Annotated in this window: 54 protein-coding genes, 1 tRNA gene and 1 riboswitch (2 of these 56 running past the window's edge); of the genes, 34 read left to right on the top strand and 21 right to left on the bottom strand. The window is 45.7% G+C overall.

The genetic code is table 11. The features are described from left to right. The 4 genes from JT717_RS12755 to accC form a co-directional block, all read left to right on the top strand. Positions 1–369, top strand: the 3' end of a protein-coding gene (locus JT717_RS12755; RefSeq protein WP_205510855.1) for a M56 family metallopeptidase. The gene continues 1,455 nt to the left of window position 1, outside the view; only the last 369 of its 1,824 coding nucleotides appear in the window; the start codon falls outside the window, past its left edge; its stop codon occupies positions 367–369. Between the two features lie 152 nt (positions 370–521). Further along, entirely contained in the window at positions 522–1,088 is a 567-nt protein-coding gene (gene efp / locus JT717_RS12750) for an elongation factor P (protein ID WP_205510854.1), read from the top strand. Between the two features lie 173 nt (positions 1,089–1,261). Beyond that, complete coding sequence (gene accB / locus JT717_RS12745) at positions 1,262–1,759, top strand: acetyl-CoA carboxylase biotin carboxyl carrier protein (protein ID WP_205510853.1); 498 nt, start codon at positions 1,262–1,264, stop codon at positions 1,757–1,759. Positions 1,760–1,868: 109 nt separating this feature from the next. Further along, positions 1,869–3,206 carry an acetyl-CoA carboxylase biotin carboxylase subunit gene (gene accC / locus JT717_RS12740; RefSeq protein ID WP_205510852.1) on the top strand — a complete coding sequence of 446 codons (1,338 nt, stop codon included), beginning with the start codon at positions 1,869–1,871 and terminating at the stop codon, positions 3,204–3,206. Positions 3,207–3,277: 71 nt separating this feature from the next. Here the strand turns inward: accC and JT717_RS12735 are convergent, their stop codons facing one another. Further along, positions 3,278–4,507: a 4-hydroxy-3-methylbut-2-enyl diphosphate reductase gene (locus tag JT717_RS12735; RefSeq protein ID WP_205510851.1), complete on the bottom strand. Its 1,230-nt coding sequence runs from the start codon at positions 4,505–4,507 to the stop codon at positions 3,278–3,280. A 269-nt stretch (positions 4,508–4,776) separates the two neighbouring features. Here JT717_RS12735 and JT717_RS12730 point away from each other — a divergent pair, with 269 nt between their 5' ends. Next, positions 4,777–6,048, top strand: a complete 1,272-nt coding sequence (locus tag JT717_RS12730; RefSeq protein ID WP_205510850.1) for an alpha-amylase family glycosyl hydrolase — start codon at positions 4,777–4,779, stop codon at positions 6,046–6,048. 90 nt (positions 6,049–6,138) lie between these two features. On the opposite strand, the gene JT717_RS12725 is transcribed toward JT717_RS12730, so the two are convergent. Together JT717_RS12725 and JT717_RS12720 are read right to left on the bottom strand one after the other, a co-directional pair. Next, positions 6,139–7,635, bottom strand: a complete 1,497-nt coding sequence (locus tag JT717_RS12725) for a Do family serine endopeptidase (RefSeq protein WP_205510849.1) — start codon at positions 7,633–7,635, stop codon at positions 6,139–6,141. 268 nt (positions 7,636–7,903) lie between these two features. Continuing rightward, the gene (locus JT717_RS12720; protein ID WP_205510848.1) at positions 7,904–8,902 is read right to left on the bottom strand and encodes an acyl-CoA reductase; all 999 of its coding nucleotides are present in this window, start codon (positions 8,900–8,902) and stop codon (positions 7,904–7,906) included. A 146-nt stretch (positions 8,903–9,048) separates the two neighbouring features. Here JT717_RS12720 and JT717_RS12715 point away from each other — a divergent pair, with 146 nt between their 5' ends. The 7 genes from JT717_RS12715 (at position 9,049) to JT717_RS12685 (ending at position 13,529) form a co-directional block, all read left to right on the top strand. Then, entirely contained in the window at positions 9,049–9,396 is a 348-nt protein-coding gene (locus JT717_RS12715; RefSeq protein WP_205510847.1) for a 4Fe-4S dicluster domain-containing protein, read from the top strand. Positions 9,397–9,675: 279 nt separating this feature from the next. After that, positions 9,676–10,671 carry a D-alanine--D-alanine ligase gene (locus tag JT717_RS12710; protein WP_205510846.1) on the top strand — a complete coding sequence of 332 codons (996 nt, stop codon included), beginning with the start codon at positions 9,676–9,678 and terminating at the stop codon, positions 10,669–10,671. A 149-nt stretch (positions 10,672–10,820) separates the two neighbouring features. Then, the gene (locus tag JT717_RS12705) at positions 10,821–11,618 is read left to right on the top strand and encodes a PASTA domain-containing protein (RefSeq protein WP_205510845.1); all 798 of its coding nucleotides are present in this window, start codon (positions 10,821–10,823) and stop codon (positions 11,616–11,618) included. A 19-nt stretch (positions 11,619–11,637) separates the two neighbouring features. Next, positions 11,638–11,946: a rhodanese-like domain-containing protein gene (locus JT717_RS12700; protein ID WP_205510844.1), complete on the top strand. Its 309-nt coding sequence runs from the start codon at positions 11,638–11,640 to the stop codon at positions 11,944–11,946. A 195-nt stretch (positions 11,947–12,141) separates the two neighbouring features. Further along, a complete protein-coding gene (locus JT717_RS12695; protein WP_205510843.1) occupies positions 12,142–12,942 on the top strand; it encodes a PASTA domain-containing protein in 801 nt (266 codons plus the stop codon). Positions 12,943–12,994: 52 nt separating this feature from the next. Next, entirely contained in the window at positions 12,995–13,246 is a 252-nt protein-coding gene (locus tag JT717_RS12690; RefSeq protein WP_205510842.1) for a hypothetical protein, read from the top strand. Beyond that, positions 13,236–13,529, top strand: a complete 294-nt coding sequence (locus tag JT717_RS12685) for a hypothetical protein (RefSeq protein WP_205510841.1) — start codon at positions 13,236–13,238, stop codon at positions 13,527–13,529. Before JT717_RS12690 ends, JT717_RS12685 begins: the two co-directional genes overlap by 11 nt. A 57-nt stretch (positions 13,530–13,586) precedes the next feature. On the opposite strand, the gene JT717_RS12680 is transcribed toward JT717_RS12685, so the two are convergent. Then, on the bottom strand, positions 13,587–16,019 hold the full coding sequence (locus tag JT717_RS12680) for a TonB-dependent receptor (RefSeq protein ID WP_205510840.1): 2,433 nt from the start codon (positions 16,017–16,019) through the stop codon (positions 13,587–13,589). 120 nt (positions 16,020–16,139) lie between these two features. Next, a riboswitch (TPP riboswitch) is annotated at positions 16,140–16,243 on the bottom strand. Between the two features lie 102 nt (positions 16,244–16,345). Here JT717_RS12680 and JT717_RS12675 point away from each other — a divergent pair. Next, a complete protein-coding gene (locus JT717_RS12675; protein ID WP_205510839.1) occupies positions 16,346–17,053 on the top strand; it encodes a head GIN domain-containing protein in 708 nt (235 codons plus the stop codon). Positions 17,054–17,081: 28 nt separating this feature from the next. Here the strand turns inward: JT717_RS12675 and JT717_RS12670 are convergent, their stop codons facing one another. From JT717_RS12670 to JT717_RS12660, 3 genes are all read right to left on the bottom strand, one after another. After that, positions 17,082–17,348 (bottom strand): hypothetical protein, encoded by a 267-nt coding sequence (locus JT717_RS12670; protein WP_205510838.1) that lies wholly within the window; start codon positions 17,346–17,348, stop codon positions 17,082–17,084. A 409-nt stretch (positions 17,349–17,757) separates the two neighbouring features. Further along, positions 17,758–18,012 carry a GIY-YIG nuclease family protein gene (locus tag JT717_RS12665; RefSeq protein ID WP_205510837.1) on the bottom strand — a complete coding sequence of 85 codons (255 nt, stop codon included), beginning with the start codon at positions 18,010–18,012 and terminating at the stop codon, positions 17,758–17,760. 168 nt (positions 18,013–18,180) lie between these two features. Continuing rightward, positions 18,181–18,252, bottom strand: a tRNA-Met gene (locus JT717_RS12660). Between the two features lie 237 nt (positions 18,253–18,489). Between JT717_RS12660 and era the strand changes: the two genes are divergently transcribed. The 3 genes from era (at position 18,490) to JT717_RS12645 (ending at position 22,738) form a co-directional block, all read left to right on the top strand. Further along, positions 18,490–19,359, top strand: coding sequence for a GTPase Era (gene era, locus JT717_RS12655; RefSeq protein WP_205510836.1), 870 nt, complete (start codon positions 18,490–18,492; stop codon positions 19,357–19,359). An 18-nt stretch (positions 19,360–19,377) separates the two neighbouring features. Then, entirely contained in the window at positions 19,378–20,694 is a 1,317-nt protein-coding gene (gene der / locus JT717_RS12650; protein WP_205510835.1) for a ribosome biogenesis GTPase Der, read from the top strand. Between the two features lie 184 nt (positions 20,695–20,878). After that, positions 20,879–22,738 carry a hypothetical protein gene (locus JT717_RS12645; RefSeq protein ID WP_205510834.1) on the top strand — a complete coding sequence of 620 codons (1,860 nt, stop codon included), beginning with the start codon at positions 20,879–20,881 and terminating at the stop codon, positions 22,736–22,738. A 136-nt stretch (positions 22,739–22,874) separates the two neighbouring features. Here the strand turns inward: JT717_RS12645 and JT717_RS12640 are convergent, their stop codons facing one another. From JT717_RS12640 to mgtE, 4 genes are all read right to left on the bottom strand, one after another. Continuing rightward, a complete protein-coding gene (locus JT717_RS12640; RefSeq protein ID WP_205510833.1) occupies positions 22,875–25,115 on the bottom strand; it encodes a DUF4954 family protein in 2,241 nt (746 codons plus the stop codon). Positions 25,116–25,273: 158 nt separating this feature from the next. After that, positions 25,274–27,115, bottom strand: coding sequence for a glutamine--fructose-6-phosphate transaminase (isomerizing) (gene glmS, locus JT717_RS12635; RefSeq protein ID WP_205510832.1), 1,842 nt, complete (start codon positions 27,113–27,115; stop codon positions 25,274–25,276). 338 nt (positions 27,116–27,453) lie between these two features. Next, complete coding sequence (locus JT717_RS12630) at positions 27,454–29,877, bottom strand: S9 family peptidase (protein ID WP_205510831.1); 2,424 nt, start codon at positions 29,875–29,877, stop codon at positions 27,454–27,456. A gap of 96 nt (positions 29,878–29,973) precedes the next feature. After that, a complete protein-coding gene (mgtE, locus tag JT717_RS12625) occupies positions 29,974–31,356 on the bottom strand; it encodes a magnesium transporter (protein WP_205510830.1) in 1,383 nt (460 codons plus the stop codon). 221 nt (positions 31,357–31,577) lie between these two features. On the opposite strand from mgtE, the gene JT717_RS12620 reads away from it, so the two are divergent. After that, on the top strand, positions 31,578–31,961 hold the full coding sequence (locus JT717_RS12620) for an SET domain-containing protein (RefSeq protein ID WP_205510829.1): 384 nt from the start codon (positions 31,578–31,580) through the stop codon (positions 31,959–31,961). 52 nt (positions 31,962–32,013) lie between these two features. Here JT717_RS12620 and JT717_RS12615 read toward each other — a convergent pair whose 3' ends face one another. From JT717_RS12615 to JT717_RS12605, 3 genes are all read right to left on the bottom strand, one after another. After that, the gene (locus tag JT717_RS12615) at positions 32,014–33,516 is read right to left on the bottom strand and encodes an outer membrane beta-barrel protein (protein WP_205510828.1); all 1,503 of its coding nucleotides are present in this window, start codon (positions 33,514–33,516) and stop codon (positions 32,014–32,016) included. Further along, a complete protein-coding gene (locus tag JT717_RS12610; protein WP_255552954.1) occupies positions 33,497–34,087 on the bottom strand; it encodes an RNA polymerase sigma factor in 591 nt (196 codons plus the stop codon). The genes JT717_RS12615 and JT717_RS12610 overlap by 20 nt, the downstream gene beginning before the upstream one ends. 302 nt (positions 34,088–34,389) lie before the next feature. After that, positions 34,390–35,820, bottom strand: a complete 1,431-nt coding sequence (locus JT717_RS12605; protein ID WP_205510827.1) for a DUF4403 family protein — start codon at positions 35,818–35,820, stop codon at positions 34,390–34,392. Between the two features lie 196 nt (positions 35,821–36,016). On the opposite strand from JT717_RS12605, the gene JT717_RS12600 reads away from it, so the two are divergent. Next, positions 36,017–37,102: a M48 family metallopeptidase gene (locus tag JT717_RS12600; RefSeq protein ID WP_205510826.1), complete on the top strand. Its 1,086-nt coding sequence runs from the start codon at positions 36,017–36,019 to the stop codon at positions 37,100–37,102. Between the two features lie 9 nt (positions 37,103–37,111). On the opposite strand, the gene JT717_RS12595 is transcribed toward JT717_RS12600, so the two are convergent. The 5 genes from JT717_RS12595 to JT717_RS12580 all read right to left on the bottom strand — a co-directional run bounded on the left by JT717_RS12595 (position 37,112) and on the right by JT717_RS12580 (position 41,869). Continuing rightward, complete coding sequence (locus JT717_RS12595) at positions 37,112–37,993, bottom strand: bestrophin family protein (protein ID WP_205510825.1); 882 nt, start codon at positions 37,991–37,993, stop codon at positions 37,112–37,114. Positions 37,994–38,114: 121 nt separating this feature from the next. Continuing rightward, on the bottom strand, positions 38,115–38,243 hold the full coding sequence (locus JT717_RS28630) for a hypothetical protein (RefSeq protein WP_255552953.1): 129 nt from the start codon (positions 38,241–38,243) through the stop codon (positions 38,115–38,117). Between the two features lie 37 nt (positions 38,244–38,280). Then, positions 38,281–39,465: a hypothetical protein gene (locus JT717_RS12590; protein ID WP_205510824.1), complete on the bottom strand. Its 1,185-nt coding sequence runs from the start codon at positions 39,463–39,465 to the stop codon at positions 38,281–38,283. A gap of 699 nt (positions 39,466–40,164) precedes the next feature. Further along, positions 40,165–40,623 (bottom strand): hypothetical protein, encoded by a 459-nt coding sequence (locus JT717_RS12585; RefSeq protein ID WP_205510823.1) that lies wholly within the window; start codon positions 40,621–40,623, stop codon positions 40,165–40,167. 136 nt (positions 40,624–40,759) lie between these two features. Beyond that, positions 40,760–41,869 (bottom strand): TolB family protein, encoded by a 1,110-nt coding sequence (locus JT717_RS12580; RefSeq protein ID WP_205510822.1) that lies wholly within the window; start codon positions 41,867–41,869, stop codon positions 40,760–40,762. Positions 41,870–42,066: 197 nt separating this feature from the next. Here JT717_RS12580 and JT717_RS12575 point away from each other — a divergent pair, with 197 nt between their 5' ends. The 6 genes from JT717_RS12575 to JT717_RS12550 all read left to right on the top strand — a co-directional run bounded on the left by JT717_RS12575 (position 42,067) and on the right by JT717_RS12550 (position 47,046). Further along, complete coding sequence (locus JT717_RS12575) at positions 42,067–43,077, top strand: tetratricopeptide repeat protein (RefSeq protein ID WP_205510821.1); 1,011 nt, start codon at positions 42,067–42,069, stop codon at positions 43,075–43,077. A 145-nt stretch (positions 43,078–43,222) separates the two neighbouring features. Further along, a complete protein-coding gene (rpe, locus tag JT717_RS12570; RefSeq protein ID WP_205510820.1) occupies positions 43,223–43,873 on the top strand; it encodes a ribulose-phosphate 3-epimerase in 651 nt (216 codons plus the stop codon). 5 nt (positions 43,874–43,878) lie between these two features. Continuing rightward, positions 43,879–44,625, top strand: a complete 747-nt coding sequence (locus tag JT717_RS12565) for a class I SAM-dependent methyltransferase (RefSeq protein ID WP_205510819.1) — start codon at positions 43,879–43,881, stop codon at positions 44,623–44,625. Between the two features lie 142 nt (positions 44,626–44,767). Beyond that, the gene (locus tag JT717_RS12560; protein ID WP_205510818.1) at positions 44,768–45,850 is read left to right on the top strand and encodes a Gfo/Idh/MocA family protein; all 1,083 of its coding nucleotides are present in this window, start codon (positions 44,768–44,770) and stop codon (positions 45,848–45,850) included. Positions 45,851–45,957: 107 nt separating this feature from the next. Then, complete coding sequence (locus JT717_RS12555; RefSeq protein WP_205510817.1) at positions 45,958–46,548, top strand: hypothetical protein; 591 nt, start codon at positions 45,958–45,960, stop codon at positions 46,546–46,548. Between the two features lie 105 nt (positions 46,549–46,653). Continuing rightward, positions 46,654–47,046, top strand: a complete 393-nt coding sequence (locus JT717_RS12550) for a hypothetical protein (RefSeq protein ID WP_205510816.1) — start codon at positions 46,654–46,656, stop codon at positions 47,044–47,046. 203 nt (positions 47,047–47,249) lie between these two features. Here the strand turns inward: JT717_RS12550 and JT717_RS12545 are convergent, their stop codons facing one another. Further along, entirely contained in the window at positions 47,250–47,606 is a 357-nt protein-coding gene (locus tag JT717_RS12545; protein WP_205510815.1) for a YciI family protein, read from the bottom strand. A gap of 852 nt (positions 47,607–48,458) precedes the next feature. On the opposite strand from JT717_RS12545, the gene JT717_RS12540 reads away from it, so the two are divergent. The 4 genes from JT717_RS12540 to JT717_RS12525 all read left to right on the top strand — a co-directional run bounded on the left by JT717_RS12540 (position 48,459) and on the right by JT717_RS12525 (position 53,075). Continuing rightward, on the top strand, positions 48,459–50,942 hold the full coding sequence (locus JT717_RS12540) for a TonB-dependent receptor (RefSeq protein ID WP_205510814.1): 2,484 nt from the start codon (positions 48,459–48,461) through the stop codon (positions 50,940–50,942). A gap of 433 nt (positions 50,943–51,375) precedes the next feature. After that, positions 51,376–51,642 (top strand): T9SS type A sorting domain-containing protein, encoded by a 267-nt coding sequence (locus JT717_RS12535; protein WP_205510813.1) that lies wholly within the window; start codon positions 51,376–51,378, stop codon positions 51,640–51,642. A gap of 376 nt (positions 51,643–52,018) precedes the next feature. Beyond that, on the top strand, positions 52,019–52,282 hold the full coding sequence (locus JT717_RS12530; RefSeq protein WP_205510812.1) for a hypothetical protein: 264 nt from the start codon (positions 52,019–52,021) through the stop codon (positions 52,280–52,282). Between the two features lie 73 nt (positions 52,283–52,355). Next, a complete protein-coding gene (locus JT717_RS12525; protein ID WP_205510811.1) occupies positions 52,356–53,075 on the top strand; it encodes a pyridoxine 5'-phosphate synthase in 720 nt (239 codons plus the stop codon). Positions 53,076–53,106: 31 nt separating this feature from the next. Here JT717_RS12525 and JT717_RS12520 read toward each other — a convergent pair whose 3' ends face one another. Continuing rightward, positions 53,107–53,385, bottom strand: a complete 279-nt coding sequence (locus JT717_RS12520) for a GNAT family N-acetyltransferase (RefSeq protein ID WP_205510810.1) — start codon at positions 53,383–53,385, stop codon at positions 53,107–53,109. A 163-nt stretch (positions 53,386–53,548) separates the two neighbouring features. On the opposite strand from JT717_RS12520, the gene JT717_RS12515 reads away from it, so the two are divergent. From JT717_RS12515 to trpC, 6 genes are all read left to right on the top strand, one after another. Beyond that, entirely contained in the window at positions 53,549–53,794 is a 246-nt protein-coding gene (locus JT717_RS12515; protein WP_205510809.1) for a hypothetical protein, read from the top strand. Beyond that, positions 53,779–54,078, top strand: coding sequence for a type II toxin-antitoxin system RelE/ParE family toxin (locus JT717_RS12510; RefSeq protein ID WP_205510808.1), 300 nt, complete (start codon positions 53,779–53,781; stop codon positions 54,076–54,078). Before JT717_RS12515 ends, JT717_RS12510 begins: the two co-directional genes overlap by 16 nt. A 235-nt stretch (positions 54,079–54,313) precedes the next feature. Next, positions 54,314–55,738 carry an anthranilate synthase component I family protein gene (locus tag JT717_RS12505; RefSeq protein ID WP_205510807.1) on the top strand — a complete coding sequence of 475 codons (1,425 nt, stop codon included), beginning with the start codon at positions 54,314–54,316 and terminating at the stop codon, positions 55,736–55,738. Between the two features lie 89 nt (positions 55,739–55,827). Then, complete coding sequence (locus tag JT717_RS12500; protein ID WP_205510806.1) at positions 55,828–56,397, top strand: anthranilate synthase component II; 570 nt, start codon at positions 55,828–55,830, stop codon at positions 56,395–56,397. A 62-nt stretch (positions 56,398–56,459) separates the two neighbouring features. Next, positions 56,460–57,452 (top strand): anthranilate phosphoribosyltransferase, encoded by a 993-nt coding sequence (trpD, locus tag JT717_RS12495; RefSeq protein ID WP_205510805.1) that lies wholly within the window; start codon positions 56,460–56,462, stop codon positions 57,450–57,452. A gap of 75 nt (positions 57,453–57,527) precedes the next feature. Then, positions 57,528–57,671, top strand: partial view of an indole-3-glycerol phosphate synthase TrpC gene (trpC, locus tag JT717_RS12490; RefSeq protein ID WP_205510804.1) — the beginning only. The gene runs 642 nt beyond the window's last position; 144 of the gene's 786 nt are visible here — the first part of the coding sequence; the start codon lies at positions 57,528–57,530; its stop codon lies off the right edge, out of view.

Genomic DNA, 57,671 nt, shown 5'->3' with positions numbered 1-57,671 from the left:
GAAATACCACAGGTACCGGTGCGTGTAAAAAAGGTAAGCAGCCAACCAAAAGCAAAGTCAATAACCTTAACAGAGGTAAAACCGGTAACCGAAGTGCAACTGAAAGAAGTGAGAATAGACGCAAAAAGCGCCGTTGATGCGACTCCGGCGGTTAAGGTAACACCGGTAACCGAAGTGATCGTTATCAATAACAAAACAGAATCAAAGACTGCCGTAAGCACAAAGGCTGCGGTTAAGGCAAACAAGGTGATCGAGCTCGAACTGCAGCCCGTTGAAGTAAAGAGCGTCACAACTGCTGGCGCTGAAAAGCCAAAAGCAGCAGCTGAGCCCCAAAAAAGCAGTTCCGGGCAACCTGCACAGGAACAATAAACAGGATACCTGACCTGAATAGCGCCCAACAGCCACCTCTGCCCGGTTTTTTATGAAAACTGACCATTTTGCAACCTGCCAATTTTGCCATAATTTTGCTCCCACTTTTTAGAACTGTACTTGTTTTTTGACTTTTGAAATTTTTATCATTTATGGCAAATACCTCAGATATCAGCCGCGGCATGATTCTTAAATTGGATGGAAGTTTATACACAGTGGTTGAATTTGGCGAAAATAAAACTGCCCGGGCTGCTGCCAAGGTATGGGCAAAACTGAAAGGCGTTGATAATAGCCGTAGTATTGAAAAGACCTGGAACAGCGGCGATACCATTTACCCGGTACGCGTTGAGCGCAAAACCTTCCAGTTCCTGTACAAGGACGACACCGGTTTCAATTTCATGGATAATGAAACTTTCGAGCAGATAGCCCTCGCCGAGAACCTGGTGGATGCGCCCCAGTTCCTGAAAGAAGGCCAGGAAGTTTCTGTGCTCATCAATACCGAAACCGAGCAACCGATGAGTGTGGAACTGCCTGATAAAATTGTGGTGAAAGTGACCTATAGCGAACCGGGTGTAAAAGGGGATACTGCCACCCGCACCCTGAAACCTGCGACTGTTGAAACCGGCGCCACTGTTAACGTTCCCCTCTTTGTTAACGAAGGTGAGCTGATTCGTATAAATACGAAGACCGGTGAATATGTAGAAAGAGTAAAAGAATAATACCAGTATGTACGTTATAACGGGACAATGGAACTTAAATCCATTGTCCTCTTTTTTTGTAAGAACCCCAATGCCATTTTAAAAAAAACGGTTTTGGATAAATTTAGTGTGTAATCCTTATCTTAGCCGCCTGTTCTACAGGACTTAAAACGACAAACTAAAATTTTTAACAGATGGATTTTAAACAAATTCAGGAGTTGATCAAAATGATCAACAAATCAAATATTGGGGAAGTGACGATAGAAGAAAAGGGATTTAAACTAACCATCAAGCAAAAAGAAGAACCGGTTCAGAATGTCATTGCAGCTCCTGTACATACTGCTCCTATGATGACTGCTATGCCACAGCAAACTGCGGCTACTCAACCTGCTGCCCATGTTACTGCCCCCCCTGCAGAAAAACCAAAAGCTGCAGACGCCGTTGCCGACAACCTGATCACCATCAAGAGCCCAATGATAGGTACTTTCTATCGCAGCTCTGCACCTGGTAAACCTGCATTTATTGAAATAGGCGATGATGTTACTCCTGGTAAGGTGGTTTGCATTATCGAAGCCATGAAACTCTTTAATGAAATTGAAAGCGAAGTGAAAGGCCGAATCGTAAAAGTATTGGTAGAAGATGCTTCGCCGGTAGAATACGACCAGCCATTATTCCTGGTAGAACCAGCTTAATTAATTAGCTAATTTGATAATTAGCTGATGTGCTAATGACAAATAATCGACTGCGTTTGCAATTAGCACATTGGCACATTTACATATTAGCACATTATCAATTAAATCCATGTTCAAGAAAATATTAATTGCCAATCGTGGAGAAATTGCCCTCCGGGTCATCCGCACCTGTAAGGAGATGGGCATCAAAACGATTGCTGTTTATTCCACTGCCGATAAAGACAGCCTCCATGTGCGGTTCGCCGATGAAGCAGTTTGTATAGGTAAGGCTGCCAGCTCCGATTCATATCTCAATATTCCGCATATCATGGCCGCGGCAGAGATCACCAATGCCGACGGTATTCACCCCGGTTATGGTTTTTTGGCCGAAAACGCCCGTTTTGCGGAGATCTGCGGCGAGCATAATATCAAATTTATTGGACCCACGCCCGATCAGATCCGCTCCATGGGCGATAAAATGACCGCCAAAGAAACCATGATCAAAGCCGGTGTGCCTGTGGTGCCCGGTGGCGAAGGTTTACTCGAAAGCCTGGAAGAAGCGAAAAGCCTGGCCAAAGACGTAGGTTATCCCATCATCCTGAAAGCTACTGCCGGCGGCGGTGGTAAGGGGATGCGTGTTGTATGGACCGAAGACGAAATGGAAAGGGCCTACAATACAGCTAGGGCCGAAGCTGGCGCCGCGTTCAAGAACGACGGCATATATATGGAGAAATTCGTGGAAGAACCACGCCACATCGAAATACAGGTGGCCGGCGATCGCTATGGAAAGGTTTGTCACCTCAGCGAAAGAGATTGCTCCATTCAACGCCGCCACCAGAAGCTGGTAGAAGAATCTCCTTCTCCCTTCATGACCCCCGAACTGCGTAAACGTATGGGCGAAGCCGCTATCAAAGCCGCTTCTGCCATCGGGTATGAAAGTGTAGGTACCATTGAGTTCCTGGTCGACAAACACCGCAACTTCTATTTCATGGAGATGAACACCCGGATCCAGGTAGAACATTGCGTAACGGAAGAAGTGACCAACTTCGACCTGATTAAAGAACAGATCAAAATAGCGGCTGGCGAAGCCATCAGCGGATTGAACTATGAACCGCAGCTGCATGCCATTGAGTGCCGTATCAATGCCGAAGACCCATATAACGATTTCCGCCCCAGTCCGGGTAAGATCACTACACTGCATCAGCCTGGCGGACATGGGATCCGCGTCGATTCACATGTATATGCCGGCTATGTAATTCCGCCTTACTACGATTCAATGATCGCCAAGATCATTGCCGTAGCCCGTACGCGCGAAGAAGCCATCAATACCATGAGCCGTGCTTTGAGTGAGTATGTGATCGAGGGAGTAAAAACAACCATACCGTTCCATCAGCAATTGATGAAGAACGAAGACTTTATAAAAGGCAATTTCAACACCAAATTCCTGGATACATTTAAAATGGTGTAGCTTCTTTTTAGCCGGCAGGTTGATATGTTGAAACTTTTAAAACGCTTTCAATATATCAACCTGTTTCCTTTTTAGCTTGTCAGCTTTTCCACTTCCGCATTCAGTTTATCTTCCACGCCATAAAAGGATGCCAGCTTGCGGATAACGTTCTCAACTACGGCATCGGGGCAGGATGCACCGCTGGTAATCAAGATCCGGGCAGGATTGCCGGCTGGCAGGTAATTGGCCGCAATATGTTCTTCTTTCGTATGAAAATTATAATGCAGGATATCCTTTGCAGAAAGTAATTTCTCCGGTGAATTGATAAAGTATGTAGGCAGCTGCTGTTCGCACAATTCAGCGAGGTGCGTCGTATTACTGCTGTTATAGCCGCCTACTACGATGGCGATATCGGCCGGTGTTTGCAACATACCGGTAACCGCCGTTTGGTTATCGTTCGTGGCATAACAAAGCGTATCGCGGGTATCGGCAAAGCGCGTCTCAATATTTTCCGGCGTCAATCCATAATGTTGTTGTATGGTTTGTTTCAGGAACTCAGCAATCGCCTGGGTATCGGTGGCCAGCTGGGTGGTCTGGTTCACCACCCCAATACGTTGCAGGTGTTGGGTAGCATCAAAACCCGCTGAGAACCTGCCCGCAAATTCTGTATAAAATTCTTCTGCCTTTTTTTCGCCGGTAATATATTTTGCCAGCTTTTCGGCTTCGTGCATGTCATTCACAATGACTGATGGGGCATTTCTTGCTGCATGTGAAAAAGTGGCCCTGGTCTCTTCATGTTTGGGTTTGCCATGTATAACGATCGTATAACCCTTATTGGCGATCTGCTCACTGCGGTTCCAAACTTTTTCAACAAAGGGGCAGGTGGTATTGTATTTTTCAACCGGAATGCCCAGGCTTTTCAATTTCGATTCTATTTCGAGCGTTGTACCAAAAGCTGGAATGATCACAACGTCGTCGGCCGTCAATTCCTCGAAAGGAATAAGCTGATGGCCATAATTATCCTGCAGAAATTGTACGCCGCGGCTTTGCAGATCGGCATTGACCTGCGGATTATGGATCATTTCGCTTAGCAAAAAGATGCGTTTACCGGGATTCGATTCTATGGTGCGGAAAGATATTTCAATGGCATTTTCTACCCCATAACAAAAGCCAAAATGACGCGCGAGGTAAATATGCAGGGTGTCCAGCGCCAGGAGGGTGGGGGTAAAGTCTTTTTTCATCTTGTCCTGCTGCCTGCGGCTGTTCTTAATAGCCGTGATCAGTGGACTGCGATAGGTAATAGGTACATTAAATGTTTTCATGCCACCGCGAAGGTACGAAGAAGTTGCCGGTTACTGGTTACCAGGCGCCAGGTTAAAGGTTTTGTAACGCAACGCAATGTAGGAACCAGTTACAAGTTACAAGTGCCCGGTTTCAGGATGGAAGCAGAGAAATATCAGCAGTTGTAAGTGCTGGAAAGGTCGACGGTAATCAGAGGGCATGGAAGTTGTTGGACCATGTATCTTGGAACCTGCAACCTGAAACGTATTTATTCCCGTAATTTTGATTAAACCAACCAGGAATGAGATTTATGCAGCGACGATTTTCACCGGTAGCTTGGAGCATTAACAGCAATATTTATGAGGTAAATGTTCGCCAGTACACCCCGGAGGGCACTTTTAATGCCTTCGCCAACCACCTGCCCCGATTAAAAGAGATGGGCATTGAAATTTTATGGTTTATGCCCATAACCCCCATCAGCAAGGAAAAGCGGCAGGGAACACTGGGCAGCTACTATGCCTGTTCCGATTATAAAGCCATCAACCCTGAGTTTGGCACACTGGAAGACTTTCAATCGCTGGTGAAAAAAGCCCACGATCTGGGGTTAAAGGTGATCATCGACTGGGTAGCGAATCACACGGGTTGGGATCATGTCTGGACCAAATCGAACCCCGAGTTCTATAAGAAAGACGCTGAAGGTAAATTTTACGATACCAATAACTGGCACGATGTCATCGATCTTAATTATTATGATCATAACATGCGTGCGGCCATGATAGACGCCATGCTTTTCTGGGTAAAGGAATGTGATATCGATGGCTTCAGATGTGATATGTGCCACCTGGTGCCACTCGATTTCTGGAACCGGGCCCGGGTTGAGCTGGATGCCATAAAGCCCCTGTTCTGGTTAGGCGAGACGCAGGATGTTCCGTATTTACAGGTCTTTGATTGCCTGTATGGCTGGCGCTGGATGTCGGCCACCCAGAAGTATTTCAGGCAGGAAATAACACTTGGCCAGCTGAAAGATGTGCTGAACCATTATACCTATGATCTGCCGGCCGGTACCTTTCCCATGCTCTTTACCAGCAATCACGACGAAAATACCTGGAATGGCACCGAGTTCGAAAAATACGGTGATATGGCGATGCCCCTGGCCGTGTTCAACTTCACCTGGAATGCGATCCCCCTCATGTATACCGCCCAGGAACTGCCGCTGCATAAGCGTTTACCCTTTTTTGATAAGGATGAAATAAACTGGAATGGAACGCCTGCCCTGGAGTCATTTTATAAAACCTTATTACAACTACGCAAACAGCATCCGGCCCTGAAGGCGGGTGAAGCAACTATTCCCCAACTACTCAATACAAACGATCATGAGCGGGTGCTTGCATTTGTTCGCCGGTCTGAAGGAAAGGAATTACTGGTGATACTGAATTTTTCCAGCCAGGAGCTAACGGTTCAGTTGCCGGGCGCTCAGCTACAGGGTAAATTCACCAATTTATTCAGCCAGGAACAGGTGACGGTGAATGGTTCTTTTTCAGCCCAACTGAAAGGCTGGGACTACCTGGTACTTACACGGTAAATGCGCCGGCAGCAAACACGCTCAACAAAATAAAATAAAAAAGCGCCCCGCCTGAACGGGACGCTTTTTCGTTTATAACTATTGCAGTTTCTAGTTGCCTAAGTTAACGATGATCGGATAAACACCTTCATAACCGGGATAGATACCTTCCAGTTTTACACTGCCTGTGCTGCTTTCAAGCACCTTTTTCAGGTCTTCGGTACTAGTGATGTCCTTGTTATTAGCTTTAATGATCACATAACCTTCCTGGATCCTTACTTTGCTAAGAACACCGCGGTTGCTGATCGATTTCACCACCACACCGCCTTTAACGTTCAGTTCTTTTGCGTCTTCCTTGCTAAGGGTTTCCAGCTCGGCGCCTAATTTATCCAGCACAGAGTTCTTTACCATGTCGGTACTGCCGCTTTTATTCTTTAAGGTAATAGAAGCAGTATGCTCTTTGCCTTCGCGCTGATAAGTAAGGGTGATCTTGTCGCCCGGACGATAAGTTGTAATTTGTCCGATCAGATCGGCGCCGCTGACAACCGGTACGTTATTGATCTTGGTGATGATATCACCTTTTTTGATACCGGCGGCTGATGCAGCTCCGCCTTCCCGTACATTCATTACATATACACCACCGTCATCTTTGATACCATTCTGTCTTTTATCTTCTTCGCTTAAGTTATCCCTTGGATATTCAATACCCAGGTAAGCTCTCTGAACAGTACCGAACTTAATAAGATCAGACACGATCTTCTTCACCATATTCACCGGAATGGTGAATGAATAACCGGCATATGCGCCGGTGGGAGAAGCGATCGCTGAATTGATACCGATGAGTTTACCTTCGGTATTGATCAACGGACCACCGCTATTACCGGGGTTAACAGCCGCATCTGTTTGAATGAATGATTCAACAGGGGCATCGCTTTGGCGGCGGTTGATCTCCAGGGTTCTGCCTTTAGCACTGATGATACCTGCGGTTACCGTTGTTTCAAGCGTTAACGGGTAACCTACAGCGAGTACCCATTGACCAACTTTCAGGTCGTCGGAATTACCATATAACAGAAAAGGTAAATTCTTTGCTTCGATCTTGATAACGGCCAGGTCGCTGCTGGGGTCAGAAGCGATCATCTTGGCCTTAAAAGATTTTTTATTGGTCAGGGTTACAGTAATATCATCTGCACCGTCAACCACGTGGTTGTTGGTCACAATATATCCGTCTTCACTGATAATGGCGCCGGAACCGGAAGCCATTTGCGGAATAGAGCGGTATTTATCGCCACCGAAGAAATCATCCAGGTCGGGGAACAGGTCACCGAATGGATTGTTGCGGGGCAGGTTATTGCTTACCGTACGGGTAGCTTTTGTTTTAATGTGAACAGTAGCAGGAATGGCTGCTTCTGCGGCCGCTGAGAAATCAACCGGGCCGTTTTGGCCTACCACGCCGTTAAAACCGGCATAATTTGCTGGAACCTTTCCGGAATCATTTCCATCCTTTTGGTAAACATATGGATCGTTTCTAAATTGGTTATATCCCCACATGGTAACCCCCGTGGTGGCGGCACTGATGAGGACTATAGCCAGAATTTGTTTCCACTTCATAATCGTTATAGATTTAATGAGATTATACTTGTTTCAAAATATATGCCTGACAGCACAACAAATTAACGTCAGGAAATATAGTAAACCAGCGGAATTGATTTTGTTTAACAATTAATTTACTAAAGTCTTCGTACTTCGCTTACCAAATTTACTAAAAGTAAGCATGAAACACTAAAAATGCATACGTTAGCGTGAAAAGTTAAAAATTATTATAAGTAAAACATTGTGTTTCCAGGTGCAAATATTACAGACTGGTATTGACAGTTTTTCACAACTCCAGCAAAAATTTCATGACATCTACTCCATCAGCATAATCGGTAAGTGAAGGATGCTGCGCCTGGCCAAAAGGTACATGCTTCTTTCCAACGATACACTGCACATCGGCATTGGCAGAAAGCGTTGCGCCAGGTTCTTCATCCTTCCTGTAATATTCGAAATTCAGCTGGCTGATCGGGCTGAAGAGCTCTTTATTCTCGTTCAGCAGGATCGACTGGTTGGTCATGTAATATTGCTTATTGAGAATGAGCACAGCCAGTATATAGTCGTAATTGTTCTTGTATTTATGATGGTCAGTGAGGTGGTCGTATTTTTTAAAGGCATTAAGCAATGGAACGAAATCGTATTGCTCGGGCACGTATAGTTTGGTAACGTTCCGGCAGCCTAAACCAAAATATTGATACACATCGTCGGCCAGTTTTTCCAGTTCTTCCGGTGTTTCCTCACCGGTTAAAATGGCTACGGAAGTGCGGTTGCGACGGATGATATGGGGGTATTTGCTGAAATAATATTCGAAATACCGGGCAGAATTATTGCTGCCGGTAGCTATATAGGCATCGCAGTTTTTAAGCATCTCCGAAAAACTGATCAGCTGGCGGGTGGCTTCGTCCCATTCGTGCAATTGCTGCACCAGGTGTTTAATGAGCACATCGTCTTTGGAGGAAGGTTTAATGGTTTGCCGGTGACCTGATATGAAAACGCACAAAAAGTCGTGGAAACCAACCAGGGGGATATTACCGGCCATGACGATACCTACGTTCCTGGGAGCGGTATTTTCGGCCGGGACATTATATTGGCGGGCCCAGGCTGTCAATAAATCCTTTTGTAAAAATGCAAGCGCGATGGTACGGGTAGCCAGGTCAATAAATTCAGGGGTGAACCAGCTGTTCTGCAAATTCGCTTTCTGTTTGGCAATCTGCCAGTTATCGCTATCCTGCAAAATATATTCACCTAACCGGCTTAATAAAACGATTCGTTGTTGTAAATTCATTCCACCTTATATTTGTTGTGCAAAAATAGATGTATTCAATTCATTTGCCTGCTTTTACCTCAGGTTGCTGCCGATGATGCGGCGGCACCGGGTTCAAAACCCGGGAAAAAACAGAAGGGAAGGGCAGGTTTTAAATTCAGTAAGTTATGGCAATAAAAATCACCGAAGAATGTATCAACTGCGGCGCCTGTGAACCCGAGTGCCCGAATAACGCCATATATGAAGGAGGAGTAGAATGGAGGATCGCTGATGGCACTACTGTAAAAGGATCGTATGTTTTAAAGGATGGAACTGTAACTGATGCCGACACTGCCCATGCTCCTATAAGTGTGGATACTTATTATATAGTTCCCAGTAAGTGTACCGAGTGCCAGGGTTTTCACGAAGAACCGCAATGTGCAGCCGTTTGCCCGGTTGACTGCTGTGTACCAGATGAAATGTATGTTGAAACAGTGGAAGAACTGATGGCAAAAAAAGAAAAACTGCACATCTAGAAAGTAAGGAAACCGGACCTTTGTTCCGGAAAAAATATTTGATGCAAGCTGATATTTTTCCTAACTTTCTTTCAGAATAGTAATGTAGCCTTTGTGCTACTTGTAAGTGGCGGGTGATATTTCCTGCCGTATTGAGGTGAAGGATTAACGACCTTCACCTTTTTTATTGCTCTTTTAAGAAGCAAAATCCCACGCCGCCGACTTCCTGCTTTAACCTTTCACCGGTGTGACTTTCCGGTTTAATTTCGTTTATTTGCTAAAAAATTTTCCAACCATTACATGAAACCCAATATTGCCTTTGTTACCGGTGGTTACTCTACAGAAGCAGAAATCTCCTATAAAAGTGCGCTTACTATTGAAAAGAATATCGATACCGATAAGTTCAGCGTATATAAGATTGATATAACTCCCCAGGGCTGGTATTATGATGGCGGCAATGGCCAGAAAATAACCGTTGACCGGAATGATTTTTCCCTCACCATTCATGGCAAAAAAATAACATTTGATGCCGTATTGATCGGGATCCATGGAACACCCGGTGAAGATGGCAGGTTACAGGGCTATTTTGATCTTACCAGATTGCCCTATACCTCTTGTGATTCAGCGACTTCTGCGCTCACATTCAACAAAAGATATACAGTGGCCGTAGCGGCCTTTGCTGGCATAAATGTTGCCAAATCAGTACATATTTTTAGGCACAGTCCGGTTACCCCCGAAGAGATCCTCAGCCAGTTGACGCTGCCTGTATTTGTAAAGCCAAACAATGGCGGCTCGAGCATAGGTATGAGCAAGGTCAATGATGCAGCCGACCTGGCAGGTGCCCTGGAGAAAGCGTTTAAAGAAGATGATCAGGTACTGGTAGAAGAGTTTATCGCCGGCCGTGAGTTCACGATCGGTGTGTTTAAATCACCTAAAGGCATCATCACCCTGCCGATCACAGAAGTGAGATCGAAAAAAGATTTCTTCGACTATGAGGCAAAATACCAGGGAATGAGTGAAGAGATCACACCTGCACAGGTTGATGAAGCGATTGCTGAAAAGGTTCGCAGTGCAGCCAAAAAGATCTATCAATTGTTTAACTGTGGTGGCGTGATACGGATAGATTTCATATACAATGAAGCCAAACAGGCGCCCTTTATGCTGGAAATAAATACGGTACCCGGCCAGAGCGAAGCAAGCATCGTTCCTCAACAGGTGCGGGCAATGGGCTGGACACTGAAGGACTTTTATTCTGCATTGATAGAAGATGCATTGACGAGAAGAAATGGAAAATAAGTTACAGATTCATCAAGCTGATAAGTTGATAAAGAGATAAGATACCGCAGGCAGGCGAAAGAGGGGATAATGGAACCTGAGCGTTAGCGTTTCACGCTTGCCGATACATTGACGAACTAAAACAAACCGATAGTACCTTGTTTAAATTCATGACAGGGAAACCCCTTTGGGTACACATACTAACAGGCATAGGCATTGTTATTTTACTGGTAGTTGTGTTCCTGCAATCGCTTCACTGGATTACGAGGCATGATAAAACCCTTACCATTCCTGCCGTAACAGGTAAGTCATTGGCAGAAGCCCGCCAAATACTGGAAAGCAAAGGCTTTGAAGTTGAATTACAGGATTCAATTTATAACGACACGGCCAGGCCTTTGTCGGTATTGCGGCAGTTCCCGGAAGCTGAAGCGGTTGTAAAAGTAAACCGTACCGTTTACCTCACCGTTAACAAGGCAATAGCACCCCTTGTTGAAATGCCTAACCTGGAAGGGTTGAGCTTTCGCAGTGCCGAGATCTCGATGAATCAATACTCGTTGAAACTGAAAGATACCGTCTATCGCGCCGATTTCGCCAAAAATTCGGTGCTGGAACAACAATACAACGGTGAACGCATTAAGGCCGGAACCAAGATTCCGCAGGGGAGTGAGATCACCCTGGTATTGGGCAGTGGATTGGGCCAGGAAGATTTCAGTGTGCCCGACCTGGTTGGACTAACTTACAATGATGCGAAGGTGTTGCTGGAGTCGAATGGTTTGAATGTAGGGACGGTGATACCAAACATAGATCCGAATGCTTTTGTTGGCCGTCAAAGCCCTGAATACATGACCCCTGATGGCCGGGTAAACCGGATCCGTCAGGGGCAGTCGGTTGACTTGTGGCTGCAGCCCGACAAGCCCGTGAAAGTGCCTGTAGTGCCAGCTCCCGCCGAACAACCACAGCAACCCTAAAAAAATAAAATAATCGTTTATGCAAAATATAACAGTTGAAGAAGTAAAAGAACGTCTTGACAGAGGCGAGCAATTGAACCTGGTAGATGTACGCGAGCCCCATGAGCGCGCTGAGTTTAATATCGGCGGTGCACATATTCCTTTGGGACAGGTGCAAATGATGCAGGTGGATGAGCTGAATAACCTGAAGAATGAAGAAGTGATCGTGTATTGCCGCAGCGGTAACCGTAGCGGACAGGCAGCTATGATCCTCGAAACGCTTGGATTTACCAATACCAAGAACTTGGCAGGCGGAATGCTGGCCTGGCAATCGAAATTTGGTCAATAAGTAAAAGGCAAGTGGTAAATAGCAAGTGGCAGGTAGGGGAAAAACAATTAGGATGTAAAGAATAGCGGATAGGGAAGTGGTAAGTAACGAACAGGGCTTTGGATTAGGAATGGCGGACACACCCCACTAGCCATTTACCATTTACTACCAGCATATATCTGTATCCTGATTTTTAAATTTTAATCAATATCACCTGTGTTTAAATTCATTACCGGAAAACCACTTTGGGCGAATATCCTGCTGGGTATTGGCATTTTGTTAGTATTGTTTTTTCTTTTCTTTCAGTCATTGTCCTGGATCACCCGGCATGATAAAACACTGGCGGTGCCATCAGTAACCGGTAAATCATTTGAAGAAGCCAAAAAGTTACTGGAAGGTCAGGGATTTGAAGTAGAGATACAGGATACTGTTTATAACGATACAGCAGCGCTTTTATCGGTTGTAAAGCAATTTCCCAACGCCGAATCGAAAGTTAAGATGAACCGTACGGTTTATTTGACCATTAACCGCGACGCGGCGCCCGATATTGACATGCCCAAGCTGACCGGACAAAGCTTTCGCAGTGCACAGATCACCATACAGCAACTGAAGCTGAAACTCGAAGACACTATCTATGCGCCTTATTTTGCCCGTGACCTGGTGCTTGAACAACATTACAAAGGGCAACCCATTAAAGAGGGCACCAAAATACCCATGGGCAGCGGCATCGTGCTTGTGTTAGGACGTGGTACCGGTTCAGAGTTATTGGAAGTACCAGATCTGGTGGGACTTAATTTAAATGAAGCAAAAACAGTGTTGGAGGCAAACGGATTTACTTCCGGTACCACGCAGCCGGAAGGCGCTGACCCCAATTGGTTTGTATATAAGCAGTCGCCCGATCACTTCACCCCTAATGGCAATGTAAACCGCATCCGCCAGGGACAAATTATTGATCTTTGGGTACAGGCGGAGAAACCGGTGAGGCAGATGGTGGATAGTGCAAATGCGCAGCCGTAGACCCGGTTTGGAGAAGCATCTTATAAGGAGTAAATTTGTAAAAACCGTTAATATGGGTGCTCCATCATTAGATCATGAGTTTATGCAATATTGGTCAAAACTGACTTTAGTGGAAAAAGAGTCCCTATTAAATGTTGCAAAAAACTACGTGTTGCTTAAAGAGGAAGAAAGTGATCTGACGGAAATCAGGCATAACATTATTCGGGAAGAACGCGAAAAATATCTTAGAGGAGAAGGCGCCTCATATAGCTGGGAAGAAGTAAAACAAATGGCTATAGATAAAGAGAAGAGAAATGGTCTATAACATCGAGATCAGGCCATTAGCGAGGTTCGAGATTTTTGAAGCATTTGATTGGTATGAAGCGCAAAGAGAAGGTTTGGGGCATGAATTTTTGGAAGAACTGGATATGTTCTATAAAAGCTTAATTCGCAATCCTTTCTCGTATTCGTTTTATGAGGAACCTGTTCGACAGGGAAGATTGAAACGATTTCCTTACACAATTGTATTTGAAGTTTTCGACGCTAAAGTAGTTATTTATAGTGTATTTATGATCAGGCAGGATCCTTCAAAAAAGCGGTCTATGTAGAAAAACGAACCCTGCCGGCAACCGGCAGGGTTCGTTTTTTAGCTGGCATTTCACCTCTTACAACTTCACATTCAAACCCACCATGAAATTGGTGCCGGCCATCGGGTAATAAAAATTTTCGGTGATCACAGAGCCACCATATTTATAACTGTAAGTATAACCATTAGGCGCATACTTTTTATTGAAAACATTATTTACCTGAACAATGAAAGTAGATTCCCTGAACAGGGTTTTCCGCAGGGTATAGCTGATCCTTGCATCCTGTACAAAATAAGGATCAAGACTGCGTTTTTCATCAGATGTGTTATCGAGGTATTGACGCCCTGCATATTTTGCGGGCAAACTGATCTCTACATTAGCACAAGGAATAATGTTTAACATAGCTGATGCAACAACAGCCGGTGAAAATGCAATATCCGTATTGCCATGTACGCTGTCTTTTTGTCCTCCAAAATCATAATCATCATAATACTCGGTGAAGTTTTTGATCTGATTTTTACTGAGCGTTATGTTACCAACGGCATTCAGCCAATGCGTAAATCTGATACCTCCCTGCAACTCTATACCCATACGATAGCTGTCGGGAACATTGCTGCGGGTGTACTCGCCAACATTATTGATCTTTCCGGTTAATACCAATTGATCTTTATACAACATATAATAAAGTGTAGCCGCCCAGTTGTAATCACTGGATTTTCTTTCTACACCTAATTCAAAGTCGTGCAGCTTTTCAGGTTTTGGCTGCTGATCCATACCGGCTTCAAAATCGTTTCGGTTGGGCTCTTTATTTCCCTGCGAATAAGAAGCATATAACTGGTAGTTATTCTTTGAATACACCAAACCCAGTTTCGGATTGAAGAAATCCCAGGTATTGCGGAGCATAAGGGTTGGATTATCAGCAAAACCGCCAATATAATACAATACACGACGGTATTGCAGGTCAACAAAACCCTGAAGGTTTTCACCCAATTGCATCTGGTATTTGGCATAGGCATTCACATCGGTTTTATACGCATCGGTATTATACCAATGATAATTATTGGGAATGCCGCCTTTCTCGGACCAGAGCACTTTGCCGAAATGTTTGCCATCGTAACGATTCCAGCCGCCGCCAACGATGAGTTGATTATTGCCTTCTTTGTATTGGAGGGAGAAGATCTGTCCGTAGAAATAGTTATCCAGCCATTTTTGCTGCACCAGGTCGGTTGAGCGTATGGTATCAGTACCAAATATCAGATCATTCAGTCCGTAGTCGCTGTAATTGCTGAGCGGCTTGTATTCTTCATAATAACCCCGGCCGCGGGTTAAAAAGAAAGCTGTATTAACAGCCAATTTGCCATTGAAGTCATGGTTAATGAACAACTGATAATGATCCTGCTGATAGTTATCGGTTTGATTGCTGTACGTGAAATAATTGTACTTCCTTGGATCAGATGCAAAAAGATTTACAGAGTCCTGTGGCGTAACATATAAATATCCAGGCCCCAGATTGTTATAGTAATGGGCCAGCAGGGCAGAGTCATTATTTTTCAGTTTGGCTTCGGGGATCCCATTCCATGCCTGGTAAGTCTTTTCATTGCCTGAGAATACGTTGAGGCGGATCGACGTATTCTTGTTTAAATAAGCGCCTGACAAATAAAATGATTTCAGCGAGCTGGTGGCACGGTCGATAAAGCCATCGCTGGAGATCTTGGAAACCCGGGCATCGATGGTGAAGTGGTTGTTGATCAATCCGCTTCCTGCCTTAACCGTGTGTTTCCAGGTATTGAAGGAACCATAGCTATTATTCACTTCTACATAAGGGATGGTATTCGTTTCGTTGGTGCTTAAGTTAATAGTGGCGCCAAAAGCGGCAGCACCGTTCGACGATGTGCCTACACCCCGTTGCACCTGTATGCTGTTTACAGATGAGGTGAAATCAGGCAAATTCACAAAGAAGGTTCCCTGCGATTCCGCATCGTTATAGGGAATACCGTTAAGCGTCATATTGATACGTGTTGCATCGGTGCCCCGAATGCGGATACCGGTATAACCCACTCCATTACCGGCATCGGAATTAACGATCACAGAAGGGGTTTGATTGAGGATAAATGGCAGGTCCTGCCCCAGATTCAGTTTTTCAATATCTTTTTTAGAAAGATTGTTTTTCGTGAAAGGCGATTTATCCCCGGCGCGGGTAGCTTTTATTTCAACTGGTTGTAAAAAAAGATTCAGCCTTTCGAGCCTGATATCAATTGGATTGCCGGTACTTACCGGTTGATCGATGGCCTGAAAACCCACGGAACTAATGTGCAAAGTATAATTACCCGGCCTGATCTTTTTGAATTCGAAAAATCCGTTTTCATTGGTCAGCGTAGACATTCCATTGTTCAGTTCTACTGTTGCAGCGGCGATAGGCATTGAGGAAGCATCTGTCACTTTTCCAGTGATTTGGGCCAGCAGGCTTTGGGTTAACAACAGATAGCAAATCCCCAAAAGCATTTTTTTCATGTGTAAATCCCCTGTTTTTTATCCCTATGATCTGTGCCTTTTACTTCATTGGCTCATTTCATTGGGATCCTTTTGTTGAAAAAATGGTTTGAGAGAAATGCTGCGAAAGTGAAGCGTAGACAAATATCGAAGCTACCTTCCCTGCGCAGGCATTACCCTGATCAGGTTCTACGGGTATTTCTCAGCAATTGCGCAATGGCGAAAAAGCACCCCGGGAAACTGAAATCTATATTTAAAGAATAGCGCGCAAAGATACGAACATTATTTTTTTTAAGGATATTGTAACATATCGGCTGCTTTGCCCGTTTCACGAACAAATGAACACTATGTTGAAGGCATTGATAACGCCTATTTTGTTATTTATCAATCTTCTGGCCCTTTGCCAGGAGAAAGTGATCTATGACGCCAACGTGGAGAAACGCCTGGTAGGTGGTTTTAACTCTATAAGGGTCTCCGACGGGATCGACCTGTACCTGTCGCAGGCGGCTGAAGAAGGGGTGGCGGTAAGTGCTGCTGAGACTGGTGATCGGGATAGAATAAAAACCGTTGTGGAAGATGGCGAGTTGAAGATCTATCTTGACAAAGGATGGAACTGGCGAAATAAAAGATTGACGGCTTATGTAGCTGTGCAATCGCTGTCAAAACTGAGGGCAACTGGTGGTGCAGATGTCATTGTCAAAGGAAAATTGAGCTTTGACAAGCTGGAAATGTCCTTAGCAGGCGGAAGTGATTTCAATGGCGAAATAGCCGTTACTGATCTTACGGTTCATCAAAGTGGCGGATCTGATGTGCACATTAAAGGTACTGCCGTAAATGTAAGGGTAGAGGCCAGCGGCGGCAGTGATTTTAGCGGATATAGTTTGAATGCAGACTATGCGATTCTGCAGGTGAGTGGCGGAAGCGATGCAACCATAACTGTTCATAAGGAAATGGCTGCAGAGGCCAGTGGCGGCAGCGATGTGCATTATAAAGGAGACCCGGTGATCAAATATAAATCAGCCAGCGGCGGCGGAAGTGTTTCAAAAAGAGGATAAGATATTACATCTAAAATATATTAATCCTTTACAGATCCTTGAAGAAGTCTTCCGGTTTGATATCCAGTCCGTGTAATACTTTCAGGAAGGTGCTTAAATACATGTCGCCACCAGCTTCGTAACGGGTCATAGCGCTTCTTGAAATATTGATCTCATATGAAAAGCTCTCCAGCGTTGTTCGGGCCTGGCGTTTATTCTTCAGTAGTTTTCCAATTCTGTTTAGCATCTTCTCGGTTTCGGCAGCAGAGAGTTCCTGGGCGATGGGCCTCCGGCCTGTCGGTTTACGTTTTCGCATGTACGCAATTAAGATAGGATTCCCTTATTTTAAAACCCCTGAAAAGGGGGCGCTAAGATATATGTCTTATAATAAATGTCCTTAAAAAAGTACAGGGAAATAAAAAAATTGTAACTTTAATAACGGATAACCGCTGTTAAGTAATGGTTGAATTATTTAATATCAACTATACTATACTGTTTGCGGTAGGTTCATGATGCACGCTAGAGCTTTGTTGCCTTACCTCCACATCACAAATTCAGATAATACAAGCACTACATTCCAGAAAGGTGACGGGGAAACTATTATCCCTGATGATGTTCGATGTTAAAAAGGAAAAGGCGATGACGACCCGCTTCTTTATGGAGCGGGTTTTTTATTTGGTGGGAGTAAGGTCGAAGGTGCGTCTGCCAGCTGGCGGATATGAGCCCTATTGAGATCGTTGTTGTATGAGTTCGCGGATAAACCCTCTGCCGGCAGCAGATTTTAATTCCTGCTCCCTTTTCATTGCACTTGGTTTATCGCTAAAGCTTTCTGTATAAATAATACTCCAAGGCCGGAACTTGATGGTCCAGCCTTTAGTGCCTAATTCATTATGCGATTTGAATCGGTTTTCGAGATTGTTGGTGTAGCCAACATAAATTTTGTCGAATCGTGCCGAGTATAAAACGTAGACTATATACATAAAAAAGGCTTCTTTTCAGAAGCCTTTCCAAAGTTGCGCGGGCAAGGATCGAATGTGCGTCCGCCAGCTGGCGGATATGAGCCCATTCACTAGCTACTTCCGCGCAAATAATAATTCGTATCAATTAGATGCAATAAAAAAGGCTTCTTTTCAGAAGCCTTTCCAAAGTTGCGCGGGCAAGGATCGAACTTGCGACCTTCGGGTTATGAGCCCGACGAGCTACCGCTGCTCTACCGCGCGATATAATATTTTCAATTTTTATTTCAAGAACTCATTGTCGAAATAGCCCCCCTCAATCTTAACATTTTCTTTAGCTTCAAACCCAGCCTTTCAACACCAATTTTCGAACCTCCAACCTTTCTTTACCTTAGCCGTGACGACCCTTCTTCGTTAATTGGGTTGCAAAGATAAAGATATAAATCATTGCCACCAAACAAATTTTAATCTTCTACCTTTGCAGGAATTTTAATGTCAATAATGAAAGCGGGTTTCGTAAGCATATTTGGCCGCCCAAACGCGGGAAAAAGTACCTTGCTCAACGCTCTGATGGGCGAGAAGCTGGCTATTGTATCGCCCAAGGTGCAAACTACCCGCCATCGCATCAAAGGCATTTTAACCGAACCGGAATACCAGATCATCTTTTCCGATACGCCCGGCATCATTGAACCAAAGTACAAGCTACAGGAAAAAATGATGCAGGCGGTTAAACAAGCCCTTGAAGATACCGACGTGGCTTTATTGATGGTTGATATTAATGACAATCACGAAGAAGTAAACGGCATTTTTGAAGCCTTGCGTTTAAAAGTTCCGGCCATCATCGTCATCAATAAACTCGATGAAGCGTCCAGCGCAAAAAAAGAGGAGGTGTTTACTTTCTTTGGATCCAGGCCCTATTGCAAGGCACTTGTGGGCACCTCGGCCCTTAATAAAACAGGGTTGCAGGACCTGATCGAAGCCATCCTGAAATTTCTGCCCGAGAACCCGCCGTTTTTCGAAGGCGATGAAATGACCGATCTGCCTACCAGGTTCTTTTGCGCAGAAATGATCCGGGAAAAGATCTTCTATTTATACCAGGAAGAAATTCCCTATCATACCACTGTTATTGTGAATGAGTTCAAAGAGAAGACTACGCTGGTAAAGATCAGCGCTGATATAATCGTGAACCGGGAAACCCAAAAGGGTATTTTGCTGGGCCAGGGCGGAAAAATGATCAGGCAATTGGGAACTGAGGCGAGAAAAGACATCGAACATTTCCTAGGACAAAAAGTGTTTCTGGAACTGTTTGTGAAAGTACGGCCCAAGTGGCGCGATAATGACTATATGTTAAAAGAATACGGCTATCACTAATAATATTTGAGCAACATTATGGCAGGTTTTACAGTAGCAATTGTAGGAAGACCCAATGTAGGGAAAAGCACCTTTTTTAACCGCTTGCTTGAGCAGCGTAAAGCAATCGTGGATGATGTGAGCGGTGTAACCCGCGACCGGCAATATGGTGTGGCCGACTGGAATGGTAAAACATTCAACATCATAGATACCGGCGGTTTCGTTCCCGAGAGCGAGGAGGTCTTTGAAAAAGAGATCGCCAAACAGGTAATGATCGCTGTAGAAGAAGCGAATGCCATATTGTTCATGGTAGACGCTGCCACCGGCATTACCGACCTGGATGAATCCATGGCCGATGTGTTGCGCCGTACGGCCAAGCCGGTATTCCTTGTGGTGAATAAAGTAGATAACCATGAGCGTTTGCTGGAGGCTACTGAGTTTTACGGACTCGGCTTCGATAATATCTTTTTCCTGTCTTCAATGAGTGGCAGTGGTACGGGCGAACTGCTCGATGCCGTTTCTGCATTGATCACCGATGAACAGGTTGCTGCTGCAGAAGCTGCAGAGGCCCTGCCCAAATTTGCCATTATTGGTCAGCCGAATGTAGGCAAATCGTCGCTGCTGAATGCCTTGATAGGGCAGGAGCGCACCATAGTGAGTGATATTGCCGGTACTACCCGCGATACCATTCACACCCATTATAACTTATTTCAGAAAGAGTTTATACTCATCGATACTGCAGGGATCCGCCGGAAGACAAAAGTGCATGAAGACCTGGAATTTTATTCTGTGATCAGGGCTATTAAAGCCATGGATGAAGCAGATGTATGTTTATTGTTATTGGATGCCGAAAAAGGGATCACCCAACAAGACCTGAACATATTCAGTTTGGCCGTACGGAAGGGCAAGGGCATTGTGCTGTTGGTGAATAAATGGGATATGATGGAAAAGGCCACCAATACAGCGCGGGATTATGAAAATGAATTGAAGAAACGCATCGCGCCTTTCACCGACGTACCCATCATCTTTATTTCTGCGCTGGAAAAACTGCGGATCCATAAAGCCATTGAAATGGCGCTGGAAGTATATGATAACAAACAACGCAAGGTGCCTACTTCAGAATTGAATGATATCATGCTGAAAGCAATAGCTGCTTATCAACCACCTGTTGTACGCGGCAATCCGATACGTATTAAATATGTAACGCAGTTACCGACACATGTACCTTCATTTGCTTTCTTCTGCAATTTTCCCGACGATGTAAAGCAGCCGTATAAGAACTATCTCGAGAACCAGTTGCGTCAGCATTTTAAGTTCACGGGCGTACCAGTACGCATCTTCTTTAGAAAGAAATAATCGATCCTCAACATTGTAATTTTGAATATAATTTTAGCACCGGTAACGGTGCAGAATTATATTATTCATACACTGATGTTACACTAACAGACATTCGAAATAATTGTAATCTTTTTGTTGGTTGAAATAATTAATTCTTTACCTTCGATCCCGGGCTCTACAAAGTAGCATAAACTTTACTGTTATGCCTACAAAAACATTGTTGCTTACTTTGCAACCACTGCTTTATCTTCTCCTTCTAATGTATGTTCCCTCCTTTGCGCAACGCCGATGGGATGGTGAAGCCGGAAATGGCCAGTGGATGACAGCGCAGAACTGGACAGGCGATGTGACCCCGGCTATATCAGATGATGTGATCCTTGATAATACCTTTATTACCGGCGCTTATACCGTTACCTTGCCTGGTGGTAGTAGCAGTGTACAGGTACGATCAATAGCCATTACGCCGGCTTCAGGTAATACCATTGAATTAATACTCCCAGCTGCTAACACGGCCATTCCTGCTTTTACCATGTCTGGCGCCACCTATGGAATGGTGATCGGCAATGGTGGCATTTTTAGAAATGCATCCGGTGCCGACAATGGTTTGCCTGTGTCAATAGCTGATTCGCTAAGAATTCAGAATGGCGGCCGGTATATCCAAAACAGTGCCGGCAGCCATGCCGCGATCGTAGCCGTTCTGTCCAAAGCGCCCGGTACTGAAGAGGGCATTTTTGAATTTGACATACCAACTGCTTCCAGCACCCTTTCCCTGAGTGGCCGTACCTATGGTAAACTGGTGTTATCGGCCAATGCCATGAATGGAACAGTTACTTACTCGGGTTCTGGTATTAATACAATTACGGTAAGAAGCGACCTGCTTGCAGGCACAGGAGTGACCTTCAGCCTGAACTTTGCCGATACATTGTTCATAGGGCGTGATCTTATCCAAGAGGGCGGAACCATTAATCTCGGCAATACTGCCCGTACGCTGGTCACTGTGATCGGCAGGCACCTGGTACAAGCTGCTACCGCATTAATTTGTGAAACAGGCACTGGTTTCCCGGAGATCGTATTCGGCGGCAATGTAAATCAACACATCGATTGTAAAGGGATCATTAAAGACAGCATTGCTGTAAAAATGAATAATGCCAGCGGCGCCACGCTCATGGCCCCCTGGTCATTGCCTTATTTATTAAACCTGGCTAATGGAAAAATAATTACTTCAACGGGTAATCTCTTAAAGTTGCTTCCTGGTTGTGGTATGGTGGTTGACAGCTTATCGAACAAGAGTTATATTGATGGACCGCTTCGTAAGGAAGGCCTGTCTGCCACCAGCCATTTTTTATTCCCGGTTGGAAAAGAAGGCGTCATGCGATGGCTTGCTTTGAAAAATGGTAACGGCCATTTCAATGTAGAATTTTTTAACAGTAATCCGCAGCAGATCAGTAATACGTACGGTTCAGGCATCAATCAAATTTCTCCCGTCGGATACTGGACTGTTCAGGGCGAAACCAGCACTCCGGCGTCGGCTTCCCTTGAATTATCATTTAATGGCCCCAACAGTGGCGTAGGCACCAATCTTACAACGGCAAGGGTTGCCAAACTTGACAATAATGTATGGTTAAATTACGGTAACACCGGTTTTACCGGTACTGCCGGTTCGCGTGGATCTGTAGTGAGTAATAATGTCACTTCCTGGAGTTCGGCTCCTGAACTTTTTACCCTGGGAAGCAGTGTTCCCGTTGAAGGGCCGCTTACAGTCAGTAATAATCCAATGGCGGCTAACAGAAATAATGCAGTAAATGATAATACAGGCCCCTTGCAATTATTGGCTATTAGCAACTCCAATGCTCAGCTGCTTTCTTGCCGCGCATCTCAGAAAACGCAGGCAAAGCTTTGTATTGTCGATAATAATGGCAGGATCGTGAAAGTGATCAATAGGAGTATTGAACGTGGGTTGAACCATTTGCCACTCGCACTGCCAGGCTTGCCCTCAGGTATCTATAGCATTTACGCTTTTACGCCTAAAGGACCTTCGAATATATTGCGGTTTGTTAAGTAACAGGTTGAGTCAAATCAGTAACGATTCAAATCTGTCAATAAATTAAATGAGTCAAATTAATCACAAAGTCAAAGCATTTGACCGTTATGACTAATTTGACTCATTTGACCCTTTGACTAATTCGACTTATCGCCCTTTAGGCAACTTTCAATTTATTCGGCTTGTCCAGTTTTAATTTAGACACCAACTGTTGAATATGCTTTTTGTATTCTTCCAGTGCTTCTTGTTCCTGTTTGATAAAGCTGTTGTCTTCCAGCTTTCCCACTACCTTGTTCATGGCTTCGGTTGATTCATATACCATCTTGCGGAAAGGATTGCGGTAATCCTTGGCGCGTGATTCATAGATCTCTTTCACCATCCATTCCCTGGTATGAATGCTTTGCTGCAACAAGCTCTTGATAATGGCCGGACTGGCTTTTTTCAGATTGATATCAAATACCTCTTTTACGGCAGCCATGGCATGGGCCAGCTTTTCCATGGGGTAGTTTTTCCCTTGTTGCACATAAAAGGCATGTACTGCTTCCCAGTCCTTGATCTTACCGGCAACGATCTGTTTGTTGAGTTTATCAATTTCTGAGCGAAGGATCAATTGTCCGCCTACGTTCATCCATGGAGCGATGACCGCTTTTGATGGCAGGCTTTCGATCAATTGTTCATGGGTTTTAATGTTATTGATGCCGATATGCTCCAATAACTGTTGGGTTAGGTAATACATTACCAATTCCCTGAACAAATGATACGCTTTCATTACCTTTAGAATTCGTACCGGCCGGCGGGTGTTCTCAAAATCATCGGCCAGAATATCCAATTCATTCACAACCGGATCATTCGTATCGAGCAATGCCTGGCCAATGGCAATCATCTCGTCGTCGCTCATTTTTTTATGGTTGCCTTCCCGCTTCAACCAGGCTTTGCCGGTAAATTTCTGCAACAGGGGCAATGCCTGCAGCACATCGTTGATTGAATCAGGCGCCAGGAAATTGAATTCCAGGTGCTGGGTCTTATCAATGCGTTTATCGCGGTCAACATATTTCCAGGAATTGCGGGCCAGGGCGTACATATTATACATGAACCAATAGGCCGGCATCACTATCAGCTGATCATTACAAAGATCATTACTCACCAGTGAGAATGGAAGCTGAATATTTAGTTCCGCAGGATAGTCGCCTTTGGTGAGTATGGTATAGCAGGCAAATTTTGAATTGTGCTTCAGGCTCACACAGAGTCCGGGCCAGAAGCCCCGTCCGGCAACGATCTCACCATCCGGGCTGCGGCTGTTGTGGTTAGAACCCACAGTAGCGCCTGCCGCCATATTGCTTTGTCCCTGGATCAGCGCTGCACATAAGAATGAATTGTTATGGTGCTGCTCATGCGAAGGGAAGATAAGGGAGTTCAACACTTCACAACAGGAAATAGTAGAGTTATCGCCCAGGTAAGAGTTGATCAACCTGGCCCCGTATTTCAATTGTGAATGCGATGCCAGCACGAAACGTACGGCTTTTACGCCATAGAACAGCCGGCATCCATAACCGATGATACCATTCACCAGCTCGCAACCTTCACCCACCTGGGTATTGGCTTCGCTGGAAGAATTAATGGTTACGTTCTTTATCTTGTTGGCGCCTTTCAAATAAGCATCGGTGCCAATCTTCACGTCTTTGATGATACGGCAGTTCTTGATAACGGTTCGGTCGCCAATAGTGCCGTAATAACCACGGAGCGCATCAAATTTCTTCTCCGTGAATTCCTTAAAACGGTTCAACAGTTTATCATCGTCGCGGAAATAGGTCCATAAAAATGCATCACCCGGCAAAATGCCGTCGAATGGCAGAATGCTGCGGCCTGCATTTTCATTACACAATTCCATCCAGATGCGGATGTTCTCCGGTTCGCCTTCTTTTAATATACCATTACCGAATTTCGAGTGATCGGTGGTTGCAATTTCATTACAGTTTACCAGCATCACGTCGTTGCCGATGATGTAATGGGAGATGTAATTCACGTTATCTACTACTACATTATCGCCAAAATCGCAGCTGATAACGGTACTGTTATAAAAGCCTACCGGGCGGCGAAGATTATGATATTCGAGATAGTAAGGTTCCAGTTTGCCAATGCGTACCAGTCCAAAGAACTTACAGTTCTGCACCAGTTCTGCATTGAATGCATCGGATACCAGCAGGTTGTTCCAGTTGTCAGATGTATTGCGGTTGCGCACCAATACTTCAATTTCATAGGCAGACAAGTGGCGGTAATGGATCCCGTTCTTTACCTGTTTATTGCGCAGATAGTATTCATCTTTCCCCTTGGGTAAATAAGGCGCCGGAATGAAGTCGTACCCTAACGAATTGAGCGGTTTGCGATTGATTTCATTCATTTGCTATAATTATGAATGTAAAACAGATTTGTGCATATTTGATAGCGAATAAGAAGGCTAGTAGCTAGTGGTAAATGGCTAGCGGGGTTTCCTGCTTGCCACTCGCTGCTAGCTATTAGCCTCGTTCATATAATAGCATTGCATTCACTATTATTCAATTACTCAACAGTTACCGACTTAGCTAAGTTTCTTGGTTTATCTACATCCAGTCCTTTGGCAACGCCAATGTAGTAGGCCAGCAATTGTAATGGAATAACACTGAGCATGGGAGCAACCAGCTCATCTGCTGCCGGTACTACAATTACATCATCGGCCATTTTAGTAATTACGTCATCACCTTCGGTGATCACGGCTATCACTTTTCCTTTCCGTGCTTTTATTTCCTGGATATTGCTGATGATCTTTTCGTGGTAAGAATCTTTAGTGGCGATAAATACTACCGGCAGATTTTCATCAACCAACGCGATGGGACCATGTTTCATTTCTGCGGCAGGATAACCTTCTGCATGAATATAAGAAATTTCCTTCAGCTTTAAGGCGCCTTCCAGGGCGATAGGGAAATTGTAACCACGGCCCAGGTACAGGAAGTCACGCGCATCTTTATATTTATAAGCCAGCTGTTTAACAGCTTCTGCCTGTTGCAGCGCAGCCGGTATTTTTTCAGGAATAGCTTGTAACTCATTCAACAGATGCAGGAAGCGTTTATTGTCGAGGGTGCCTTTTTCGTAACCCAGTTGCAGGGCAATAATGGTGAGCACCGCCAGCTGGGCAGTAAAGGCTTTGGTACTGGCAACGCCAATTTCTGGACCGGCATGCGTATAGGCGCCTGCGTGTGATACGCGGGCAATAGAAGAACCTACCACGTTCACAATGCCGAAGATCAGGGCGCCCTGTTCTTTGGCTTTTTCAATAGCAACCAGCGTATCTGCTGTTTCGCCGCTTTGTGATATGGCAATGATCACGTCGCCTTTTTGCACGATCGGGTTGCGGTACCGGAACTCCGATGCATATTCTACCTCCACCGGAATACGGCATAATTCTTCAATAATATATTCGGCGATCAATCCGGCATGCCAGCTGGTACCGCAGGCGATGATGATGATGCGCTGGGCATTTTTAAGTTGTTCGATGTTGCTTGTTACGCCCGACATGGTAATGGTTCCATTCGCTGCATCTACCCGGCCGCGTAAGCAATCGAATACAGTGCTTGGTTGTTCAAAGATCTCTTTCAACATGAAATGATCGTAACCGCCTTTTTCAATGGCAGCGAGTTCAAGATCGAGCTGTTGAACAAAGGGGGTGATCTTTTCATTACCCAGGTTCTTCAAAACAAGTTCATCGGGTTTTATGATGGCCAGCTCATAGTCGTTAACGTACACTACCGTTTTAGTGTATTCTATGATAGGAGATGCGTCGGAAGCAAGGAAATGCTCATCGCGATTTTTACCAATACCTATTACGAGCGGGCTTCCTTTACGAGCTGCGATCAGGGTATCGGGGTTATCCTGGTCGATCAGGATGATGACATAAGCGCCTACTACGCGTTTCAGGGCAATACGTACTGCTTCTTCGAGGCTGCATTGGTTGTTCAGCTGAATGTCTTCAATGAATTTCAACAGTACTTCGGTATCGGTATCGCTAATGAAGTTGTATCCTTTCTTTTGTAACTCGCTCTTTAACTGGTTATAATTTTCAATGATCCCATTGTGGATCATTGCCAGTTTTCCGTTTTCTGATAAATGGGGGTGGGCATTGCGGTCGCAGGGTTCGCCATGGGTAGCCCAGCGGGTATGGCCAATACCAATGTTCGCCTGCAGATCTTTACCAACTAGCGTATCTTCCAGGTCGGCCACTTTACCTTTTTTCTTGTATACATTCAGGCCGCCATTCAACAGGGCAACACCAGAACTGTCGTATCCACGGTACTCTAGTCTTTTTAATCCTTTTAAGATGATCGGGTAAGCTTGCTTGTTTCCTATATATGCTACAATTCCGCACATAATTACAGGGTTTTAATTTAATATTAAGTGTTGAGCCAACAGTTTACTGTTGTGTTTTGAGTTAAATATGTTGTGTTGCCGTAATCCGCAAACGGTTGCGCAATATTATCAAAAAAATAGCCATATGCTGCGCAAAAAGACGCAAGGTTAACATACCATTTTAGTAGTACGCTAAACGGTTAATGTTTAACGCTTAACGCGAGATACCACCCGCCGGTCCCAGCGCTTCTTGCCACCAGTTCAAGTAGCAGTTATCACCTGCCGCCAGGCGAAGCGCTTTGGGTTGCGTGCTGCGTTTCGCGTTCTGCATTCCGCATTTCAATAAAAGGAAAAATGGATTAATTCTTTAGCCGGGTTTCAAATAGCCGGAAGATCCGCTTGTATTCATCAGTCCAGCTTTCAGGCTCAATAAAGGCATGATCTTCCATCGGATATACGGCCAGTTCCCAGTTGTCTTTACCAAGTTCTATCAGACGCTGTGTGAGACGCACAACATCCTGGAAGTGAACATTTACATCGATCATTCCGTGGCAAATCAGCAAATGATCCTGTAAGCCTGATGCAAAGTTTATGGGAGAGCTGCGACGATACGCAATGCTGTCATTAAAAGGTTCATTTAAAATATTGGAGGTATAGCCGTGATTGTAATGTGCCCAATCGGTAACGGGCCTTAATGCGGCTCCGGCCCCAAATATACGAGGTTTTGTGAATAATGCCATTAAAGTAATAAAACCGCCATATGATCCTCCATATACGCCAATATGCTGGGGATTTACACCGAGTTGCTGAACCAGGTACCGGGCGCCATCTTCAATATCATCGAGGTCTTTACCGCCCATATAGCGGTATATGCCGGTACGCCAGTCGCGGCCATAACCGGCGCTGCCGCGATAATCGATATCGAGCACCGTATAGCCGTTATCGGCCAGCAGATTGTGGAACATATATTCACGGAAATAACTGCTCCACCATTTATGGGCATTTTGCAAATAGCCGGCGCCATGTACAAAGATCACGGCTGGTTTACTGGCATGAGCCTGCGCGGGCCTGAAAAGCCGGGCATATACCTTCGCACTGTCGCGGGCCGTGAATGTGATCAATTCAGGATCGCGCCAGTTATATGATCTGAACTCATCGCTCTGCGCCATGGTGGTCACCTGTACGGGTTTGAGTTTGGCGTTGCCGCCTGCCGCCTGATTCGGTTGCAGGTACAATTCCCAGGGCTTATTGCTGTATGAATGCAAAAAAGCGATCCATTTTTCATCGGGCGATAACTTTACCTGGTTTGAACCGGTAAGCGTTGTTATGCGTTCTGCCTGACCGCCGTTTACCGGCAGGCGATAAAAATGCTGCTCACCGGGATGTACTTCATTGGTGGTGATATAAAAGTATTTCTTATTGTTCGACAGCTGGGTGTTATGCACTTCATAATTGCCACTGGTGAGTGCTTTCTTTTCTTTTGTTTTAACATTGATGGTATATAGATGCGAATAACCGCTTGCTTCTGACTGAAACCAGAACAGCTCATCATTTACCCAGTCTGAATTAAATACAGGGAATCCGCCGGCGCTGGGCCCGCCGATCCACGCTTCATCGCTTTGCCGGTCGAGCAGCGATAAACGGCCTGTTTCGCCATCCAGTAATAATAACCAACGGTCTTTATTATCCTGTGCCCGCACTTCTACCACGGCATAATTAGCGGTGGGCGCCCAATTGGTGTTTATAAAATTCACCGCACGCAATGACGGGTTCCTGCTTTTTTCGGCATACAGGGCCGGGTAATCTTTTAAGTATGCCGGCAGGTCACGAATGCCCGGTATGGAGTCTGTCTTCACAGTGAGCACCGTATCTTTTTCGGTATCGAACACAAACAATTCCTGGGTGTTTTGTGGTGCGCCCACTTTGGTGCGCGCCGCAAGATCTTCAGTAAATCCGCTTTCGGTAACATAACTGGGTACAATGGTCGTTTTGCCGGCAGCGGTAGCGACCAGGCGATACGAAATAAAGCGGCCATTGTTACTGATCGTAAGCAATGACATGGTCTTGCCATCGAGCGGAATGGCGCGCACTATCTTTTCCTTCGCAAATTGCTTTACCATCGAATCGGCCTGGTCTTTCTTTTGTTTACGCCTTTGCAGCACCACAGAGTTTTCCAGCGCTTCCTGTTGTAACCACTTTTCCTGCCGGTTGCTGCCCGACTGGTTTCCTTTATCAGCGGTGGCGGCTTGATTGCCCCGTGATGCAAGCGCGGGGCTAGCAGCCGTTTGAAAGTTTGTGAGCTGGGTAGTAGCCCCGGTTTGTACATCCCAGGCCCAGGCATTTTGTTCGCGGAGGTACACTATTTTCTGGTCCTGGAATGAGAACAGCGGGTTGGCTTCAACAGCAACGGTTTGCGTTACTCGCTGCCGGATGCCGGTTTTTACAGAAAAGAGAAAAATATCCCCTTCCTGCACATACACATATTGATCGCGTTTGGAATTATATTTTATCTGGTTGTCTGCGATGGCTGTTTGGCGGAAGGCCTGGGTGGATTTCCGGGGCGTTATGGCCGTAGGTGTTATATAATAAATAGAATCTGCGGCTGCTTTTTCGGGGTTCCAGGTAAACAGCAGGTATTTTCCGTCGGCTGTCCATTGCAGGTTAGCGGGGGAGGTACCCATCCATTTGGGGTCGCGCATGATCTTTTCTACCGTTAATGGACTCAGCTGGCTATAGGAAATAAGGACTGGCTGTAACAACAGCAGCAGCAGCAATTTTTTCATACCGGGAAATTATAAGAAAACCCGAAAGAATAATGACCTCAATTTGATGAGTGGTATTTTTTCCATCCTGGTCATTTACTGTTCTATACGCCCTGTTTATAGCAGGATCCCGCTCAAAAATAAATAGGCAACAGAGAAATAGATCACCAGTCCGGTTACGTCTACAAGGGTAGCTACGAACGGCGCCGAGGAGGTAGCCGGGTCGGCGCCCAGTTTTTTCAAAATGATGGGCAGCATAGAGCCTGAAATGGTGCCCCAGAGCACAACGCCAATTAAGGAGAACCCAACTGTACTGCCAATAAGCAGGGTATGGCTCCCATAGGTATGAAAGATGGCATTCCATAAGGCCACCCTGATGAAACCGATAAGGCCAAGGATGGTGCCCAACATGATACCCGAGGTGATCTCTCGCCGCATGACCCGCCACCAGTCGTTAATGGTGATCTCTCCAACGGCCATGGCCTGGATGATAAGCGTGGAGGCCTGCGAGCCGCTATTTCCGCCGCTTGAAATGATCAGGGGAACAAAGAGGGCCAGCACCACTGCTTTGGCGATCTCATCTTCAAAATAACCCATGGCCGTAGCTGTAAGCATTTCACCCAGGAACAGCACGATCAGCCATACCACCCTTTTCTTAAAAAGTTTCATAATGGGCATTTCGAGGTAGGGTTCATCCAACGCTTCCGTACCCCCGATCTTTTGAATGTCTTCACTGAATTCTTCGTTTGCAACCCACAGCACGTCGTCGATGGTCACAATGCCCAGCAGGATGTTCTTATCATCTATTACCGGCAGGGCCACGCGGTTGTTCATTTTAAAGGTTTGATTGGCTACTTCCTGGTCGTCGTTTACATGCAGGGTTATATAACGGTAATCGATAATTTCATCTACTTTTTTTTGCGGGTTGGTGAGAATGATCTCGCGGATACGCATATCGTCTACGAATTCGCCGCGTTCGTTCACCACATAGATCACATCGATGGTCTCACTATCCTTACCAACCTCACGAATGTGATCCAGTACCTCCTGTACCGTCCAGTCAACGCCAACGGCAATATAATCGGGCGTCATCAGCCGGCCTACGCTGCTTTCGGGGTAGCCGAGCAGCGCCAGGGTTACCCGGCGTTCGTCGGGGTCAAGCAATTTAATAAGCTCTTTTACCACTTCACTGGGCAATTCTTCCAAAAAGGCCGTGCGGTCATCCGCAGGCAGCTCGTTCAACAGCTCGGCCGTTTTGAAAGGCTGTAGTTCCTGGATGATCGCCTTTTGCGTGGTCAGGTCAAGGATCTTGAACACACTGGCAGCCCGGTGAATACTCATATTGCCAATGATCTGGCTCGAGTATTCAGGGAATTCATTGATCAGTTCAGCCACTTCGCTGATATTCTGGTCGTTCAGAAATTCCCGCATCTGTAATACATCTTCCTGACGGATCAGGTGCAGGAATTGATCTCTGGCATTTTCAGTTTCCAAGCTCATGGGCCAAATTTAGTCAATAAGCAATAGACAAATAGCTAATGTGCTAATTTGCTAATGGGCAAATTAGCCAATGAAATATGATGCAGCATGCATGTAATTGGCAAGATAACCTGAATGCCTGAAAAAAATCGGCAACCTTGCACTTTGTCAATTGCCAATTACCAATTGCCTTCTGCCAATTGATTATCTTGTGCCCCGTAATTGAAATAATACAAACCCTCATGATACTGCCTTGTTTGTATATAGCGCCCACCCCCAAAATGGGGCGTGGCGTTTTTACATCAGAAAAACTAAAAGCACGTACTGTTATTGAAATTGCCCCGGTGATCGTATTATCAAAGGCCGATCGAAAACTCATTGATCAAACAACCTTGTACAACTATATCTTTGAATGGGGCGACGACCACGATCAATGTTGCATGGCGCTGGGTTATGTGCCTGTGTATAATCACTCCTATAGATCGAACTGCGAATACGAAATGGATTACGAGAATGATCTTATCTCCATTAAAACCGTGCGGGCGATCAGGGCAGGTGAGGAACTGTTCATTAATTACAATGGAGAATGGAACAATGAAAAAAAGTTGTGGTTTGAAGCCATATAAAACTGCCGGCCATAAATGACCGGCAGGGTGTTAGTTTTATGTGGTGTGCAGGCTATTTCCGGTTGTCTGGTTTTTTTGAGTGGAAACTGGGTTTGTACTTCAGCGTAAAGAAAATACCATAACTGTTCATGCGCATACTGCCTGTTCCCAACCCTTTCAACGGTACTCTTAAATAAGGTTCCGCCTGAATCGAGAAATTTCTTCCCAGGGAGCGCTCGAAACCCAGCGACAAATTCCAGATGGAAAACAGATAGTTTGAATTGCTGTCTGTATTCAATGGCACAGGATAGGGGTTCCCGCTCCAGGATGTATAATTAAGGGTGTAATTTTCTTTATCCATCAGGTAAGTAGATAAACCGGTACTCACAAACCAACGGCGTTTCTCGTTATAGGAAACATCGTACCGTACATTCACGGGAATTTCCCACATAGAGCAATTGCCTTCCACATCCTTAAGCGGCCAGTTCCCCCAGTTTGATTTATAATGAAAATACTGGCTATCGGCCTGGTAGTATTTTTTAGTATACAATACCCCGGTATTTACCGACCAGTGGTTCGAGAGGCGGTACCCCAGCTGCAAACCTAAAATATAACCCGTCTTATACAATGGACCAAAGGATACTGCGCTTTTATCCGGACCAGCCACCAGGCCTATTTCGAATGGTTGTTTTATCTCGTTTTTTTTGCGGTCCTGTTTTTTAACCGGCTGCTGCACCTGGTCTTTTACCGAATCAACCGGTGATGCAGGTAACTTATTTTCTGCTTTGGCAGTGGCCGGTGGATCATTGGCCGGCGGGGTAGTTGTTGCGGTGTTCTGGTCGCCTTCAACAGGTTCCGCAGCAGTTGATCGATCTTCGGCTGGAATTGGTGCATCCAACGCGGTTTTACTACCTTGAACAGGATCACCTGCCCTTTTATATCGATCGGTGCTTGTTTGTTGCTGTTTACCCTTTCCCCGCGATGACCTGGTGGAAGATGTTTTGTTCTTTCCGGCGTTTACAGGCGGAATCGTGGCGTAATTCATGGTGAGCGGATTTCTGTGAACACCCGCTGTATTGGTTAGCTTTTGCTTTTTTGCATCGCCCGGTTTGGTAACAGCTTGTCCGCTGTTCTTATCAGGAGTAGATGCCGATGTGCCGGCAGGAGCGGGTTCGATGCGGCCGTTTGTATTAATTTTTGAACTGGTGCCTGATGCCGCGGGTACCTGATCAACAGAGGGCTGTGACCGCGAATATGCTGGTTTGCCGGCATCCGGGTTTTGAGTAGCCTGGTATTCCTGCCCGTCAGTATTATCCGCTTTCGGAGCAATGGAGGAAGCATTTTTTGCCAGTGGTGTTGCAGGCCGGTATGTTAAAAGGGCGGTTACAGCACCGCCGGTTGTAAGGGTAATGAAAAGCAGCCAGAACAAAAAGCGGCGCTTTTTCTTCTTTTGGGGCAATTCTTCATCCAGGCGCTTTTCCAGATGGGCCCATCCAGAAGCGCCTGAATCCACCTCGAAGCGGTCTGCAGCTTCGCGGCTTATACGGTCTAGGTCATTATCGTGGAGGGGTTGCATACGTTTTTACCAAGTTTTTGTTGTTCAAAAGTTTTCTTAGGTTATCCCTGGCTTTCGACAGGTTGGATTTTGAGGCGCCGACTGAAATACCGAGTGTTTGTGAAATTTCTTCGTGGCTAAGCCCTTCGATCACAAATAAATTGAAGACAGCCCGGTACGCCGGCGAAAGTAAGCGGATCGCTTCAATAATCTCTTTATAAGATAACATATCAATACCATTCTCACCCTGGTCGGCAATGGTCTCCGATTCATGCGTAAGCACATGGCCGTTGACCGATGCATTTGTTTTTCGGTAATGATCGATACAGGTATTTATAAGGATTCGTTTGAACCACCCCTTCAACGACAACAAGGTATCTTCCTGACGGGTTTCATCAAACTGGTGAATGTTTTTGAAGAGTTTTACAAAGCCCTCATTCACAATTTCTTCGCATTCCTCCATCGCATTGGTATAGCGGTAACAGATCTTCATAGCAAAGCCCCGGAGAAGGTAATACAACTCCTTTTGACTGTTCCGATCATTTTTGCGACAGCCACTCAATAAAGAGGAAATGTTTGAGTTATCTAGCAAGGGTGTTGGTTTGCGGGAATATTTCTTTGCTAACTAATTGTTTTTCATAACTCAAAGGTTATTACGAAGGAACCTGCCGGCGGGTTGCCTGGTACTGGACAATTTTAAAACAGGGATTCTCTTATAAAGGTATGACTTTGGGCTTTTTTGTAATGTATCCGTGGTATAAAACTAAGGTTTGAAGCAGGAGGTAAGAGAACCCTATTACCGAAATTTTTTATTTTATTTGGCCTTCAGATATTTGAATAGCTGGGATTTGGAAAGGGCTGCCCGAACCTTCCGAGCTTCCGGCTTCGTACTTCCTACTTCTTGAGCATACTTACCGGTGGCTGACCGATGAGCATAAGCGTGCCACGGATATAGGCTTGCACCTGGATGTAATCTTTTTGCGGAAGCAGTCCCACCAACCTGAACTGCTGAAAGGTGCCGGAAGTGCTCATCCAGGGCGTTACCGTTTGATTCAACCGCGCCTCGATCACTTTTTTGTTCTTTTCAATAAGGGCTGCAATGTCGAGTACCGACTGGTTGGCCAGTTGTTTCATGATCTTTTTCCGGAACAGGGCCTTGGCAATGTTGATCATCATATCTTTTGTGTCAAGCGCGAAGGTGACGTCGGGCATACTCAGTACCTGCTTTTCTGCATCGAGAATAGGCGTGCCCGTCAAATGCAATACACCTTTGCGGTTACCGCTAAAAGAAACATCTACCTGAATTTTGCCTTCATTGGTACCCCCGATCTTTACATCCTTGATCACAAAGGTCCTTCCTTCCACTTCAAATGGTTTGTTAACCAAACTGTCGGTCATCAGCTTATTAAAGAAACTGTATTGGTACACAGCATCGAAGTAGGTGCTGATACCGGTGGAATACTCCGAAGTATTAATAGGCGGCAGGGCGGCGTTTGTCACCAGTCGTGAGCTGTCTGAAGAAAATTTCGGTTGCCCGCTGTAACCGATGGAGAAATACAATGTATCCTTGTAAACATTGAATTTACTCACCCGTAATTCCGATGGATTGAGATTTAAAAATCCATAGGTACTGATGGGCATCACACGGCTGCCGCCGGAGCGCCAGCGGCGCAGGAGCTCATTATCGTTCAGGGTTTGAACGAACTTGTCGAAGCTGCCGCAATAGCTCTCGATTGAGGCCTTGATGCTGTCCATGATCTCACCGGTGAGATCGTTTTGCATGAGGGTCACTTCGCATTTATCGAGCGGTTCGATCTTATCTAATTTTGTAGCAGTGATCACCTGGTGGTTGGGCAGGACCGTAAGGGTAGAGCTGATATTCAGATCAACGCGGCGCAGTGGTTCGCTGCCGAATCCACAACTGCCGCTCACCCAGGGCGTTACCTGTTTATCGAATGAACAAACCGTTTTACTGCCGGCGATCTGGTAATTGCCGCGAAAGCCTATTGTTACTTTATTATTAACACAAGAAAAACTAAAGGGCGAGCGTACGAAACGGAATTTATAACGGAAATCACAACCCGACTGGGTATAATTGGGCCATTTGTCGTTGGTGAATTCTTTAGCAGTGCCTGAATCCATCATTGCCAGTAATGGCTTCATATATATCTTAAATGGGATATTTATTCTGGAAGCTGGTAATGCCGGTAGAAGTCGCGATGGTGTTTCTGCAGTAGGTTGAATAAATGTTTTTTTGCTGCTGGTACAGGCAGTTATACTGATCAGAAAAACTACTACAGGCAGGAACCGGGAAATTTGTTTCATAGTGCGAAGAAAGTTTCTATTATTCAAATATAAGGCCGAAGTAAAAGGGAATTTCTGATTTCTGATTTCTTGATTTCTTGATTTCTGATTTCTTGATTTCTCGATTTCGGGATTTATTGAACGTTTAAACCGCTTATAAATAGCCAAATCCCAAAATCCCAAAATCTCAAAATCCCGAAATCCCTAATTTAGTGCTATGAGCACTACTTACTCAGCAACTTATCATAATTCGGTTGGTCATTTTTATCAGGCTATTGTTTTTCTATCGCCGGTCACCATCACTATCCGGTATCGCGATGAGGAAAACCAGGAAAAAGACGTGTACTGGCTCACAAAGGATCTCATTGCCTACAATGAACAGGTGATCGGAAGCGAACTGCAATACCGGAATAGCCGGGGAGAAGTAGAAAGGCTTGGCATCCGCGACCCGCAGCTGGTGCTGGCATTGAAACAAACCTTAAGGCGACATCGGCTGTTCAGCAAAGCGCATTCCCGGGCCCTGGGCAGTATATGGGTTAAGCTTGGGATCATTGCCCTGATCCTGATCGGCATATTGCTGGCGCTGTATCTCTGGTTAGCGCCCTGGCTGGGTGAACGGATCGCGGGCGGAATTGCCAAAGAAAGTGAGATCAGCATGGGCGAAAAAATGTATCAGTCGGTCATACAACAATACAAGATCGATACGCATAAGACGGCGGTCCTGAACGATTTTTATGCGCAATTACATTATGATGTTGGCTATCCGGTGAAAATAACGGTGGTGGAATCGGGCGAAATGAATGCTTTTGCCATTCCCGGCGGTCATATTGTAGTGTATACTTCCATCCTGGAGAATATGAAAACGCCAGAAGAGCTGGCTGCTCTTTTGGGACATGAAGCTTCGCATATTGCCTTGCGCCATTCGCTGCGCAATATCTTCCGCGACCTGGCGCGCAAAATGTTCCTTGCGATGGTCTTCGGTAATGAATCAGGTATAACTTCTGTGCTCATTAATAATGCAGATGCATTGAAACAACTGCAATACTCGCGGTCGCTGGAAACGGAAGCCGATAACAACGGCCTGCAGCTGATGGCGAAAAATAATATCAATACGCAGGGCATGGTGCGCCTGATGCAAATGCTGCAAAAGGAAAGCGGCGGCGCCGAACAATCCTCTTTTCTGAGCACCCATCCGGTGTTCAAAGACCGCATAAGCAATATACAGAAGCAGATCCGGCAATTGCCGGCAGGTTCCACCGGCAATGAGCAGCTAAAAAAATTATTTCATGAGATCTACGAGTAAGATACCTGCTTAGATCAGGATCTCTGCCACATGTTTTTTGATGTTTGATGCTATTTTGGCCATGGGCAGGTCATTCTCATCGCCGCCAAAGGGATCTTCAATTTCTTCAGCGATCAGCTCAAGGCTGGCCAGTACATAGAAAATAAAGGCCACCACCGGTATGGCAATATAACCCAGGCTGATCACAAAGCTGAAGGGTAGGGTCATTACATAAAAGAAGATGAATTTCTTCAGGAACACACTGTATGAAAAAGGGATCGGTGTGTTCTTGATGCGCTCGCAGGCGCCCACGATATCAGTGAATGACTGCAACTCGGCGTTAAGGATGATGAGCTGATCACCTTTAATTTTTCCTTCCAGGTATAAGCGGTTCACCCGCTGTATCATCATGGAGGCTACCTGGTTGGGAATATGGCGGTTGGTATCTATGTTATTCAGTTCAGGATGTTCATGCTCGTCCAGCGCCAGGCGGGTACTTTCGGCATGCAGGTGATGCGCCAGCACACTGGCGTACATGGGAATGATGCGCCGGAAGAATGACCGGTCTGCTTTTTCCTCTGGCCCCAGCATACTGTGCAGTTTTATGGCAAGGTTACGGCTGTTGTTTACCAGGGCGCCCCATAATTTCCGCCCTTCCCACCAACGGTCATAGGCTGTATTGGTACGAAATACCAGCAGCATCGAGATCACGAAGCTGAGCAGGGTATGCATAGAAACGATGTTCTTTACGTGGCTGTTCTCGGCTAACCTGAATATATTCAGTTCCAGAAAAGCAATGATCCAGCAGAAAACGCTGATGCCGATAATAAGTGGTGAAAGTTTACGTAAGGTGTCGGCTTTGTGAAAACGGAAAATAAAGGTAAACCAGTCTTTAGGATTGTATGTGATCATAGTCGCAATTCTTGGTGGCAATATACGGAATTCTCAAAGTCGGCAAACGTGAAACGGCCATCGGCAATGTTGAAACCGTTCAAGGTTGCTTGTCACAAGTTGGAGGGAAAACAGTTGCCGGTTATAACCGGCGACTGGTAACTGGTAACCGGTAACTGGTAACTGGTAACCGGTAACTGGTAACTGGTAACTGGTAACTGGTAACCGGTAACCGGTAACCGGCAACCGGTAAACAAAAGAGGTCCCACATGAACGTGAGACCTCTTATTATTTCAGTTAACCTTTAACTACTTGGGTTTTGCCCAGGTATTTGCCGGTAATGTGGGGTTAATGTCGTAACTGTCGTACGTGATGGTTTGCGCGTGTTTGCCAGATTGCATAACCTCTGTATAAGGTAACAGGATACCGCCTGTTCTCTTGAAATCGGAGTAGGTAAAGGTGGTCGTTCCACTCAACGGATCCACCATGATCAGGGCTTCCAAACGTTTATCCTTGTCGTTGATAATATAACCGGCGCGCATGCTGTTCACCATTACCATTACCGACGACAGCCCATATTGCTGTGTTTGCAGGGTAGCGGTTGATTTCGCCAGGATCTCCGATTTTAATCCCAACAAACCACAGTACAGGTAGCGTTTCAGCTCAGTAACCCGTTGGGGCGACAGCGTAGCATATCCGTTTCCATCAAAGCTCCAGCCGCTATTGCCTTCCATTTGCTCCAAGAGAATGGTATTGCCTTGCAGCGATGATTCCAAACGCACTATCTGGCGGGTAAAGTCGGCCGTCATCGTAAGTGTAAGGTTATTGGTATTCATCACCGCTTTCATGGTGCTGAGGTTATCGATATTTTTACCACCGTGGGTCTGGTTGGCCGCTTTCAAGAGGCTCATACCTGCTTCCAGTACATCATTCGGTTTGGCAGCCACTGCAGTCTCCGCTGGTTTTGCAGCCCCGGCATGTTTCGCCATTTCTTCTTCGTCGAGATAATAGATCTCGCCATTGATAACAACGATCGATTTTTTCTCATTGCTGCTGAAGAAACTATAGCTGGCTGTTTTTCCATTATCGAATTTCAGCTCGAGCTGGCTTTGATTGATGGTATAAGAACCGCCATTACCGCTATTGGTCTTGCCACCTGAAATGGTGGTCCAGTCGGTAGTACGTTTGAACTTGCCGTCAGCGAAATAAAACCCATCCTGTTTACCGGCTGATCTCACGAATTTGTAAAAACCGCCGGGCACTGTATTGGTAATATTCAGTCTTATAAAGGTGGCTGCACCAGACTGGCCGGTTTCGCCGGTAACGCTTAACAGAATGATCTTTTCTGAACCATCGTTCAGAAATTTCATTTTTAACTGGTTTCCGCTGATGGAGTAGGTTCCGTCAACCCGTTTTGACCAGTCGGCTTTGCTGAGATCACTGCAGAAAGAAGAATTAGGTCTGAAGTAATACACGTAATCAGTCCTTACCATTTCGCCGGCATCAGAACTTTGATCATATTCATACGCAGTACCTGCATATACAGCATTGATAGTTTGATTTTGTGCAAAAAGGGTCGAACAGGAGAATAGTAAGCATACAAATAAAACGCCAGTACGGATTCTCGCCAAGGTGTTAAGTGTCATGATAACGTTTATGTGTAAATTTCAAAAAGTCTGCCGAAATAATTAATCTTTATAAATTCAGTTCCAATATGTTTTACGGTAATTATTCAACAAGAGCAAGCAAATAAGCATATCGTTTTTCTGTACTACGATCACACCATTACAAAACCACTGTTCAACACGGAAAGGTTAATGGGATTGTAGTGGTTTGCTGGTTGATCGGCTCAATTCCGGGCGCACAAACGTATCGTTTTAAAGTCAAACGTATGTCCTGTAGTGTCCTGCTCCGGTGCCGCTCTGCACTGCATCCAAAAACGCGGGCACAAACCTATTATTGTGTTGTGTTTGAGTTTGTTACATGCCAGGAGGAACCGTGATAAGTGAATTGAAATGAAGCAGATAGAACGATTTAGGATTAGAGGTGCATTAGAAATACCTGGTTTATAGCAGCTTATTTTAACGGGCGGGAGGCTAAACAAGGATTTAGCGTCTGCCTGGATAAAGCAAAATGCCATCCGGCAACGGCGGATGGCATTATTTGATATAATAAAAAACGTGTATTTTACACTACATGCTTGGGAACAATGGACGGCCAATTTCACGGGCAGGCCAGGGAATAGCGGCCAGTATCAGGATCAATGCAACAACAAAGAACCAGAACGCTTTTTTATACTTCACTGCGTCAGGTATCGCTTTCTTTGCCTGGCCCCTGCCGATAGTAATAAACACGACTGCAATAAGCATCATCAATGGATGTTCTACCAGGAAAAAGCGGTAAACAGCATCTTTCATCACGCTTACACCTTCAGGTACTTTGGTAAAGCTGATCCTTCCAACGAACAAAAGTATTAAACCAATAAGCAGCGTAGTATGCGCCGTGATCATGGTGAACAGCCATATCTTTTTGTCACCTGCGGTCAATGTTTTTCTTCCATTTAAACCGGAAAGGGCTTTGATGATAGAGGCCAGCAACAGTATCAACAGGATCCAGCGGAGATAACTATGTAGTACAACTAAAAAATTCATATGGGGGAGATTTGGCGCAAAGCTAATGGTGGATGAGGATAATCTCAAATTTGATTGTGATTAACTATATAAGCCCTGGCCACACTTACTCCTGTCAAAGAAAACAAAGTGTGGCACACCTTATTCCTGATCTGCATCATTCTTTCCAGTCGGCAATAAAGATATTGGTATCCCGCGTTCCTCCGTTATTCCGGTTGCTGCAGAAAACGATCTTTTTGCCGTTCGGACTGAACATGGGAAATGCATCGAAGCCTTTATCGCGGCTGATCTTTTGCAATCCGCTGCCATCTGCCTGCATTGTATATAAATTGAACGGGAAGCCCCTTTTGTATTCATGATTCGAAGCAAAGATGATGCGCTTGCTGTCGGGCATAAACGCGGGCGCCCAGTTGGCTTGTCCCAATTGCGTTATTTGCCGCGCATCGCTGCCATCGGCATTGGCCATGAACACTTCCATTTGCGTAGGCGCTACCAGGTTCCCGGCCAGTAACTCCCTGTAAGATTGTAATGCTTCGGGTGTTTGCGGTCGTGAAGCCCGCCAGATGATCTTTTTGCCATCGGGACTGAACCAGGCGCCGCCATCATAACCCGGCGTGTGGGTGATCCTTTTTTCTTTACCAGTGTTCAGGTCCATTACATACAATTCAATATCACCGTCTTTCACGCTGGTATAGATCATTTTTTTGCCATCCGGCGAGAGCGTGGCTTCAGCATCATAGCCCTTACTATGGGTGAGTTGTTTAACGATCTTGCCATTGAGATCGGCCATAAAAATATCGTAGCTGCTGTATAATGGCCAGATATATTTATTGCCGTATTTCGACCGGTCGGGCAATGGCGGACAACTATCACCGCCCAGATGAGTAGAGGCATAAATGATATGTTTTCCATCTTTGGTGAAAAATGCACAGGTGGTCCTTCCCTTACCCGTGCTGATCATTTTGTATTGAAATGGAGCGCCGGGCGCTGGTATCTTTCCTGCAAAGATCTGATCGCAGGGAATGCCGTCTTTAACACTGGTGCGTTGGAACACGAGCCATTCACCATCATAACTGAAATAAGCTTCGGCATTATCGCCGCCAAAGGTCAGCTGTTGGATGTTGGCAAAATGCTTTTCTTCCGGATATAATAGCGTATCTGCTGCATGCAGTGAAATAGCTGCCGGCGGTACCTGCGTATTGAATGCAGTAAGTATAATACCCGTTATACCGGTGAGCAGGGAAAACAGGATCCATTTTTTCGCCATGTTATTTTGATTTTATCAGCGTTCATTACCTGTTGGCTGGTAAAGACGCCCGCAAAATGAAGTTAATTTTGTTAAATAGTATGCCTGTCAGAATATTGTCATAAGTACTTTATAAAAATCGGTTAGTTTTGTCCCTGATCGGCATACATGTGGGTAAAGCGCTTTTGCCGGCCTTTGAAAAAAAATATAAAACACAGATGAAAAAATGCTTCTCTATACAGGGATTCTTACTGGCTGGTTTACTGACCTGGTTGTGCAGCTGTAGTTCCGGTAACAACAAGCCATCGGCCACAGAAGTATTAAGCTCACCTCCCTATGCAGGATTGACCGACAGTATCAGGAAATTTCCGCAAGACCAGGAACTGTATTTACAAAGAGCGCTCCTGCTTTCACAGCACGACCAGCATGAACTGGCCATGGCCGATTATAAAAAAGCATGGGAGCTGAAGCCGGATGAATATGTGGCTTTGCAATACGTATCGAACCTGATGCTGGTGAACCGGCCGGAAGAAGCGATCAGCTTGTTAAAGGAAGGTCTGGTAAAATGGCCGGCCAATCCCGACATGCACCGGCGCTTAAGCGAGATCTATACACAAATTGGTGAAACGCAAAAAGCCATTGCTCAATATGATGAATGGGCAAAACAGGATTCGCTCAATTTTGAAGTGTGGTATGAAAAAGGGGTATTGCTCACGCAGTTAAAAGATACGCCGGCGGCCATTCAGGCCTTTGAACAATCGTACAAAGTAGCGCCCATTAATTATAATGGGTTGGCATTGGCAAGTTTGTATGCGGCTACCCTCAATCCCAAGGTAATTACCATCTGCGACGACCTTATACGTAAGGATACAACGGGCATCATCAACGATGTGCTGTACCTGAAAGGCAGCTTCTATTCCGATACCAAACAATACGACAAGGCCATGGCGATGTTCAATGAATGCATTACGCGCGACTGGAAATTCGCCGATGCGTATATTGAAAAAGGAATTGTACTGCATGAGCTGAATAAATACGACAGCGCCCTTAAAGTGTTCACCATGGCGGCTACGGTTGCCAATACCAATCCGGATGCCTGGTATTGGATGGCGCGTATTTATGAAGTGCAGGGAAAAAAAGACCTGGCGCTTGTAAATTACCAACGGGCCTTGGCCATTGATAAGAATTTTGAAGAGGCCCGGGAAGGAATTAATAGAGTGAAAAAATAGGTAATAAGTTGACCCGTTGACGGTTGATCAGTTAGCAAGTTGACGGGTTATAGATTAACAGTTAACGATCGAAAAGGCTGCCCTCACAGCGCCGGCCTGCTAAGTTATATTGGTTACATTTGCTTGACTTTAAAAAAAACAGTGAATGGCGATAGTAGCACCTTCTTTTTTATCGGCTAATTTTTTAAACCTCGAAGCGGATTGCAAAATGATCAATGAAAGTGAAGCCGACTGGATCCACCTCGATGTAATGGACGGCCGTTTTGTTCCCAACATTACCTTTGGTCCCATGATCATCGATTTTATCAGGAAGGCAACACCCAAAGTATGTGATGTGCACCTGATGATCGTAGAGCCCGAAAAATACGTAGAAGAATTTAAAAAGGCTGGTGCTGATCATATAACCGTACACCTGGAAGCCTGTACGCATTTACACCGGAATATTGAACAGATAAGATCACTGGGTATGCAGGCGGGGGTGGCATTGAATCCGCACACGCCGGTTGAATTGTTGAAAGACGTATTACATGATCTTGACCTGGTCTTGATCATGAGTGTGAACCCGGGTTTTGGCGGGCAGAAGTTCATTCAGCAAACCCTGCAAAAAATAACTACCCTGCGCCGCATGATCGACGAAAAGGGACTTGCCACAAAAATTGAGATCGACGGTGGTGTCACCCTGCAGAATGCACCTGAGATCATTAAGGCAGGTGCCCATGTGCTGGTAGCAGGCAATACCGTATTTAAGTCCAAAGATCCTAAAGACACAATTGCGCAGTTGAAAAAAATTAACTGACAGCTATGGCCAAAGACCTTTTCAGCAACCAGGCTTCGCTTTATGCTCAATACCGCCCGGGTTATCCGCGTGAATTGTATGAATATATTGTGCAGCACGTGAAGGAAAAGCAAAGGGCCTGGGACTGTGCCACCGGCAATGGCCAGGCAGCTGTTGAACTGGCGGGGCACTTCGGGCAGGTGCTGGCTACCGATATCAGCGAAAAGCAATTACAACAGGCGCAGCGCCATGAAAAGATCACCTATTCAGTTAGCTCTGCAGAAAAAACTCCTTTTGCCGACAATAGTTTTGATTGCATTACGGTGGCGCAGGCTTACCACTGGTTCCGCTTTGAAGAATTTGGCCGGGAAGTCAGAAGGGTAGCCCGGCCGGGCGCTGTGATCGCGGTCTGGGGTTATAGCCTGGTGGTTAGCGAAAACGAGGGGCTCAATACAATGATCAACTCATTTTACCGCGAAAAAGTAGGCGCCTACTGGGATAAGGAAAGGACTTACATCGATGATCATTACACGACAGTGCCTTTTCCCTATGAACCGCTGCCTTCCAAAGAGTTTCAAATACAGGTGCGATGGACGCAGCAGCAACTTGTCGGATACCTGAATACCTGGTCAAGCGTACAGCATTTTATTAAAGCGAATGGCTATAATCCGGTCGATAAACTGGCAGTAGCTCTTGCGCAATTATGGCCGGATAAAATCACCAGCAACTTCTATTTCCCTTTGTTCCTGAAATTAGGAAGGATAACCAAGTAGATTTCCGATTTCTGGATTTTGAGATTTCGAGGTTTTTAGATTTGCAATCTCTGAATCAAAATAGATCCCAACATCCCCCAATCCTGCAGCGGAATCTTTCACATGGGATTAAAAAACGAACAGTAAAAGATAGCTACATTATATGAAGAAACTTAGATCAGCAATAATCGGTTGTGGCAAAATGGCACAGGTGCATGCGCAGGCATTGAAGAATATTGAAGAAACAGAATTGGTGGCGGTACAAAGCCGCAGTGAAGAAAAGGCGGCAGCAACGGCGGCCCGTTTTGGAGTGAAGGCCTATACAGATATAGCTGAGATGATCCGGCGGGAGCAGGTGCAGGTGGCCGTTATCTGCACACCACATCCTGCACACCGTGCCGGCGCAGTGACCGCCATGCAAGAGGGGGCGCATGTGCTCACGGAAAAACCGCTGGCTGTTTCCCTGGCCGATTGCGACGCCATGATAGAAGCCGCTGCCAAATACAACAGGCAGTTAGGCATGGTAAGCCAGCGCCGCTTCTATCCTGCCTGCAGCCGGATAAAACAGGCCATTGATGATGGTAAACTGGGTACACCCATGCTGGGTACTGTAGTGATGTATGGCTGGCGCGATGAAAAATATTACAACAGCGATCCCTGGCGGGGCAGCTGGGATAAAGAAGGCGGCGGCGTGTTGGTGAACCAGGCGCCCCATCAGCTCGACCTGCTCCAATGGTATATGGGCAGCGAAATGGAAGAGCTCTATGGTGTTTGGCAGAATATCAACCATCCATACATCGAGGTGGAAGACACTGCGGTTGCTGTTATCCGCTTTAAGAATGGCGCTGTAGCGAATATCGTGGTAAGCAATGCTCAAAAACCAGGCATCTATGGCAAAGTGCATATCCATGGATCTAACGGTGCTTCGGCCGGTGTGCAAACAGATGGCGGCGCTATGTTCCTGCCCGGCAGGTCAACCGTATTGGAACCACCGTTGAACGATATCTGGACGATCCCCGGCGAAGAACATGCATTGCAGGCCTTTCATGATGCAGACAGGGCGGAGTTCAATGCCGTTGATCCGGTTGAATATTATGTGCGTCAGCAGAACAGCGACTTCATTAAAGCAGTAGCCGAAAACCGCCAGCCCCTGGTCACAGCCAAAGACGGACGAAAAACAGTAGAACTCTTTAATGCATTGTATCGCTCCTCCAAAGAAAGACAAGTTGTTCGCTGGCCTTTGTAAGCGGCCCCCGGTGGCGTTCCTGAGCAAAAAAATCTACATAACAAGCTGTTTTATAGAAGCGATTGCACGGTGGCATTTTTTGCATAAGTAACAGAAACAGTTTGAATATGGCAACATCAACAGGAAAGTCGAAGAAGAGCTCGCAAAAGGAAGCAGATAAGGATCTTTCCAAAACATATAACCAGTTCAAGGAGTTTGAAGGACAGGTGTATACGGGTATGAAAATAGGCCGTAGCCATAAATGGTATTACGACAAAGGCGAATGGAAAGAGACCAAAGTGACACCTGACCTGTGGACCATCAGTTATGCCGTAACCAAACGCAGGGCGGGCAGAGCGCCGGAAGGGTCGGGCGTTCCCGTAGGAACTGAATACCACTGGTATATACTGGCCCATCAGCACGTTAGGAAATTAAATGCGAACGACTATACGACTGCCCTCACCGGCCTCAAGTATAAACTTGCACATAGAAGGGCCGAAAAAGACAAATGGAATGTGAGCGAAAAAACACAGCGCAAACGGCTGATAAAAATGTTGAAGGATATGATCGTACAATTGGAAAAAGCACCGGAAAACCTCAATGAAGCGCCAGCCACCAAAGCGATCCCTGCACCTAAAAAAGCGCCCGCGAAACGCGCTACAGCAACAAACCGGAAAAAAGCAAGCGTCAGGAAGAAGAAGATCGCAGGGACTATGTGAAAAGAATTCCTCAGCTTTCGATAGCGTTAGAATTCAATCCGATACTCAGAAGGTAGTTATGGCAATGGTTTTGCATTATTAATTCTGAAAACAAATTTTTTTGTTATGGTAATTAACGAAAGAGAATTCCCGGTAGTGATACAGGCCTTTCAGCCATCTGCTAACGGCGAATTATTTGTGGCAGAACAAATGGTAAATAATCAGGCTGAAGTGGATTCATTTAGCAGCCGCTACGCCGGATATGTTATAAAAGCAAGAGTGGTAACACAAAACGAATTGGTAACAGACCGTAACGGTTATCGCGATGACAATACCATCACACGTGATAATACCGTCCGCCGTGACAATACCGTTCGTCGCGATGCTACCACAAGGCGTGCGGGTATGCATCGCCGGGGAATGCCGGCATGGGCCATTTTGTTATTGATAGTTGTTGTACTGGTTGTTGTAGGATTTACCACAGGGTGGATCCAGAGAACCTTTGAATTAAACTTGTGATAGAAGTTCGTTCCGTTTCCGTTAACCGGCGGATTATCATAGCCGCGTTTGAAAAGGTACCCTCCTAATCCACCGGTTTTTTGAAGGTAAAGCAGTAATAAACATATATCAAAAGCTTCAAGTCGAAGGCTGCCTGGCAGCTTTAACTTGAAGCTTTATTATTAGCTGAATTAAATAAGCATATAAGCCATTTGCTATTTTGCTTACGGCAGTTTATCACCTGGTAGGCCCATGCCGGTCACAATTTCGTAATCAAACACACCAGCCATGATGGCCGGATCTTTTTCCATCAAATTTTTCACTTCTTCTTTATCAGTAGTATTGTACACAGCCACCGCAGCCAGTTTGGTATCATTGTCCATGATGGGCATGGTCAATACCATGTGGTTATCGCGCCTTTGTTGAAAGATATAGGGCAGGTGCTCGCTTTGAATGATCCGCGGAGAATCGCTTAGTCCATAGTTCTCTCCTTTTGTTAATACAACGATCACATACGGTTTGATGTTGGCCAGCTTGGCCAGGATCTCGGGCGATACGAACTGAAATACAGGATTGCTCATTGGTTAATTTTTGTTTAGTGTTGGTAATGGAGTGAAAAGAAAATGATCCTACGGGAATGGGTGAATGGGCAGGCCGGATATATCTTGCAATATAATATTTAGAGGGCTTTGCCAGCCTGGCTTTTACAGGTAGGCACAAAAAAATGGGCCGATTAGAAAATCAGCCCCTGTACAAAACACGCCTTCCAAGTAAATATGTTGATGTAGTTACAATCTGTGTTAGGGTTTCGCGCCCTGGTTGGCAATCAGCTTCCTGCTCCATGTTCTTCGTTTCCCTGCTTTCTCCGCATCTGTGCCGCTTCTTCGCTGATTGCGTTGTTGGTATAGTGATTTCCAACCGGGTGCCAAAAAATATATTGTTAATAATCAGATGTTTAGGTCAGTGCCAAAAAGGGCCAATGTCCATGTCAGGGAATGATTTTCCAGGAATAGGTTTCACAGTTAAAGTGCCTACATACAAGTACTTACCCACTTATGTTCAACTTGATCATTTTCAAGTGTGGAGTAGCGTTAGTAATACACGTTATGCTTAACCTTAATCGCTAAAAGCGTAACGCTCATTCTGGTAAGGCGCTTCTCGGGATAGCCGCTTATCGTTAAACGCTTAACGCTCGATCGGGTTAGGCGCTTTGCACCCATACTAATCGCTAAAAGCATAACGCTCATTCGGGTTAGGCGCCATGCGCTACAGGCACCCGGGTTTGGATGCGCCTTACCCTTCAGCCTTCCACCATCAGCCTTCAGCTTTCCACCTTCCGCCGCCGGCGCTCTGCCCTAAGCGTTAAGCCTTTACCAGCGTTTTGCAATGACATCAATTTCAATTAATTTCGACGGCAATTAAAACAAACCCGGGTGAAATTTGTCCCTTTTCTACTGTTATGTTTCGCAGTGTGTTTTTCCGGTACCCTGATAGCCCAAAAAAAGTCGGCCTGGGTATCGGGCCGTGTAGTCGGTGAAAATGAGCAAGCCCTGGCGAATGTGTCGGTTGTGATCTTAGGCCGGTTGAAAGGTGTTTCCACTTCCGATTCCGGGACGTTCAGGTTACAGGTTCCGGCCGATAAAGCCTTCGCCATTGTATTCAGTTATACGGGTTACAAAACCGAGCAACGTAATTTTCTGCTGAATGAACAGGAAGAGGAACACGTGGTGGTGCGGCTTGAAAGGGGCAGCCGCGAACTGGAACCCGTGGTAATTACCGACCAGCGGCAGCGGCGCGAGGCCGGCCTGGTGGTCATCAATCCGAAAAATGCCATCAACATACCTTCGCCCACCGGTGGCATAGAAAGCCTCATAAAAGTATTTGTAGGTTCCAATAATGAATTAACCTCACAGTATTCTGTACGCGGCGGTAATTACGATGAGAACCTGATCTATGTAAATGATTTCGAAGTGTTCCGTCCATACCTCGTACGCAGCGGGCAACAGGAGGGATTGAGCTTCATAAATCCTGAGCTGGCACGCAATGTAAGCTTTTACAACGGCGGCTTCCAGGCCAGGTACGGTGATAAAATGTCTTCGGTCCTGGACATTCAATATAAAAAGCCGCGGCAATTTGGCGGCTCTGCTTATGTGAGCTTGCTCGAGCAGGGGCTGCATCTCGAAGGGATCACAAAGAACAATAAATTCAGCTACCTGGTAGGAGTACGTAACCGCAGTAACCGCAATCTGCTGAAAAGCCAGGAAACCCAGGGTAATTATGTACCATCATCTTCCGACTTGCAGGCCCTGTTGACGTACCAGATCAATGCGAAGAACAGCCTCGAACTGCTGGGCAATATTTCCCAAACCAAATTCACGCTGATCCCAGAATACAGCCAGCTTACTTCCTCTGTATTTTCCCCGTATTTCAGCGCCAATCTGGGACTGGATATTTATTTCGATGGCCGCGAAGAAGACCGCTACCGCACCAATATGGTGGGTTTGTCATTGACCCAACAGCCCAAAAAGAACCTGCGCCTGAAATGGATGCTGAGCCGTTTTGAGAATGACGAAAGGGAAGGTCTAGACATTACCGGCGCATATATTTTTGGCGAACGGGAATTCGATAAAAGCAAACCCGATTTTGGATTGATCAATAATCCACTGGGCGCCGGCTTATATCAAACCTATGCGCGTAACAAACTCAATATTCAGGTATGGAATGCCTCACATAAAGGCATGCTCGATAAGGGCAAACATTATTTGCAATGGGGACAAAGCGCCGAAAGGCAAACCATTAGCGATAAACTGCACGAGTGGGAATACCAGGATTCGGCCGGTTATAGTCTGCCCCATGATCCCAATAACCTTATAATGAGTAAGGTGCTTAATTCAAAAGCAGATATAACCATAACCCGGCTCACGGGTTATATTCAGGATAATATCATTCTGCACGATTCAATGGGTGTCGTATTGCAGGCCGGTGTACGGTATAACTACAATGACCTCAATAACGAACTATTGATCTCGCCGCGGGTTGGCTTTTCATGGAAGCCGGCGCACTGGAAGCGGGATATCATTTTCCGCGGAGCCGCAGGTATTTACAACCAGCCCCCATTCTACCGTGAATTACGCCGTTATGACGGATCCGTGAACAAGGACCTGAAGGCGCAAAAAAGCTGGCAGGTAACAGCCGGCTTCGATTATAATTTCCGCTCGGGCAACCGGCCTTTCCGATTAACTACCGAAGCTTATTATAAGAACATGTGGGATGTTGTTCCGTATGATATTGACAATGTTCGCTTGCGTTATTTTGGCGAGAACCGCGCTAAAGCCTATGCGGCCGGTTTCGAAACCCGTTTATTTGGTGAATTGGTGAAAGATGCAGAAAGCTGGGTAAGCCTGGGTTTTATGCGTACCCGCGAGAACCTGAAAGGAGATACGTATTTTGATTATACCCTCGATTCGGTGGGCAAAGTGATCGATAGCTCCTTACAGGAAGCGAGTTGGTTACGCCGGCCCTCAGACCGGTTCCTTACCTTTGGCATGTTCCTGCAGGATTATCTCAGCACCAACAAGAACTTAAAAGTATATCTCAATTTCCTGTACGGAAGCAACCTGCCTTACAATATTCCCAATAGTGTTAAATACCGCAATGCACTGATCATCGATCCTTATATTCGCATCGACATTGGTTTCAGCGCCCTGCTGCTGGATAGCGAAAAAAGCAACCGCCGCAGTCACAGTCCCTTCCGCAATTTCGAGAACATTTGGGCTACGCTCGAAGTGTTCAACCTGATCGACCGTGACAATACGATCTCCTACATGCTGATCAAGGATTTTTCCAACACTGTTTTTGCCATGCCGAACCGGCTTACGCCCCGTTTGCTGAACCTGAAGCTGGTAGCCAGGTTTTAAGCCCGGCCAGGCCGTTCCACCAGGCACCTGCATCGTACCTCAAGCGCAGCAGAAAGGCAGCATAAGCGCAGGTTTGTTGCATTTTTGCTGTACGTAACACATAGGTATGCCGTAGGTGTTCCGTATCTATAAAGGAACGGGTCATATACGGGACATGTACGGGATATGTACGGAATATGTACGAGACATGGGCGAATCCGGGCCGCGTCAGGTACGCTGGCGACCCGCGCGGCAGGCGTATTCTCCTGCCAGGGACCCTTATGGCCGGCCATTCCCGTTTTACAACCTTTTTTCCGGAAATGAGAATAAGACGTTATAACACGGACGTGTAAGTAGTTGATTGCAAGTGATTTGTTTTTTGGCATTCTTATAGGAATGTTATACACAACCCTAATAAAATGACAAATACTCTTTAACCCTAAAACGTATGCGTATGATGGCTGTCAATGTGATAACAACCCGCCCCAACCCTTTTATTTCATCCCTTACCCTTGAGATCACCGCCTCGGAAGACCAGCCGGGTGTAGTGCGGATGGCCGATCCCAGCGGTAAGATCATCAGTTTGTTCTTGTGGAAACTGAAAAAAGGAGTCAATATCAGCAATATTAATAATTTGAATAAACTGGATACCGGGATGTACCTGCTGGATGTGATGGATGAAAAAGGCCATATCATGTGCAGTACCCAGGTGGTAAAGTAAAATGGTTACCTGTTGGCGCAGATCTCTGTACATGTTTATTTACCGTAACAAAGCAAAAACCCGTAGCTGCGAGCCAAAACGCCGATATACTTTCCCAAATTAATAAAATTTGATCCCAAAAAGAGACGAATAGAAAAGTGCCTGTGCCTTATGTTGTTGATTATGAGTTCATTGAAATGTGGCATTCCATTAGTAATCTTTATTTAAACCATTATTTGTGATACCATTAAGCCATAATCATAATCAAAGCACAGAAAAGCACAAGGCGGAAAAAAACGCTGTTTCGATGCGGCAAAAACTGAACAGGTTGTTGCAGATCGATCAGGCCGGACCAAATGGTCATGAAACTTCAGCAGAAGTTCAAAAAACAGAAATTATGATCCCTAAAGTTGTAGTCCGCCCAAACCCATTTTTCACCTCTATCACATTGGATGTAACCTGCGCACAAGGCAAACATGTAATTGTGCGGATGTTCGATGAGGATGATAAGATCGTGAAGATGTTCAGTTGGTTCCTGGTAAAAGGTATAAACATAACCAATATAAGCGAAGTAGAGTTTTTGCCCTCAGGTGTTTATTCACTCGACATCGTAGACCTGGAAGGTGATGTTTTATACAGCACACAGATCTCAAAAGGCTAGAAAATATTTAACCCCTAACCCCCACGTAGAGGAGTTGTTGCAAAACAGCTCCTTTTTTGTTTTATTTTTGGGCATGACAAAGCTGAGTGTAAACATCAACAAATTTGCAACGTTGCGCAATAGCCGCGGCGGTAATAACCCCGACGTAGTTAAGGCTGCCATCGATGCCCAGCGTTTTGGTGCAGACGGCGTAACGGTGCATCCGCGCCCCGATGAACGGCATATCCGCTACGCGGATGTACGGGCCATTAAAAAGATCATTACTACCGAATTTAATATTGAAGGCAATTGCAGCGAGCAGAAGTTTGTTGACCTGGTGCTGGAAACACAGCCCCACCAGGTAACGCTGGTGCCGGATGCTTTGGGGCAGCTGACATCAGATCATGGCTGGGATACCATTAAACACCGCGATTACCTCCGCGAAATGATCCAGGTATTTCAAAAAGCCGGGATCCGGGTATCCATCTTTGTTGATCCGATTGTAGAAATGGTGAATGGCGCTGCTGAAACCGGTACCGACCGTATTGAACTGTATACCGAAGGTTACGCCCGGGAATATGCGAACGATAAGGAGAAAGCGATTGCCAGTTACATAAAAGCGGCCAAAAGGGCGAATGAGCTGAAGCTGGGAATAAATGCCGGCCATGACCTTGACCTGAACAACCTGGCCTATTTTGCACAGCAGATCCCCGGTTTGCTGGAAGTATCGATCGGCCATGCCCTGATCAGTGATGCCCTGTACCTGGGGTATGAGAATACAATTCAATTGTATAAAAGACAGTTGATGAGTTAACAAGTTACCGGTTAACTCATCAACCGGTAGATTAAGCCAGTACGTCCTGCCATTCTTTTGTTTTATCCAGAACGGATTTTGCGAAAGGGCAGAGGGGCACGATCTTGATGTTATGGGTGCGGGCATATTCAACGGCGGTATGTACCATTTGTTTACCAACGCCTTTCCCTTCCAGGGATTCATCTACCTCGGTATGTTCGATGATCATTTTGTTAGGGGCCATCGTATATACCATTTCAGCCAGGATAGCACCATCCTGTCCTACATAGAACATGCCTTTACCATCTAATTGTTTGTGTTGTATTACCATAATGAATAGGAATAATGCAATAATTGTAAAAATTATTCATCCGGCAAACGGCCATGGGGTTAAGTTATTGCCATGTTGGTAACGTATGTTGATCAATTTCAACTAATTCCGCCCCAACTGCAATTCACCGGTAAAAATCGTATTTTTATTTAAATAGTTGGTTATGGACAAGAAGAAATTGAAGGAAGAATTGCACCAATATATTGATAATCTTGAGGATGAAACGGCTTTGAGCATGCTGCATGAAGCTACTGTTGAATATGAAAAAGCAGGCGGGAAAGATATTGTCGATCAATTAACGCCTGAGCAATTGGCCAGGTTGCAGGCGTCCATTAAACTGGCCGATGAAGGCAAAACGATACCTCATGAAGAAGCATTGAAAAGGATTGAAGCATGGCGTTCGAAGTAGAATGGACGGAGCCTGTTATAAAAGACCTTGAAACGATTGCTGGTTACATTGATAGGGAATGGTCCTGCGCTCTAGGCGATAAATTTGTGGATGAGCTCATAGAGAGAGTAAAAGTGTTAGCGAAACAACCGTTTATGGGAATGGCTTCAACCAGATATCCGTCAATACGAAGTATAAAGATTTCAAAGCATAACAGATTATATTATAGGATTGAAGAAGAAAAGCTGGTTTTATTAAATATTTTTGACCTTAGGCAGCATCCTGCTAAAAATAAACACGGTTAAACAAAAAAAATTTGGTCAAATCATTTTTGCATAGCACTTTTGTAACCGAATGAAAAAGCAATTACAAAATAATCATTGGTGGTGGCATACAGACTCTACAAGGGGCTTGTAAGCTACTGTTTGATGTTTATTAACACCATATTCAGCCCCGACGATACTGTCGGGGTTTTTTTTTGACATTTTTAATAGCGATAACCGAAACCCTGGCACGGTTTAAAAAAAATGTGGCTGCTCAATGAAAAAGATAAATATTACCACCAATTGTAAAAAGCTGCTGGCCGATGTATTTACCCCGGTAGGCATTTACCTCCGGGTGCGGGATCGCTTTCGCGATACGGTGCTGCTTGAAAGTACCGACCACCACGCAGCAGATAACAGCTACTCTTTCATTTGCATCAACGCCATCGCCGGCATCGAGATCACTTCTGCCAAAAGCATCGAATTTAAATTGCCCGGCCTTCCTCCTGAAAAAGCCTCCATTACAAACAGCGCCGAAATACCGGAAAAACTGTGGGAATTCATGCAGCGCTTTGAAGCCACCCCCGGCGGCCGCGAGACCAGATTTGCCCAGGGCTTATACGGTTATACTACCTACGACGCCGTTCAGTTCTTTGATACCATTCAGCTGGGCATTGAACGTAAATCGCCCAACGGCTTACCGGTGATCCCCCTCATGCGTTACCGGCTGTATCAATATGTAATAGCCATCAATCATCATAAAGACGAATTGTTCATTTGCGAGAATACCATGCCCGGTGTTGAAAGTGAACTGGCCGTAGTAGAATCGCTGATCCGCAGTAAAGATGTGCCGGTGTATCCGTTCAAAGCAAAAGGACCGGAAGCATCGAATATGACCGACAGCGATTATATTGATATGGTGAAGAAAGGGATCCAAAGCTGTTTACGCGGCGATGTATTCCAGATCGTGCTGAGCCGGTGTTTTGAGCAGGGTTTTACCGGTGACGAGTTTGCGGTTTACCGGGCCTTACGCAGCATCAATCCTTCTCCCTATCTTTTCTTCTTTGATTATGGCGATTACAAACTGATGGGATCTTCGCCCGAGGCGCAGCTCATCATGCAAAACGGCAAAGCGGTTGTACATCCCATAGCAGGCACCTTTAAAAGAACAGGCGATGATGAAACCGATCAGCGGGAAGCCGAACGTCTCTTACAGGATGCCAAAGAAAATGCAGAGCACGTGATGCTGGTTGACCTGGCGCGCAATGACCTGAGCCGCCTCTGCGATGACGTAAAAGTGGAGCACTACCGCGAAGTACAATACTATTCGCATGTGATACACCTGGTAAGCGAGGTAAGCGGTAAAGTGCGTACCGGCAGCAATCCATTTGCCCTGCTGGCCAAAACATTCCCGGCAGGTACATTGAGTGGTGCGCCCAAGTTCAAGGCCATGGAACTCATCGATGCCTTTGAACCCACTGCCAGAAGTTACTATGGTGGCGCTATCGGCTTTATGGGTTTCGACGGACAATGCAATCATGCCATTATGATCCGCACCTTTATGAGCCGGCAGAACAAACTGATCTACCAGGCCGGCGCCGGGGTGGTAGCCGCCAGCAAACCCGAAAGTGAATTACAGGAAGTAAATAACAAACTGGGTGCTTTGAAAAAAGCGATCGTATTTGCCCAGGAAATCATTTAATGGTACCCGGCTGAAGCAGTAATGACATTATCCCTGTCGCTTGTCCGCCTTCGGGAAAGGTTCCGTTCAGCAGCATAATATAAATGAACATGAAGATCCTTGTTTTCGATAATTACGACTCCTTTACTTACAACCTGGTACACCTGGTTGAAAAGATCCTGCACCAAAAAGTGGATGTACATCGCAACGATCAGATCCCGCTGGAAAAAGTAAAGGATTATGATAAGATCATTTTATCGCCGGGGCCCGGCATCCCCGAGGAAGCGGGCTTATTACTTCCCCTGATCAAAGAATATGCGGCCAGCAAATCGATCCTGGGCGTTTGTTTAGGGCACCAGGCCATTGGCCAGGCATTTGGTGGAAAACTGATCAATCTTAGTACGGTATATCATGGCGTGGCCACGCCGGTGCAGGTCATTAACCGGGATAAACCCCTGTTCAATGGATTACCTGACGAGTTTGAAGTAGGCCGTTATCACAGCTGGGTAGTAAGTGAAGAGGGTTTTCCAAAAGAGCTGGAGATCACTGCCCGTGATGCGAATAATTTCGTGATGGCATTACAGCATAAACAGTACGATGTGCAGGGCGTGCAATTCCATCCCGAGAGTGTGCTGACGCCAAAAGGAGAAGATATTTTAAGGAACTGGCTGAAATCGTAACCGGCGAATGCGCCAGTTAGCTGATGGAAAACAATTAGGTTAACGATTCATTACTCAACGACATGAAGAAGATATTACAATACCTGTTTGAACATAAAACACTGAGCCGCGAGCAGGCGAAAGACGTTTTAATGAACATTGGTAAAGGGGTTTACAATGAACATGAAGTAACGGCCTTTATGACCGTATACCTCATGCGAAGTGTAACCATCGAAGAACTGCAGGGATTCCAGGATGCCCTGCTGGAACTCTGCGTGAAAGTAGACCTGAACGGTTTTCCTGTAATTGATATCGTAGGTACGGGCGGTGACGGCAAAAACACCTTTAATATTTCCACCTTGAGTTGTTTTATTGTCGCCGGTACCGGTCAAAAAGTAGCCAAACACGGCAACTATGGGGCCTCTTCTATCAGTGGCGCCTCCAATGTAATGGAACAGCTGGGTTATAAAATGAAGAACAATCCCGACCAGCTAAAGAAGGAAGTGGATCAGGCGAATATCTGTTTCCTGCATGCGCCTTTGTTCCATCCCGCATTAAAGACGGTGGCGCCGATCAGGAAGAACCTGGGCATGCGCACCTTTTTCAATATGCTGGGACCCATGGTGAACCCGGCTTTTCCGCCCTTTCAGCTGGTAGGTGTATACAACCTTGAAATGGCGCGCATTTATAATTACCTGTTACAGTTAACAGACAAAGCTTTCACCATCATTCATGGGCTTGATGGTTATGATGAAATATCGCTGACCAACGATACCAAGGTGATCACCAACAACGGCGAAAAGATCATGACGCCCGAGCAATTGGGAAAACGCATGGTTAACCCCAGCGATATCTATGGCGGCAATTCAGTAGAAGAGGCAGCGAAAATCTTCACCAAAATATTAAAGGGCGAAGGCAGCTGGGCACAAAATGCGGTGGTGCTGGCCAATGCAGCCATGGCCCTGCATTGCACCGGTAGTTTTAAAACCTATGACGATGCCTATGGCGCAGCGGTGGAGAGCCTGGAGAGTGGGAGGGCGAATGAGGCGTTGAAGAAGCTGGTGGCTTTACAATAGAGCGGGTAGTAAATCGCTGGTGGGCGTGGAAAACGACTAGTGGCCAATTTAAATTCACAATTGATCAAATAGATAATGAACATTCTGGATAAAATAATAGAACATAAACGAACGGAAGTTGCTGAAAGAAAGGAACAGATACCTGTAAAGGAGCTGGAAAAGCAGGCGTTTTACACACGGCCCGTATTATCACTCAGCCAGTTTCTGCTCGATGGATCC

This window comes from Longitalea arenae (assembly GCF_016924755.1).
Lineage (GTDB): Bacteria > Bacteroidota > Bacteroidia > Chitinophagales > Chitinophagaceae > Niastella > Niastella arenae.
This window is presented reverse-complemented; position numbering and strand designations above follow the sequence as displayed.

What these genes read in the sequence shown, in the direction of transcription:
- efp (WP_205510854.1), top strand. Translation starts at nt 522, where the DNA reads ATGGCAAATACCTCAGATATCAGCCGCGGCATGATTCTTAAATTGGAT.
- accB (WP_205510853.1), top strand. Translation starts at nt 1,262, where the DNA reads ATGGATTTTAAACAAATTCAGGAGTTGATCAAAATGATCAACAAATCA.
- accC (WP_205510852.1), top strand. Translation starts at nt 1,869, where the DNA reads ATGTTCAAGAAAATATTAATTGCCAATCGTGGAGAAATTGCCCTCCGG.
- JT717_RS12735 (WP_205510851.1), bottom strand. Translation starts at nt 4,507, where the DNA reads ATGAAAACATTTAATGTACCTATTACCTATCGCAGTCCACTGATCACG.
- JT717_RS12730 (WP_205510850.1), top strand. Translation starts at nt 4,777, where the DNA reads ATGCAGCGACGATTTTCACCGGTAGCTTGGAGCATTAACAGCAATATT.
- JT717_RS12725 (WP_205510849.1), bottom strand. Translation starts at nt 7,635, where the DNA reads ATGAAGTGGAAACAAATTCTGGCTATAGTCCTCATCAGTGCCGCCACC.
- JT717_RS12720 (WP_205510848.1), bottom strand. Translation starts at nt 8,902, where the DNA reads ATGAATTTACAACAACGAATCGTTTTATTAAGCCGGTTAGGTGAATAT.
- JT717_RS12715 (WP_205510847.1), top strand. Translation starts at nt 9,049, where the DNA reads ATGGCAATAAAAATCACCGAAGAATGTATCAACTGCGGCGCCTGTGAA.
- JT717_RS12710 (WP_205510846.1), top strand. Translation starts at nt 9,676, where the DNA reads ATGAAACCCAATATTGCCTTTGTTACCGGTGGTTACTCTACAGAAGCA.
- JT717_RS12705 (WP_205510845.1), top strand. Translation starts at nt 10,821, where the DNA reads ATGACAGGGAAACCCCTTTGGGTACACATACTAACAGGCATAGGCATT.
- JT717_RS12700 (WP_205510844.1), top strand. Translation starts at nt 11,638, where the DNA reads ATGCAAAATATAACAGTTGAAGAAGTAAAAGAACGTCTTGACAGAGGC.
- JT717_RS12690 (WP_205510842.1), top strand. Translation starts at nt 12,995, where the DNA reads ATGGGTGCTCCATCATTAGATCATGAGTTTATGCAATATTGGTCAAAA.
- JT717_RS12685 (WP_205510841.1), top strand. Translation starts at nt 13,236, where the DNA reads ATGGTCTATAACATCGAGATCAGGCCATTAGCGAGGTTCGAGATTTTT.
- JT717_RS12680 (WP_205510840.1), bottom strand. Translation starts at nt 16,019, where the DNA reads ATGAAAAAAATGCTTTTGGGGATTTGCTATCTGTTGTTAACCCAAAGC.
- JT717_RS12675 (WP_205510839.1), top strand. Translation starts at nt 16,346, where the DNA reads ATGTTGAAGGCATTGATAACGCCTATTTTGTTATTTATCAATCTTCTG.
- JT717_RS12670 (WP_205510838.1), bottom strand. Translation starts at nt 17,348, where the DNA reads ATGCGAAAACGTAAACCGACAGGCCGGAGGCCCATCGCCCAGGAACTC.
- JT717_RS12665 (WP_205510837.1), bottom strand. Translation starts at nt 18,012, where the DNA reads ATGTATATAGTCTACGTTTTATACTCGGCACGATTCGACAAAATTTAT.
- era (WP_205510836.1), top strand. Translation starts at nt 18,490, where the DNA reads ATGAAAGCGGGTTTCGTAAGCATATTTGGCCGCCCAAACGCGGGAAAA.
- der (WP_205510835.1), top strand. Translation starts at nt 19,378, where the DNA reads ATGGCAGGTTTTACAGTAGCAATTGTAGGAAGACCCAATGTAGGGAAA.
- JT717_RS12645 (WP_205510834.1), top strand. Translation starts at nt 20,879, where the DNA reads ATGCCTACAAAAACATTGTTGCTTACTTTGCAACCACTGCTTTATCTT.
- JT717_RS12640 (WP_205510833.1), bottom strand. Translation starts at nt 25,115, where the DNA reads ATGAATGAAATCAATCGCAAACCGCTCAATTCGTTAGGGTACGACTTC.
- glmS (WP_205510832.1), bottom strand. Translation starts at nt 27,115, where the DNA reads ATGTGCGGAATTGTAGCATATATAGGAAACAAGCAAGCTTACCCGATC.
- JT717_RS12630 (WP_205510831.1), bottom strand. Translation starts at nt 29,877, where the DNA reads ATGAAAAAATTGCTGCTGCTGCTGTTGTTACAGCCAGTCCTTATTTCC.
- mgtE (WP_205510830.1), bottom strand. Translation starts at nt 31,356, where the DNA reads ATGAGCTTGGAAACTGAAAATGCCAGAGATCAATTCCTGCACCTGATC.
- JT717_RS12620 (WP_205510829.1), top strand. Translation starts at nt 31,578, where the DNA reads ATGATACTGCCTTGTTTGTATATAGCGCCCACCCCCAAAATGGGGCGT.
- JT717_RS12615 (WP_205510828.1), bottom strand. Translation starts at nt 33,516, where the DNA reads ATGCAACCCCTCCACGATAATGACCTAGACCGTATAAGCCGCGAAGCT.
- JT717_RS12605 (WP_205510827.1), bottom strand. Translation starts at nt 35,820, where the DNA reads ATGAAACAAATTTCCCGGTTCCTGCCTGTAGTAGTTTTTCTGATCAGT.
- JT717_RS12600 (WP_205510826.1), top strand. Translation starts at nt 36,017, where the DNA reads ATGAGCACTACTTACTCAGCAACTTATCATAATTCGGTTGGTCATTTT.
- JT717_RS12595 (WP_205510825.1), bottom strand. Translation starts at nt 37,993, where the DNA reads ATGATCACATACAATCCTAAAGACTGGTTTACCTTTATTTTCCGTTTT.
- JT717_RS28630 (WP_255552953.1), bottom strand. Translation starts at nt 38,243, where the DNA reads ATGTGGGACCTCTTTTGTTTACCGGTTGCCGGTTACCGGTTACCGGTT.
- JT717_RS12590 (WP_205510824.1), bottom strand. Translation starts at nt 39,465, where the DNA reads ATGGTAAGGACTGATTACGTGTATTACTTCAGACCTAATTCTTCTTTC.
- JT717_RS12585 (WP_205510823.1), bottom strand. Translation starts at nt 40,623, where the DNA reads ATGAATTTTTTAGTTGTACTACATAGTTATCTCCGCTGGATCCTGTTG.
- JT717_RS12580 (WP_205510822.1), bottom strand. Translation starts at nt 41,869, where the DNA reads ATGGCGAAAAAATGGATCCTGTTTTCCCTGCTCACCGGTATAACGGGT.
- JT717_RS12575 (WP_205510821.1), top strand. Translation starts at nt 42,067, where the DNA reads ATGAAAAAATGCTTCTCTATACAGGGATTCTTACTGGCTGGTTTACTG.
- rpe (WP_205510820.1), top strand. Translation starts at nt 43,223, where the DNA reads ATGGCGATAGTAGCACCTTCTTTTTTATCGGCTAATTTTTTAAACCTC.
- JT717_RS12565 (WP_205510819.1), top strand. Translation starts at nt 43,879, where the DNA reads ATGGCCAAAGACCTTTTCAGCAACCAGGCTTCGCTTTATGCTCAATAC.
- JT717_RS12560 (WP_205510818.1), top strand. Translation starts at nt 44,768, where the DNA reads ATGAAGAAACTTAGATCAGCAATAATCGGTTGTGGCAAAATGGCACAG.
- JT717_RS12555 (WP_205510817.1), top strand. Translation starts at nt 45,958, where the DNA reads ATGGCAACATCAACAGGAAAGTCGAAGAAGAGCTCGCAAAAGGAAGCA.
- JT717_RS12550 (WP_205510816.1), top strand. Translation starts at nt 46,654, where the DNA reads ATGGTAATTAACGAAAGAGAATTCCCGGTAGTGATACAGGCCTTTCAG.
- JT717_RS12545 (WP_205510815.1), bottom strand. Translation starts at nt 47,606, where the DNA reads ATGAGCAATCCTGTATTTCAGTTCGTATCGCCCGAGATCCTGGCCAAG.
- JT717_RS12535 (WP_205510813.1), top strand. Translation starts at nt 51,376, where the DNA reads ATGATGGCTGTCAATGTGATAACAACCCGCCCCAACCCTTTTATTTCA.
- JT717_RS12530 (WP_205510812.1), top strand. Translation starts at nt 52,019, where the DNA reads ATGATCCCTAAAGTTGTAGTCCGCCCAAACCCATTTTTCACCTCTATC.
- JT717_RS12525 (WP_205510811.1), top strand. Translation starts at nt 52,356, where the DNA reads ATGACAAAGCTGAGTGTAAACATCAACAAATTTGCAACGTTGCGCAAT.
- JT717_RS12520 (WP_205510810.1), bottom strand. Translation starts at nt 53,385, where the DNA reads ATGGTAATACAACACAAACAATTAGATGGTAAAGGCATGTTCTATGTA.
- JT717_RS12515 (WP_205510809.1), top strand. Translation starts at nt 53,549, where the DNA reads ATGGACAAGAAGAAATTGAAGGAAGAATTGCACCAATATATTGATAAT.
- JT717_RS12510 (WP_205510808.1), top strand. Translation starts at nt 53,779, where the DNA reads ATGGCGTTCGAAGTAGAATGGACGGAGCCTGTTATAAAAGACCTTGAA.
- JT717_RS12505 (WP_205510807.1), top strand. Translation starts at nt 54,314, where the DNA reads ATGAAAAAGATAAATATTACCACCAATTGTAAAAAGCTGCTGGCCGAT.
- JT717_RS12500 (WP_205510806.1), top strand. Translation starts at nt 55,828, where the DNA reads ATGAAGATCCTTGTTTTCGATAATTACGACTCCTTTACTTACAACCTG.
- trpD (WP_205510805.1), top strand. Translation starts at nt 56,460, where the DNA reads ATGAAGAAGATATTACAATACCTGTTTGAACATAAAACACTGAGCCGC.